General features: G+C 33.3%; 51 protein-coding genes, 1 pseudogene and 1 riboswitch (1 of these 53 running past the window's edge). Of the genes and pseudogenes, 4 read left to right on the forward strand and 48 right to left on the reverse strand.

Annotated elements, in window-relative coordinates; all coding sequences use genetic code 11:
* Positions 1-303: 303 nt before the first annotated feature.
* The 25 genes and pseudogenes from Q3V94_RS02685 to Q3V94_RS02805 all read right to left on the reverse strand — a co-directional run.
* Positions 304-918, reverse strand: a pseudogene (locus Q3V94_RS02685) (IS256 family transposase); the annotation flags it as partial.
* A 186-nt stretch (positions 919-1,104) separates the two neighbouring features.
* Positions 1,105-2,967 carry an LTA synthase family protein gene (locus tag Q3V94_RS02690; protein ID WP_303524984.1) on the reverse strand — a complete coding sequence of 621 codons (1,863 nt, stop codon included), beginning with the start codon at positions 2,965-2,967 and terminating at the stop codon, positions 1,105-1,107.
* Positions 2,968-3,089: 122 nt separating this feature from the next.
* A complete protein-coding gene (locus tag Q3V94_RS02695) occupies positions 3,090-3,887 on the reverse strand; it encodes an OAM dimerization domain-containing protein (protein ID WP_008908925.1) in 798 nt (265 codons plus the stop codon).
* Entirely contained in the window at positions 3,887-5,443 is a 1,557-nt protein-coding gene (locus Q3V94_RS02700; RefSeq protein WP_303524985.1) for a lysine 5,6-aminomutase subunit alpha, read from the reverse strand. The genes Q3V94_RS02695 and Q3V94_RS02700 overlap by 1 nt, the downstream gene beginning before the upstream one ends.
* Positions 5,433-6,899 (reverse strand): hypothetical protein, encoded by a 1,467-nt coding sequence (locus tag Q3V94_RS02705; protein ID WP_303524986.1) that lies wholly within the window; start codon positions 6,897-6,899, stop codon positions 5,433-5,435. The genes Q3V94_RS02700 and Q3V94_RS02705 overlap by 11 nt, the downstream gene beginning before the upstream one ends.
* 1 nt (position 6,900) lies before the next feature.
* On the reverse strand, positions 6,901-7,926 hold the full coding sequence (locus Q3V94_RS02710) for a hypothetical protein (RefSeq protein WP_303524988.1): 1,026 nt from the start codon (positions 7,924-7,926) through the stop codon (positions 6,901-6,903).
* Positions 7,919-9,175, reverse strand: coding sequence for a lysine 2,3-aminomutase (ablA, locus tag Q3V94_RS02715; protein WP_303524989.1), 1,257 nt, complete (start codon positions 9,173-9,175; stop codon positions 7,919-7,921). The genes Q3V94_RS02710 and ablA overlap by 8 nt, the downstream gene beginning before the upstream one ends.
* Before the next feature lie 15 nt (positions 9,176-9,190).
* Positions 9,191-10,231 (reverse strand): 3,5-diaminohexanoate dehydrogenase, encoded by a 1,041-nt coding sequence (locus Q3V94_RS02720; protein WP_008908920.1) that lies wholly within the window; start codon positions 10,229-10,231, stop codon positions 9,191-9,193.
* Between the two features lie 11 nt (positions 10,232-10,242).
* Entirely contained in the window at positions 10,243-10,908 is a 666-nt protein-coding gene (locus Q3V94_RS02725; protein ID WP_274768093.1) for a CoA transferase subunit B, read from the reverse strand.
* Positions 10,898-11,563, reverse strand: coding sequence for an acetate CoA-transferase subunit alpha (gene atoD / locus Q3V94_RS02730; protein WP_303524992.1), 666 nt, complete (start codon positions 11,561-11,563; stop codon positions 10,898-10,900). Before atoD ends, Q3V94_RS02725 begins: the two co-directional genes overlap by 11 nt.
* A 4-nt stretch (positions 11,564-11,567) precedes the next feature.
* Entirely contained in the window at positions 11,568-12,389 is an 822-nt protein-coding gene (locus Q3V94_RS02735) for a 3-keto-5-aminohexanoate cleavage protein (protein ID WP_008908917.1), read from the reverse strand.
* 10 nt (positions 12,390-12,399) lie between these two features.
* Positions 12,400-12,783 carry a hotdog domain-containing protein gene (locus Q3V94_RS02740; RefSeq protein ID WP_008908916.1) on the reverse strand — a complete coding sequence of 128 codons (384 nt, stop codon included), beginning with the start codon at positions 12,781-12,783 and terminating at the stop codon, positions 12,400-12,402.
* A 90-nt stretch (positions 12,784-12,873) separates the two neighbouring features.
* Positions 12,874-13,051, reverse strand: a riboswitch (Lysine riboswitch).
* Positions 13,052-13,124: 73 nt separating this feature from the next.
* Positions 13,125-14,309: an acetyl-CoA C-acetyltransferase gene (locus tag Q3V94_RS02745; protein WP_303524994.1), complete on the reverse strand. Its 1,185-nt coding sequence runs from the start codon at positions 14,307-14,309 to the stop codon at positions 13,125-13,127.
* A gap of 575 nt (positions 14,310-14,884) precedes the next feature.
* On the reverse strand, positions 14,885-15,100 hold the full coding sequence (locus Q3V94_RS02750; protein WP_040306254.1) for a hypothetical protein: 216 nt from the start codon (positions 15,098-15,100) through the stop codon (positions 14,885-14,887).
* A 74-nt stretch (positions 15,101-15,174) separates the two neighbouring features.
* The gene (locus Q3V94_RS02755) at positions 15,175-15,906 is read right to left on the reverse strand and encodes a hypothetical protein (protein ID WP_008908914.1); all 732 of its coding nucleotides are present in this window, start codon (positions 15,904-15,906) and stop codon (positions 15,175-15,177) included.
* A gap of 70 nt (positions 15,907-15,976) precedes the next feature.
* Positions 15,977-16,177 carry a hypothetical protein gene (locus tag Q3V94_RS02760; protein ID WP_008908913.1) on the reverse strand — a complete coding sequence of 67 codons (201 nt, stop codon included), beginning with the start codon at positions 16,175-16,177 and terminating at the stop codon, positions 15,977-15,979.
* Between the two features lie 782 nt (positions 16,178-16,959).
* On the reverse strand, positions 16,960-17,169 hold the full coding sequence (locus Q3V94_RS02765) for a hypothetical protein (RefSeq protein WP_040306252.1): 210 nt from the start codon (positions 17,167-17,169) through the stop codon (positions 16,960-16,962).
* Positions 17,170-17,301: 132 nt separating this feature from the next.
* Entirely contained in the window at positions 17,302-18,147 is an 846-nt protein-coding gene (locus Q3V94_RS02770) for a 3-hydroxybutyryl-CoA dehydrogenase (protein WP_040306303.1), read from the reverse strand.
* A 7-nt stretch (positions 18,148-18,154) separates the two neighbouring features.
* Complete coding sequence (locus Q3V94_RS02775; RefSeq protein ID WP_008908910.1) at positions 18,155-18,934, reverse strand: short-chain-enoyl-CoA hydratase; 780 nt, start codon at positions 18,932-18,934, stop codon at positions 18,155-18,157.
* Positions 18,935-19,035: 101 nt separating this feature from the next.
* Complete coding sequence (locus tag Q3V94_RS02780; RefSeq protein ID WP_303524995.1) at positions 19,036-19,452, reverse strand: secondary thiamine-phosphate synthase enzyme YjbQ; 417 nt, start codon at positions 19,450-19,452, stop codon at positions 19,036-19,038.
* A gap of 4 nt (positions 19,453-19,456) precedes the next feature.
* Positions 19,457-19,915, reverse strand: a complete 459-nt coding sequence (gene folK / locus Q3V94_RS02785) for a 2-amino-4-hydroxy-6-hydroxymethyldihydropteridine diphosphokinase (RefSeq protein ID WP_303524996.1) — start codon at positions 19,913-19,915, stop codon at positions 19,457-19,459.
* Complete coding sequence (gene folP / locus Q3V94_RS02790; protein WP_303524997.1) at positions 19,912-20,748, reverse strand: dihydropteroate synthase; 837 nt, start codon at positions 20,746-20,748, stop codon at positions 19,912-19,914. The genes folK and folP overlap by 4 nt, the downstream gene beginning before the upstream one ends.
* Positions 20,745-21,515 (reverse strand): GTP cyclohydrolase FolE2, encoded by a 771-nt coding sequence (gene folE2 / locus Q3V94_RS02795; RefSeq protein WP_303524998.1) that lies wholly within the window; start codon positions 21,513-21,515, stop codon positions 20,745-20,747. Before folE2 ends, folP begins: the two co-directional genes overlap by 4 nt.
* A gap of 3 nt (positions 21,516-21,518) precedes the next feature.
* A complete protein-coding gene (gene queD / locus Q3V94_RS02800) occupies positions 21,519-21,872 on the reverse strand; it encodes a 6-carboxytetrahydropterin synthase QueD (RefSeq protein WP_303524999.1) in 354 nt (117 codons plus the stop codon).
* Entirely contained in the window at positions 21,872-22,495 is a 624-nt protein-coding gene (locus tag Q3V94_RS02805) for a CoA pyrophosphatase (RefSeq protein WP_303525000.1), read from the reverse strand. The genes queD and Q3V94_RS02805 overlap by 1 nt, the downstream gene beginning before the upstream one ends.
* A gap of 217 nt (positions 22,496-22,712) precedes the next feature.
* Between Q3V94_RS02805 and Q3V94_RS02810 the strand changes: the two genes are divergently transcribed.
* On the forward strand, positions 22,713-22,880 hold the full coding sequence (locus Q3V94_RS02810; protein ID WP_008908903.1) for a zinc-ribbon domain-containing protein: 168 nt from the start codon (positions 22,713-22,715) through the stop codon (positions 22,878-22,880).
* 33 nt (positions 22,881-22,913) lie between these two features.
* On the opposite strand, the gene Q3V94_RS02815 is transcribed toward Q3V94_RS02810, so the two are convergent.
* Positions 22,914-23,924, reverse strand: coding sequence for a hypothetical protein (locus tag Q3V94_RS02815; protein WP_303525001.1), 1,011 nt, complete (start codon positions 23,922-23,924; stop codon positions 22,914-22,916).
* 13 nt (positions 23,925-23,937) lie between these two features.
* Positions 23,938-24,519, reverse strand: a complete 582-nt coding sequence (locus Q3V94_RS02820) for a metallophosphoesterase (protein WP_303525002.1) — start codon at positions 24,517-24,519, stop codon at positions 23,938-23,940.
* Between the two features lie 152 nt (positions 24,520-24,671).
* Between Q3V94_RS02820 and Q3V94_RS02825 the strand changes: the two genes are divergently transcribed.
* Both Q3V94_RS02825 and Q3V94_RS02830 read left to right on the forward strand, forming a co-directional pair.
* The gene (locus Q3V94_RS02825) at positions 24,672-27,122 is read left to right on the forward strand and encodes a sugar phosphate nucleotidyltransferase (protein ID WP_303525003.1); all 2,451 of its coding nucleotides are present in this window, start codon (positions 24,672-24,674) and stop codon (positions 27,120-27,122) included.
* A gap of 18 nt (positions 27,123-27,140) precedes the next feature.
* Positions 27,141-35,663 carry a glucoamylase family protein gene (locus Q3V94_RS02830; protein WP_303525004.1) on the forward strand — a complete coding sequence of 2,841 codons (8,523 nt, stop codon included), beginning with the start codon at positions 27,141-27,143 and terminating at the stop codon, positions 35,661-35,663.
* 364 nt (positions 35,664-36,027) lie between these two features.
* Here Q3V94_RS02830 and Q3V94_RS02835 read toward each other — a convergent pair whose 3' ends face one another.
* From Q3V94_RS02835 to Q3V94_RS02845, 3 genes are all read right to left on the reverse strand, one after another.
* Positions 36,028-38,106 carry an alpha-amylase family glycosyl hydrolase gene (locus Q3V94_RS02835; protein WP_303525005.1) on the reverse strand — a complete coding sequence of 693 codons (2,079 nt, stop codon included), beginning with the start codon at positions 38,104-38,106 and terminating at the stop codon, positions 36,028-36,030.
* Between the two features lie 113 nt (positions 38,107-38,219).
* Positions 38,220-39,938: an ABC transporter ATP-binding protein gene (locus Q3V94_RS02840; protein ID WP_303525006.1), complete on the reverse strand. Its 1,719-nt coding sequence runs from the start codon at positions 39,936-39,938 to the stop codon at positions 38,220-38,222.
* A gap of 23 nt (positions 39,939-39,961) precedes the next feature.
* Positions 39,962-40,567, reverse strand: a complete 606-nt coding sequence (locus Q3V94_RS02845) for an HAD family phosphatase (RefSeq protein ID WP_303525007.1) — start codon at positions 40,565-40,567, stop codon at positions 39,962-39,964.
* Between the two features lie 140 nt (positions 40,568-40,707).
* Between Q3V94_RS02845 and Q3V94_RS02850 the strand changes: the two genes are divergently transcribed.
* Positions 40,708-41,202 carry a superoxide dismutase family protein gene (locus Q3V94_RS02850; protein WP_242822570.1) on the forward strand — a complete coding sequence of 165 codons (495 nt, stop codon included), beginning with the start codon at positions 40,708-40,710 and terminating at the stop codon, positions 41,200-41,202.
* 367 nt (positions 41,203-41,569) lie between these two features.
* Here the strand turns inward: Q3V94_RS02850 and Q3V94_RS02855 are convergent, their stop codons facing one another.
* The 18 genes from Q3V94_RS02855 to Q3V94_RS02940 all read right to left on the reverse strand — a co-directional run.
* The gene (locus tag Q3V94_RS02855; RefSeq protein WP_303525008.1) at positions 41,570-42,316 is read right to left on the reverse strand and encodes a DUF3298 and DUF4163 domain-containing protein; all 747 of its coding nucleotides are present in this window, start codon (positions 42,314-42,316) and stop codon (positions 41,570-41,572) included.
* A gap of 70 nt (positions 42,317-42,386) precedes the next feature.
* Positions 42,387-44,024, reverse strand: a complete 1,638-nt coding sequence (locus Q3V94_RS02860) for an ABC transporter ATP-binding protein (protein WP_303525009.1) — start codon at positions 44,022-44,024, stop codon at positions 42,387-42,389.
* A gap of 13 nt (positions 44,025-44,037) precedes the next feature.
* Positions 44,038-45,624 (reverse strand): amidohydrolase, encoded by a 1,587-nt coding sequence (locus Q3V94_RS02865; RefSeq protein WP_303525010.1) that lies wholly within the window; start codon positions 45,622-45,624, stop codon positions 44,038-44,040.
* A gap of 204 nt (positions 45,625-45,828) precedes the next feature.
* The gene (locus Q3V94_RS02870; RefSeq protein WP_303525011.1) at positions 45,829-46,437 is read right to left on the reverse strand and encodes a biotin--[acetyl-CoA-carboxylase] ligase; all 609 of its coding nucleotides are present in this window, start codon (positions 46,435-46,437) and stop codon (positions 45,829-45,831) included.
* 13 nt (positions 46,438-46,450) lie between these two features.
* Positions 46,451-47,401 (reverse strand): acetyl-CoA carboxylase carboxyltransferase subunit alpha, encoded by a 951-nt coding sequence (locus tag Q3V94_RS02875; protein WP_303525012.1) that lies wholly within the window; start codon positions 47,399-47,401, stop codon positions 46,451-46,453.
* A 4-nt stretch (positions 47,402-47,405) separates the two neighbouring features.
* Positions 47,406-48,272 carry an acetyl-CoA carboxylase, carboxyltransferase subunit beta gene (accD, locus tag Q3V94_RS02880; RefSeq protein WP_303525075.1) on the reverse strand — a complete coding sequence of 289 codons (867 nt, stop codon included), beginning with the start codon at positions 48,270-48,272 and terminating at the stop codon, positions 47,406-47,408.
* 15 nt (positions 48,273-48,287) lie between these two features.
* Complete coding sequence (locus Q3V94_RS02885; RefSeq protein ID WP_303525013.1) at positions 48,288-49,634, reverse strand: acetyl-CoA carboxylase biotin carboxylase subunit; 1,347 nt, start codon at positions 49,632-49,634, stop codon at positions 48,288-48,290.
* Positions 49,635-49,638: 4 nt separating this feature from the next.
* Complete coding sequence (fabZ, locus tag Q3V94_RS02890; RefSeq protein ID WP_008908886.1) at positions 49,639-50,073, reverse strand: 3-hydroxyacyl-ACP dehydratase FabZ; 435 nt, start codon at positions 50,071-50,073, stop codon at positions 49,639-49,641.
* A gap of 3 nt (positions 50,074-50,076) precedes the next feature.
* Positions 50,077-50,517, reverse strand: a complete 441-nt coding sequence (gene accB, locus Q3V94_RS02895; RefSeq protein ID WP_008908885.1) for an acetyl-CoA carboxylase biotin carboxyl carrier protein — start codon at positions 50,515-50,517, stop codon at positions 50,077-50,079.
* Between the two features lie 15 nt (positions 50,518-50,532).
* Positions 50,533-51,765 (reverse strand): beta-ketoacyl-ACP synthase II, encoded by a 1,233-nt coding sequence (fabF, locus tag Q3V94_RS02900; protein WP_303525014.1) that lies wholly within the window; start codon positions 51,763-51,765, stop codon positions 50,533-50,535.
* A 12-nt stretch (positions 51,766-51,777) separates the two neighbouring features.
* On the reverse strand, positions 51,778-52,518 hold the full coding sequence (gene fabG, locus Q3V94_RS02905) for a 3-oxoacyl-[acyl-carrier-protein] reductase (RefSeq protein ID WP_303525015.1): 741 nt from the start codon (positions 52,516-52,518) through the stop codon (positions 51,778-51,780).
* Entirely contained in the window at positions 52,512-53,447 is a 936-nt protein-coding gene (gene fabD / locus Q3V94_RS02910) for an ACP S-malonyltransferase (protein WP_303525017.1), read from the reverse strand. Before fabD ends, fabG begins: the two co-directional genes overlap by 7 nt.
* 1 nt (position 53,448) lies before the next feature.
* Positions 53,449-54,402, reverse strand: a complete 954-nt coding sequence (fabK, locus tag Q3V94_RS02915; protein WP_303525018.1) for an enoyl-[acyl-carrier-protein] reductase FabK — start codon at positions 54,400-54,402, stop codon at positions 53,449-53,451.
* A 14-nt stretch (positions 54,403-54,416) separates the two neighbouring features.
* Positions 54,417-54,635 (reverse strand): acyl carrier protein, encoded by a 219-nt coding sequence (gene acpP, locus Q3V94_RS02920; RefSeq protein ID WP_303525019.1) that lies wholly within the window; start codon positions 54,633-54,635, stop codon positions 54,417-54,419.
* A 60-nt stretch (positions 54,636-54,695) separates the two neighbouring features.
* Entirely contained in the window at positions 54,696-55,664 is a 969-nt protein-coding gene (locus Q3V94_RS02925) for a beta-ketoacyl-ACP synthase III (protein WP_303525020.1), read from the reverse strand.
* 6 nt (positions 55,665-55,670) lie between these two features.
* Positions 55,671-56,132 (reverse strand): MarR family winged helix-turn-helix transcriptional regulator, encoded by a 462-nt coding sequence (locus Q3V94_RS02930; protein ID WP_303525021.1) that lies wholly within the window; start codon positions 56,130-56,132, stop codon positions 55,671-55,673.
* A 9-nt stretch (positions 56,133-56,141) separates the two neighbouring features.
* Positions 56,142-56,660 (reverse strand): biotin transporter BioY, encoded by a 519-nt coding sequence (locus Q3V94_RS02935; protein WP_303525022.1) that lies wholly within the window; start codon positions 56,658-56,660, stop codon positions 56,142-56,144.
* An 87-nt stretch (positions 56,661-56,747) separates the two neighbouring features.
* Positions 56,748-57,671, reverse strand: partial view of a glutamate-5-semialdehyde dehydrogenase gene (locus Q3V94_RS02940; protein WP_303525024.1) — the 3' portion only. The gene runs 333 nt beyond the window's last position; the window shows 924 of its 1,257 coding nt (coding positions 334-1,257); the start codon falls outside the window, past its right edge — the gene reads right to left on this strand; its stop codon occupies positions 56,748-56,750.

Here is a 57,671-nt window from a genome sequence, read left to right on the forward strand (position 1 = left end):
CACTTACGAAAACTTACATAATTAATTATATATATATATATATATATCCAGTCAATAATAATTTTTCGGTAGTGTAAATAATTTTGTGTATTTAGAATAATTTGCACTCTTTCTTGGTAAGAATTTGCCCTATGTTAATGATTAATACATTAATATTATTGACCGTTTTTTAATCTTTTATGCATGAGATAGAATATTTTTGGTTATACTATGTTATTAGGGGTAATTTGAGCTTTTTAGTTTAAGACTTGGGAGACCTAGGTCGACTAAGGCTTAAACTAAAAATTTTTTGCGGCGGGGGTTTTATCTTATAAATTTCTCCACTCTTTCTGGATACATTATCATTAATTGGTTTAATACCATGTCCCAGTTTTTATATCTTTGTGTCCATTTTTTCATTACATTCTTTGCTACTAAAAACAACATCTTTTCTAGCGATTCATCATTTGGAAATATAGCCTTTGATTTTGTTACCTTCCTTAATTGTCTATGAAATCCTTCTATTATGTTCGTTGTATACATTATCTTCCTTATTTCTTCCGGAAATTTGTAAAATGGAATTAATACTTCCCAGTTGTTTTCCCAACTTTTTATCGCAAACGGATAAGAGCTTTGCCATTTTTTCTTTACTTCTTCAAATTTATCTCTTGCAATTTCTTCACTTGCTGCCTGATATACTGCTTTAAAATCTTTACTAAACTCTTTAAGATGTTTATATGATACATATTTAAAGCAATTTCTTAGCTGGTGGATTATGCATCTTTGAATTTCAGCCTTTGGGAATGTTGCTTCAATTGCTTCCTTTAAACCACTTAATCCATCAACTGAGAATATCAATACGTCTTCTACTCCTCGATTTTTTAGTTCATTTAATACTCCTAGCCAGAATCTTGAGTTTTCATTTTCACCTATCCAAATCGTTTAAAAGCTTAAGCATGCACAATTCGTTATACTGACTCAAAAAGCCAGCCTTAGCTTCGTCTTTTTATCATGCCCAATTTTAAATATTATTCTTAACATAATCTTAATCTCTCAAAAATATCCTGAAAATTAGCAAGGGGCGGGCATCTAAATAATTTGCCCACCCCATAATTGACATAGAATCTATCTTTCTAAATACCTTAGCAAATCATATTCTATCATTTTATTTGACATATCAAAATAAGTTTTATACTTATCAAACAGATACTTAAACTTTTCCTTATCAGCTTCTTTTCCATTCTTTAGCTCAACAAGTTTATCGGTAGATTTTAAATAAGCATATTCATTTGTAACAAAATTCCCTTCCCTTGTTAATATAAATCCATCTTTTTGATTTAAAAGGTCTCTTCCCAAAACATACTTTGGCTCTATCCCATACAAATTAGCAAGGGTAGGATATAAATCCATCTGTCCGGCTGTAGTTTTATCTATGCCTTTTATCCTTTCATCTGGAAAATGTATCATCATTACAACTTTTTGATTGGTTACCCACTCAAGGGTCGTAAGATCATCTTTGCCATAAATTATCTTTGCAAGGCTACTCTTTTTTTCATAAGGGATGGCTGCATGGTCACCATAAAATACAACAATCGAATTATCCCAAAGCCCTGATCTTTTTAGCTCATCAATAAAAAGCCCAACAGCTTCATCAGTATATTTCACAGCCTTTAGATAGTCACCCACAACATCCCCTTCAAACTCTCCGACATTAATTATTTTGGCTATCTTATTTTGATAATCTTTATATGGGAAATGACTGGATAAAGTAATTAAAAAGGAATAAAAGGGCTTATCATAGCTTTTCATTTTTTCAACTGCCTGTTTAAAAAAGGATTTATCAGAAAGTCCCATACCTTGAATCTCATCTATATTAAAGTCCTTTTCACTTTCATATTTGTCAAAGCCTAAAGCCCTATACATATTAGTCCTATTCCAAAAACCAGGCCTGTTTGCATGCATTACTGCTGTGAAATATCCTATTCCCTTTAATTCTTTTGGCAGTGCATTGTATTTATTCCCTGCATATTGATAATAAACAGACCCGTCCCTTGCAGGAAGCAAAGATACATTGCTTAAAAACTCTGCATCTGAGGTTCCACCCCAGGCAGTTTGATAGTAATAATTTTCAAACACGAGGCTATCCTTTGCAAGTTTATTTAAGTTTGGCGTTAGCTCCTGACCATTGATTTTTCTTTCTAAAACAAATCCTTGAAAGGCCTCAAGCTGAACTACTATAAGATTTTTGCCCCTATATTCTCCAAAATAATTTTTATTTTTATTTATATTTTTGTCTTCAAACCATTTTAAAGTTTCTTTAATCTCATTTTCATCTATCTTTTTTATATTTAATACATTCCTTTTTATAAAATTATAAAGGTCAAAGGCATGGAAATTGATATTTCCAATGTTGGAAACGATATACTTTTTATCATACATAGTCTTTAAAATTCCCGGCTGTCTTTTATCCAATGCCTTTACACTTTGATAACTAAAGGTCAATCCTAAAATAACAAGCATAGCAAAGGATGTTAATCTTTTAGTTAATTTTGTTTCGTTTTCAACTAGATTTCTCTTAAAATACTTATAAAATAAAGAAATAAATATAAAATCCACAAAGTAAAATAGATCCCACGGTTTTAAAAGGGCAAATACGCTATCTTTAACTTCCCCAACAAGCCCTGCTTGTTTAATTAAAGCAGCAGAGGTTACATCTAAAAAATATCTGTTATAAACTATATCAGTTAGAAGTATCAAACTTATTAAAAAGTCAAATATATAAAAAGCGATATATCGTGTTTTAAACTTAAATAAGCTTAAAATAGATGCAAAAATGAGTGAAGAACCTAAAATACCAAATAAAGTATAAAAGGTTGATTGATGAACCAATTTCATTGCAATATTGGCAGATAATGTTTTAATAAAGATTATTAAGACAAATAAATATACATCAGGTAATAATTTCAAACTTAACTTTAACTTCTCCATCCCTTTTCACTTCCCCTATTATTTTTCGACATCATTTAGTATAATATTATAAAAATTTGAAGTCAAAGGAGATGGAGTTTAATTAATAAAATGTTAACAAATAAGGACAGCAGTCGCTGTCCTTATTTTATTCCAGGTAATTTCCTTTGTGCAAATTCGGTTGCTATAAAAGTTGCAACATCATCGGCAAATTTTCCAGGTCCGAATCCTGCATCGTATCCAAGTTCCTTTGCAAGTTCATGGGTTATTCTTGGACCTCCGCATATCAATAAAATTTTATCTCTAATTCCTTCCGCTTCAAGAAGTTCAACAAGATGGGTTAAGTTTTGTATGTGGATATCCTTTTGAGTTACTGTCTGTGATACCAATAACACATCCGCTTTAAGTTCAATTGCCTTTTTAACAAATTCTTCATTTGGAACTTGGCTTCCAAGATTATATGCCTCAAACATCTCATATCTTTCTAAACCATAATGCCCTGCGTATCCTTTCATATTCATTATTGCGTCGATTCCTACAGTATGAGCATCTGTTCCCGTACTTGCTCCTACAACAACAAGCTTTCTTCCTATATGTTCCTTGATAAATTGATTTGTCTCCTCCATAGACATCGTCTGAACGTCTACCGTTTCAACATGGATAGCTGTATAATCTACGGTATGAACTACACTGCCATACACTACAAAGAAGGTAAATTCCTTATCTAATGCAGCATTATATACTACCTGAGGATCTATAATACCCATCTTTTTTACAAGCTGCTTTGCAGCTTCAACTGCCCTTTCACCATTTGGAACTGGTAAAGTAAAGCTAAGTTGAACCTTTCCATCATTCATTGTGTCTCCATAGGGTTTTACCTTAGTAAGATCTAACGTCTTGTCGTAATCCTTTCTTTCGGTTGAATAAAGTCCTCCGCTCATTAGATTCTACCTCCCAACATAAGCTCAATAAATGGATTGTAATATTTTTCATCCTTTTCAACTACGCCTTCAAGTCCCTTTCCACCGTTTATTGGTCTTTTGATATTTGCAAATTTACCCTGCTCTAATGTTCTGAATAATCCTTCCCTTTCTATCTCCTTCAACAACTCATAAGCCTTATTTAATACCTCATTAGCCCTTCTTTGAATTATTCCGTCCTTCTTAAACTCAATTTCATCTCCAAATGATTCCATATTATTAAAGATATATCTTGCATTTTCAATTGAAAGGGCTCTATCCTGCATAAACGGAGTATGGATAGCCTCAGTAAGCATTCCTAAAAGATGTATTCTTTGACCTGTCATTATAGTTACCATGTTAAATAGTGCGTCTTGAATATGCCCTTTGAATATATTTCCTGTCATAAACTTTGTTGGGGGCATGTATTTTAAAGGTGCCTTAGGGAATATTTCCCTTGCCATTTGGGCTTGAGCAAGTTCTAATAAGAATCCATTTTTAAGATCTGGATTCATTTCAAAAGCATGTCCAAGTCCCATTTGCTCCTCTGGAATTCCAGCAAGAAGAGCAAACTGCTCATTTATAAATTGTGATGCTAAAACTGTGTGGGCTTCCTCAACGGCATCCGCTGTTGTAAGATAATTATCTTCTCCTGTGTTTATGATAACACCTGCAAATCCATTAATAACCCTTGAGAAAAACTGGTCAACTAATGTTCTTTTCATGTTTATATCTCTAAAAAGTATTCCATAAAGGGCATCATTTAACATGACATCTAATCTTTCTAAAGCGCCCATCGCTGCAATTTCAGGCATGCAAAGTCCAGAACAGTAATTGGTTAATCTTATATATCTTCCAAGCTCTTCGCTTACTTCATCAAGGGCTTTTCTCATTAGTCTAAAGTTTTCCTGAGTCGCATAGGTTCCTCCAAAGCCTTCTGTTGTAGCGCCATAAGGAACATAGTCTAAAAGGCTTTGACCAGTTGTTCTAATAACCGCAATAACGTCTGCCCCCTGCCTTGCAGCTGCCTTTGCCTGAACAATATCTTCATATATATTACCTGTTGCTACTATAACATATAAAAGTGGACCTTGCTTATCTCCGTATTTTCTTAATAGTTCTTCTCTGGTTTGCCTATTTTTCTTTATTCCTTCTACAGTTTGTTTTGCAACCTTAAGAACTTCTAATTTAATATCAAACAAGTCATGCATTGGAAGCTTTGTAAGTTCTATTTCTCCCTTTGCTACCCTTTCTGCAATTTCCTGAGGAGTTAACTTTGTATGAAGCATTGCATTTCCAATATAAATTACTGCACCAACAGAAAGTCCATTTCCTTTTTTAATATTATCAACTACTACGTTTGGCAAAGGAACACCAAATTCATCCACACCATCAATTCCGAGCAATCTACATACTGTTCTTTCAACAGCTACTGTAGTATGTTTGTCAATGAATTTTTGAGTATCATTGGCAATATTCCTTGCACATTCCCTTGCCTTTTCAACTATCTCCCAATTTAAATTAAGTTTACTTTTCATTCCTATCCCCCTCTTTTAATATATTTTCAGCTATTTTTATTACTTCTTCATCAAAATTCAATAGTTTTGAAATATTTAGTGCATCCTTTGGGACTTCTCTTATGCCTTCTATCCTTTCTAACCTATAATCCATGTATTCCTGGATAACTTCAATTGAATTTTTAATTGTCAGATCTTTTTTAAGATTATCAAGATCAACATTTTTTAGCCCCACTACTTGATAGTGATTCATATTTTTGTCAACTACTCCATCATAATGGGTGGACACTAAAACAAAACTGCTAAAACTATTAAGATATTGGCAGACTGCCCTTACTATTGCATGTCCCTCTTTAGGATTTGTTCCTCTTGCCACCTCATCAAGGGCAGCAAATCCGAATTCCTTTTTTATTCTGCTTATAACCTCATTAAGCTTTATTATTTCTGCACCAAAGGTGCTAAGTCCCCTTGATACCGATTGAAGATCATCTGAGATAAAATAAATAAAATCTAATATTGGGAAAGCTGCATATTCCGCAAACACAAAAAATCCCAGATGTCCTAAAAGTAAGTTCAGTGTAGTAGTCTTCAAAGATATGCTTTTCCCACCCATGTTAGCACCGGTTATAACCGTTGTGCCTTTAAACATTTCAATAGTTATTGGAGTAAAGCTTTTGCCTTTTTCCTTTAATATATCAAGGACATAAGGATTAATTTGATTTATTAAATTAACTTTTAAATCATCAATAATAATTGGCTTTGTAGCATTATATTTTATCGCAAGTTTTGCCTTTTCTATTAAAAAGTCTAATTTTCCAATGCCTCTAAAGTTTTCTTCAAAAGCATTAACATATTTACTTATCTTTTTAGACAATTCCTTCTTAATTTTTAATTCTTCCTCTTCTTCAGCTATCACCAGATTTAATCTTTGTTCCTTTAAACGATTTATGTTTTTTTCATCAACTTCAAGAAAAATCTTTTTTTCTATTTCAAGCTTTTTATTTCTTATCTCATTTAATTTTTCAGAATAAACGTTATATATATAGAAAGTAGGGATGTTCTTTCCTTCTGGATCTAAAATTGTGTAAACATCATCTAAAGAATGTAAAATAATATTGCTTATTTTTGCTTCTGATATTAAACTTTTTAAAGCTCTTAAATTTAAGCAAAAATTTTTGATTTCAAACAATTCCACTTCATCTAAAACTGAACCATTCTTACATCTTTCTATACTTTTTCTTATATCTTTGAATTTATAAAGAATATGTTCAATTTCATCAAAAGCTTTTCTATTTTCTTTGATTGAACATGTTATATCCTCAAGCTCTTCAAATTCCTGCAAAAGATTTTTTTTATTCTTTTTTTTGTAAAACTTTATATTTTTTTTAAGTTCCATTCCAAAAACAGTTTTAGGCTGAAGCTGCTCATATACATAGTCAAATCCTATTTCTTTAAGGTCTATATCAAAAAAATTCATCCTATTCATCTCCTAATACGTTAAAGACAGGGATATTTATTTTCTCCTTCATTTTTTCTTGAAACTTTTTAGCATCAAATTCATAGCCATAGGGCGATTTAGGATTAATTGTTATACATATAACATTTATAGGTATTAAGGCCCTTATTTCTCCCCCACTTTTAATAAACACATCTAATATTTCCCTATTTAAAAACAACTTAGTCCCATCTTTTACCAAAAAAATTTTTCCCTTATATTTATCAGTTGATTTTATTATGTCCTCTAAAATTTTATCTGTTACTACTCCTTTTATAACTACATGGGTTACATCATCCATTAAATTTTCAACTATATCCTTTGAAGACTCTAAAGACGTTAAGGCATTTATGGCCTTATAGGAATAATCTTTATAGATAACACCTATCTTAAAATTTTCTATAATTTTTAGAGCATTATTTATGACTTTATCATCATCCTCTTTTTTAATCGATAAAAGCTTTAAGGTAAGCTCAGTTTTGTCTATAACCTTGTTAATATCCCTTGATAGTGCTGCTCCAGTTGATAAAATTGTGGCCTGTGTTATGCTTGGCGATGCCATCGTTTTTCTACTTAAAGAGCCATCTATTAAGACCTTTTCTGCACCATAGTATAGCATCCTTTCGCTTATCCATTTTATTGCTGAATTTACAGAAGGACCTGCAATTTCAATATATCCATCGCTCAATGCCCTTCCAATTATAATTTCTCCAAGGGGAGTATTAATTCCTGTGGTTTCTAAGACTTCTTTAGTAACATCTGATTTTAAGAAAAATTCCTTACATGTTGCAAAAATTGTCCCCTTTTCGATATAAATTCTTGGCTTTTCTGTATTTGTAACTCTGTCTATATCCTCTCCGTCTCTTCCTATTGATGTAAGACCAAGGGGATAACTCCCCCTGGTCTTGTTTAAAATATGATTTAGAACCGTTGTTTTTCCAACATTCTTTTCCATCCCAATTATGGATATTGTTCTATAGGGTTTTATAAGCTTCAAAACATTACTCATGCTTATGACCTCTTTGTTTTCTTTCAAGTCCTTCAGGCTCTAATGACAATTGATTTCCTTGTAATAATCCTGCAACCCCTATTAATTTTGCTTCCCTTTCACCACTACAAACTTCACAGTTGCAACTTGGTGTATATTCATCAGGTTCTGTATAAGTTGTTATAACTCCCTCAAAATTTCTTAAAATTACCTTGTTATGATTCATTGAAACTATATAATTTGGCATTACAGGGATCTTACCTCCACCACCAGGTGCATCAACAACAAATGTTGGAACTGCATAACCCGATGTATGACCTCTTAATCCTTCTATAATCTCAATTCCCTTAGCAACAGGGGTTCTAAAGTGCTGTAATCCCATTGAAAGGTCACATTGGTAAATATAGTATGGTCTTACCCTCATCTTAACAAGTTCATGAACAAGCTTTTTCATAACATGAACGCAGTCATTGATTCCCCTTAAAAGCACTGATTGATTTCCAAGAGGTATTCCTGCATCAGCAAGCATTGCAATTGCTCTTTTTGATTCTTCAGTAACTTCATTTGGATGATTAAAATGGGTATTTAACCAAATTGGGTGATATTTTTTAAGCATATCAACTAATTCCTTAGTTATTCTCTGTGGCATAACAACTGGGGTTCTTGAACCAATTCTAATAATTTCAACATGTGGTATTTCTCTTAATTTTTTAATTATATATTCAAGCCTATCGTCGGATAAAGTTAAAGGATCCCCACCTGATATTAAAACGTCTCTTATAACTGGTGTATTTTTAATATATTCGATAGCTTTTTCTATTCTATCCATAGGCATAGGCATATCCTGTTGTCCTGCAAACCTTCTTCTGGTGCAGTGTCTACAATACATAGAACATTGGTCTGTAACTAAAAGCAACACTCTATCAGGATATCTGTGGGTAAGACCTGGAACAGGTGAGTCCGTATCTTCATGCAAAGGATCAAGTAAATCCTCACTTGCCTTATGAAGCTCATTTTCTGTTGGAATAGCTTGTTTTCTTATAGGATCATGTGGGTCATTAGGATCGATTAAGGAAAGATAATATGGTGTAATTGCCATCCTAAGCGTCCCAAGGCAGGTAGCAACTCCCTTTTCCTCTTCTTCTGTAAGCGGAATATATTTTTTTAGATCCTCTAATGTTTCGATTCTGTTTCTTAGCTGCCATTTCCAGTCATTCCAAAGCTCATCTGGAATATCCTTAAAAAGCTCCCATCTTCTATTAACCTTCATTAAAATCCCCCCAAATTATTTTGCATACATTTCTTCAAAAACCCTTCTTAACTTTTCATTTTCTCTTAGCTCTTGTAAAGTGATTTCAGCATGACCCTTAGTGTATCCATTTCCAATAATCATGGTTACATCCTTTCCTACACCCTCTGCTCCTAATGCAGCCTTTGTAAAGCTTGTTGCCATTGAGAAGAAGTAAACAATTCCTTCGTCCTTTACAGGAAGAATTGAAGACATTTCTGTATTTGACACGTTAACACAATTTATTGATATATCCACTTCCTTACCGTCATTTGCTTCTAAGGTTTTATTAAGAACTTCAACAGGCTTTTGCGCATCTGCAACAATTATTCTATGGCATAATCCTAAGCTTTCTAATCTTTCTTTATCCTTTTCACTTCTAACAAGCCCTATAACTCTCCCTGTTGGTCCTACCCTCTTCATAGCTTCATAGCAGCAGAGCATCCCTGACTTTCCTGCTGCACCTAAAATAAGGACGCTTTGCCCTGGTTTTACAAGCTTTGCAGTTTGAGCAGGTGCACCAGCAACATCGAGGGCAGCTAATGCTAAAGTTTCGTCCATATCCTCAGGAAGCTTTGCATATATTCCACTTTCAAATAAAATTGCCTTTCCTTTAATTTCAACTCTATCTATTTCTGGCTTAACATCGATTATTTCATCAATTCTAAGGGGTGTTAGAGACAGTGAAACTAATGTTGCAATCTTATCTCCTATCTTTAGATCTGTTTTGCCTATTAAAGCGCTTCCTATTTTTTCAACTATTCCGATAAGCATTCCGCCGGATCCTGTTACTGGGTTCTGCATTTTTCCTCTTTCGTTAACTATTTCTAAAATTCTCTTTTTAATCTTTTCTACATCTTTGCCCTGTTCTTCTTCAATCTGGGTAAAGCTTGCTGAGTCTATATTTAAAGCAATAACATCAATCAAAATTTCATTGTCGTATATTTCCATGTCATTTGAAATTTTAACTGCAGGTTGTGGTAAAACCCCCTGTGGCTCTAAAACTCTATGTGTTCCGTATTTGCATCCCCTTTTCATAACAAAACCTCCTAAATGTCCATTATTTTTATATCTTCTGGGATAATAAGATCAGCTTCAGTTAATGATTTTACTTCATCTATGGTTGTATCCTTATAAATTTCCCTTAATACTAAACCTTTGTCGGTAACTTCTAAAACGCAAAGTTCTGTAACGATCATATTAACTTCTGCCTTTGCAGTTAATGGAAGTCTACATTTTTTCAAAATCTTTGGCTGTCCTTTGCTTGTATGCTGCATAGCAACAATTACCTTTCTTGCTCCAACAACAAGGTCCATTGCACCACCCATTCCAGGAACCATCTTTCCTGGAATTATCCAGTTTGCTAAGTTTCCTTCCTGATCAACCTCAAGTGCACCAAGAACGGTAATATCGACATGTCCCCCTCTAATCAGAGCAAAGGATGTTGCACTATCGAAAAAGGCACCAAAGGGCATTATAGTAACTGGCATTCCGCCTGCATTTGTTATATTTTTATCCTCTTTTCCCTTCTCTGGTGCTGGTCCCATTCCTACCATACCATTTTCTGATTGGAAGATTATATGAACTCCTTCAGGAACATAATTTGTCACTAAGGTTGGAAGTCCAATCCCTAAATTTACAAGCTGACCATCCTTTAATTCCTTCGCAATTCTCTTTGCAATTATTTCCTTTGCTAATTCTTGATTAGGAATCAAATCCTTCGCCCCCCTTTATAATGTAATCAACTAAAACACCAGGCGTCATAGCATCCTCAGGTCTTAATTCACCAACCTTTACAATCTCCTCTGCCTCAACTATAACAGTATCAGCTGCAAAAGCAATTATTGGATTAAAATTCCTTGTTGTTCCCTTGTAGAATGTATTTCCAAACTCATCAACTATGCTACCCTTTATAAGGGCAACGTCAGCTCTCAAAGGAAGTTCAAGAAGATATTCCTTTCCATTTATAGTCAGTTTTTGCTTTCCCTCTTCAACTATAGTTCCAACGCCTGTTGGAGTTAGAACTCCCCCAAGTCCGCTTCCGCCTGCTCTTATTCTTTCGATTAAAGTTCCCTGAGGACAAAGCTCAACCTCTAATTTTCCTTCGTTCATGAGTCTACCTGTTTCTGGATTAGTTCCGATGTGAGAAACAATGACCTTTTTAACTTGTCCGTTTACAACTAACCTTCCTAGTCCCCTGTCTGGAAAGGAGGTATCATTTGCAATAATTGTTAAATCCTTAACATTTAATTCCAACAACATATCGATTAGTTTCTCAGGTGTTCCGCACGCTAAGAATCCGCCTATCATAAGCGTCATTCCATCTTTAAAAAAAGGTTTTACTTTTTCAATATCCACAACCTTATTCATATCATCACCCCTTTATACCCAAAATCTTTCTTGCCTCATCAGGCGTTGCTATTTCCCTTCCTAATTCCTTTGCAATCCTAACAACCTTTTCAACAAGTTCTCCATTTGATTTTGCAAGAACTCCTTTTGAAATATAAACATTATCTTCAAAACCGACTCTTACATGTCCACCCATAATAATAGCCATAGTAGCAAGCGGCATTTCATACCTTCCTATTCCAGTAACTGTCCAAGTAGCATCCTTTGGAATGCTTTCAGCCATAAACAAAAGATCCCTTGGCTCCCCTGATATTCCACCATTAACGCCCATAACAAAATTAAAATGAAGGGGGCCTTCTATGAAACCTTTCTTATGTAATCTTAACGCCATATCTATCATACCCTTGTCGAATACCTCAAGCTCTGGCTTTATTCCTAGCTCCTTCATCCTTTTAGCAAAATATATAATCGTGTTTTCGGTGTTTACAAAAATATCATCTCCACCAAAATTCAGCGTTCCACAGTCTAATGTTGCCATCTCTGGTTTTAAATATATTGGCTGAAGTCTTTCTTCATTTGTCATTCCAACAGCTCCACCTGTTGAAGGTTGAATTATGACATCTTTGCAGCGCTCCCTTATTGCCTCCATGCAAACTCTAAACCTTTCCTTATCCTGAGTTGGTGTTCCATCATCATTTCTTACATGAAGATGGATAATGCTTGCCCCTGCCTTATATGCCGCCTCAGCCTCCCTTGCGATTTCTTCAACGGTATAAGGGACATTGGGATTGTGCTTTTTAGTAACCTCTGCACCGCATATTGCTGCAGTAATAATAAGTTTTTCCATAAGCTCCCCCCTATTTAAATCTTTGCTTGTCCTTTGGAACCACACAAGTTCCACTTGCTCTACAAACTATTATAGGCTCCTCTAAAACTTCTGCCGCTGAATCATTTATATCCGGCCTTGACTGAATTACCTTTCTTGCAACAAACTTCATCTTCCTTGAAGTATTTCCTACTTCAACTATTTCTCCCTCAGCTTCTATATAATCTCCTGCATACACCGGTGCTAAAAATTCTACTGAATCGTAAGCTCTAAATAACCCTTCATCCCCATCATGCCTTATTAAAAGCTCTGTTGCCACATCTCCAAATAAGTTTAGTATCCTTGCTCCATCCACTAAATTTCCTCCATAATGTGCATCATGAAGACTCATTCTTACTCTAATTAACGCCTTCAAAATCATCCCCCCCTGTTTTTGATAATTTAAAATTTTTCGACATTTTTATCTAAAAATAAAAGCGCTATTTATGCAATGAGACTAGCCCACTGCATAAATAGCGCTTCATGGCACAGCCATGACAGTGATAGAGCTTACACCCTATCCCCAAGGATATGTTGAGGAACCAACATAACCTTTCGGCGAGTAAACCCTTCGCTTAAGATATTGGGAGCTCCTTCCCTTAACACCCTTAAGCTACCCTTTTACCCGCACCTCTATTTATGCCAAAATATGCATATTTAATTCTAATATAATTATAGCATCAGTTAAAATTTTTGTTAATATATTTTTTGAATTTTTTAAAGATTTGCATTTTCTACTAAAATTGCAACACCCATGCCTGAACCTATACAAAGGGATGCAATACCATAACGCTTATTTTGTCTTAATAGCTCATGAATCAATGTTACTAATACTCTGGTTCCACTTGCTCCGATAGGATGACCTAAGGCAATTGCACCACCATTTACATTAACCTTATCTGGATTAACTCCCAATTCCTTTAAAACTGCTAAAGATTGTGAAGCAAAGGCTTCGTTAAGTTCAAATAAATCAATTTCATCAATCGACATATTCAGCTTTGCAAGCATTTTTTTGATAGCAAAAACCGGACCAATCCCCATTATACTTGGCTCAACTCCAACAAGGCCAAAACCTTTTATGTATACTAGTGGCCTTAAACCTAATTCATTACACATTTCCTCTGATGCCACTAATACTGCAGCTGCACCATCATTGATACCTGATGCGTTTCCAGCAGTTACTGTTCCATTAGCCTTAAATGCTGGCTTTAATTTAGCAAGCTTTTCTAAACTTGTATCTTCTCTAATATATTCGTCATCTTTAAAAATTATTTCTTCCTTTTTAGTTTTAATAGTTACCGGAATTATTTCATCTTGGAATTTACCTTCTTTTCTTGCCTTTGATGCCTTCATTTGGCTATTATAAGCAAAACTATCTTGTTCTTCCCTTGAAATATTGTATTTCTCAGCAAGATTTTCTGCTGTTATTCCCATGTGATATAAATTAAAAGGACATGTTAATCCATCATGAATCATAACATCGATAAGTTCAGTGTTGCCCATCTTAATACCATTTCTAATTCCCTTAACTAGAAAGGGGGCATTTGACATGCTCTCCATACCGCCTGCAATACTGATATCTTCCTGTCCTGCAATAATAGATGTATATGCCATTATTACCGAATGAAGTCCTGAACCGCAAACCGTATTTACTGTTGTTGCTGGAACTTCGATTGGAATGCCTGCCTTTAGAGCTGCTTGCCTTGCAGGATTTTGACCATTACCTGCCTGTAGAACATTACCCATATAAACCATATCTATTTTTTCTTTCACCTGAGGATTTTCCTTTAAAATCGCCTCAATAACTTTAGTTCCAAGTTCTACAGCACTAAAGCTTGATAACGAACCCATAAAGGATCCTATTGGAGTTCTTTTTGCACTTGCTATCGCTACCTTTCTCATTTTATCCCCCTCTTTTTAAATTATTTGCTATATTAATTTTATTCAAAATATTTAAAATGTTACACAATTTTATGATATATTCTTTTTATAAAATCTTCAATAATAGTTATTTTTTTAGCAATCCAGTATAAACTGAATAATTTTTTATTCAACACAGAATCTTGACAAAATATAATCTCTAAAAGAGATTCACTGCAAAAAGTTTCTTTTTTAAAATATGAAAAGATTGAAGCTAATCTTTCAAGTAATTACTAAAATGTTAAATCCATTTCCTTGTATCCCTACAAACTGCCTTTCCTCTTTAATTTTTAATAGCCTCACGCAAAACCAAACAATACGCTGAGTTTTTACAAAAGCCAACCTTTCATTGGCATTTTTGACATGTCCATTTTTATTAATTTTGCTTTACTTAATCTTAATTACATAAAAACTTCTTAAAAATTAGCAAAGATGGACATCTAGATAATTTGCCAATCCCAAACTATTTACATAAAGCCAAAGTCAAAAGTCCCACATTTGATTCTTGTAAAGTGGGACTTTTGACTGTTTGAAACCGCTGTATAATGTTGAGATCTTTATTTGTGAATATCGTTTTTATATCTCTTCCAGTTAATGTATGCATTTATACCTAAAATGACAACTATAAATAGGAGTAAAATGTTTGTTATTTTTATTAAATTACCTAAGTAAGTAAAGTGCCCTTGCAAATGAAATAACGTTCTTCCAATATTATCTAATCCATTACTAATCCCATTACCAATCCCCCGTAATGCACTTAAATAATCCGTCATTATTTAATCCTCCTTTCTTTTATATTTTATTTAATAAGGATAGAATTGTTGTTTCTCACTTTTCCTAGATAGTTTTAATATACACTATAAGTATACCCTATTGAAATACTTTTTCTTAAATAATAAGTACTTCCTATTTGATAACTTATACTAAATCCAATTGATTGTAGATAACTTATTGAGTATTCTCCCCCTGCACTTAAAGTCGTTCTTACTTCAATAGTAGCCGTTCCGAATGTTTCAATCTCAATTGTTGGGAAACTTCCTGATGTAGAAATAGTGGTAGCATGTGGATTCACTAATTCCCAAGTTCCGCCACTTTCTGCAGTCCAATACGTATCATTTACTGATTCAATTTGCCTAAATGAGCCATAACTATATACTGTTAAAATTGTATACAATCTTGTAACTGCTGGTCCATCTTTTCTTTCTTTGTATACATAATGTATTGAATAATCACCACTTGTAGATTGAATTAAGTTTACTGTATATTGGCTTAAAAATTGGCTTTTACTATCTTTACTATTACTGCTATTAATGAGAGGAACAACCTTTTCTCCAAATGCTTCTATTAATTCTCCCGTCTTCTTGTCTCTTATTTCAACTCTTTCATAACCATCCTTTTGCATTCTTTCTATTTTTACTTCAGAAATATCATATGGAACCGTTACATAAATGTCCTTTATTTTTAACTTACTTTTATTTACTCCTTGATCTGATACCTTATTTGCACCTGTTGCTGCAAATGCAATTGTTGTCGATAGGAGTAATGTCAAAGACAACAAAAATGATATTATTTTTTTCATAGTTTTTTACCCCCTTTTAAAGATCTTATAACTTTATAATCATGAGTCTTATTTAGAAAATCATCTATTTTTATACAGTATCGCCTCCCTTATCAAATTTTTCATAGAAGTTTAAATTTACAAGGTTTATTTCGTCAATTGATAGGAATTTAGGTTCTTCTTCACTTATTATATAATTTTTATTGGTGTTGATATTAGCAATCATTGAAATATTGGCTGCGATGGAAATAATGATTAACAATAAAAGAATATATCTCTTGATCCTTTGCATATTCCCTACCCCTTAATATTATTGAACCAATATTTACAATAATTATCAAATTTTATATAATTTAATTGTTAATAGAATTTTTGTAAAAATTGTATTTATTTAATTTTTTCTTTTTAAATCTTTAACTTTGAACATGCTTTGAAAAAAATAGTGAAAATTTAACTTAAAGTTAAATTTTCACTATTTTTTCAGATTGTAGACAAACCCCTTATTTGTTGAAGACTTTGCAATGGCCCCGTGAATGGATTTCAATAAGGTATCTCTCATGAGCTCTAGCAATTCTTGTTTTTCGACTTTTCAAAAGTCCGTAATTCTGCACACGGACGTGCAGAGCCGAGTGGTCGACATGGAGATAGGCTCACGATGGTAAGACTTTTGAAAACAAAGAAAAGCTTAGAATGCTTAGCGAATGAGCGAATGCCAGGGAAATCCTTCACGGGGCCAACCAAAAAATATTTTTTTCAAAGCCTACTTTTATCTTTTAAATTTTAGTGTGTTTAATTTAAAACTCAGACACATAGTATACCCCATATAGTCAATTCAATATTATTGTAGTATACATCACAAATTTCTGATGTAAAAAATTCTTCTAATATACATCTGTTAAGTCGTTCTATATGGAATTTAATAATTTCTTTGTCTAGTTCAAGAGTTAAAATGTTATCTTGATAATTCAATTCTGATGGCACTCGTTTATTTGTTACTATAAAAATATCTATTATTTTATTATCATCTAATATGCTTCCTTATTCTAAATTTATGAATACTTCATTATTTTAATCTTAAATCATATCTGTTATTGAGTTTAGGTATGCACCTACTTCATAGCTGTAGTTTGTTGTAAAGGATGCTGAACCTGTTGAAATAATATTGTTGTTTAGTCTTACTAAATTATCATAATTATAGGTTACAATTAAAAAGTTTTTTATTAGCAATATGTAATATATACCTTCCAATGTATGAATGGCCATATTTCTCTCATTACTTGCCACTTTTAATACATCCGGTTCGAGTATGGCACCCTTGCTATTTGCTAGTGATCCCCACTACTAGGCCCACAAAGGTTTCACCGCTAAGCTGTCGCAAATGCCGTTTGCATAAAAAATAGGAGGGTATTCCTCCTCCTATTTATAATCATAAAATCCTTTTCCAGTTTTTCTTCCAAGATATCCTGCCCTAACCATCTTCTTTAGCATGATATGTGGTCTATACTTAGCATCCTTTGTTTCTTCATAAAGATATTCCATAATTGCAAGAACTATATCGTTTCCGATAAAATCTGATAATTCAAGTGGTCCCATAGGATGGTTTGCACCTAATTTCATCGCTTTATCTATATCTTCTTTGCTTGCAACTCCCTCTGCCAGTATTCCTATTGCTTCATTTATCATCGGTATTAATATTCTATTAACTACAAATCCTGGTGCCTCTTTAACTTCTACAGGGTCCTTTCCTATCTTTAATGAAATTTCTTTTATCTTTTCAAAGGTTTCATCCGATGTTGCAATACCTCTTATAATTTCAATAAGCTTCATTACAGGTGCTGGGTTGAAAAAATGCATTCCTATAACTCTATCGGGTCTATTTGTTGCAGCTGCAATCTCAGTTATTGATAGTGAAGAAGTGTTTGAAGCAAGGACAGTTTTTTCGCTGCAAATTTCATCAAGCCTTTTAAACAATTCCTTTTTTGCCTTCATATCTTCGATTATCGCTTCAATTACAAGATCACAATCCTTTGCATCTTCTATGTTTATAGATTTATGTATGCTATTTAATATATTGTTTTTATCCTCTTCAGATATCTTTCCCTTTTCTACTAATTTTGTTATGTTTTTAACTATATTGTTATACCCTCTTTCAATAAACTCTTCCTTTATATCGTTTAAATAAACTTCAACTCCATTTTGTGCAAAAGCTTGAACTATACCAGAACCCATAGTTCCTGCACCAACAACAAAAACCTTCATAATTATCCCCCTATCTATTTTTAAATTTTTCAATTTTTCTTTTTTCTAAAAAAGCTGTCATTGCATCCTTTTGATCTTCTGTGGCAAAACACTGGGCAAAAACTTCAACTTCATACATAAGAGCTGTATCTATATCCGCCTGATACCCCCTATTAATTGAAGCCTTTGCAACACTAATTGCAAAAGGAGCATTGCTGGCTATTTTTTTAGCCATATTTAATGCCTCATCCATAAGTTCTTCTTTTTTTACTACTCTGTTTACAAGGCCAATTTTAAATGCCTCATTAGCATCGATCATATCTCCAGTAAAAATCAGTTCCTTTGCCTTTGCTAATCCTACAACCCTCGATAGTCTTTGTGTTCCTCCAAATCCTGGAGTTATTCCAAGTCCTACTTCAGGTTGACCTAGTTTTGCATTTTCGGAGGCTATTCTAATATCGCAAGATAAAGCAAGTTCACATCCTCCTCCTAAAGCATAACCATTTATTACTGCTATAGTTGGAATTCTTAAATTTTCAATCCTTCTAAATACTTTATTGCCTATTATACTAAATTCTCTAGCCTCTTTTGGATTCATGTCCTTCATTTCAGCAATATCCGCACCTGCCACAAAGGCCTTTTCTCCATCCCCTCTTATCAAAAGGACATAAATTTCCTCATCTTTTTCAACTTGGTCTAAAACTTCATTTAATTCTACCAGCGTTTTAAAATTCAATGCATTCAATGCCTTAGGCCTTGATATTGTAATTATTCCAATATTACCATCCTTTTCAAATTTAATATTTTCCAAAATACCACCCCCCAAAAAACATTATACCATTTTAAAAATATTTTTGAAATTCTAAAAAGAAAAAAATACCCCTATTGATTTAAAAATCAATAGGGATTTCTCTACTCTCCTATAATTTTAACCAATACCCTTTTCTTCCTCTTTCCATCAAATTCACCATAGAATATCTGTTCCCATGGACCTAAGTCAAGTTTTCCATCTGTTATTGCAACTACAACTTCCCTTCCCATAATCGTTCTTTTTAGATGGGCATCGGCATTATCCTCAAAACCATTATGATGGTATTGACTATAGGGCTTTTCTGGGGCTAATTTTTCAAGCCAGTTTTCAAAATCTTGGTGTAGTCCTGCTTCATCGTCATTAATAAATACGCTGGCTGTTATGTGCATCGCATTGCACAATAAAAGCCCTTCCTTTACACCACTTTCTTTTACGCACTTTTCCAATTCATGTGTTATATTTACAAATCCCCTTCTTGTTTTTAACTCAAACCAAAGCTCTTTTCTATAACTTTTCATTTTATCACCCCTTGAGTTCCTCTAAAAGAGTCTTGACGGCTTTTTTAAAAACAGGATGAACAAAATTAGGGTTTAAGTCACAAAGCGGTTTTAACACAAAGTCCCTATTTTGCATATCTGGATGAGGGACCTTAAGATCTGGTTCGTCAATGACTTCATCGTTATAAAAAATTATATCAAGGTCTATATTCCTTGGCCCCCACTTAAAGTGTCTAACTCTCCCCATATCCTTTTCTATATTTAATAGCACATTTAAAAGCTCTCTGCAACTCAAACTAGTTTCCACCACTACTGCTCCATTTAAAAATTCAGGTTGATCCTTATATCCATAGGGCTCAGTAACATAAATTTTAGAAGTTTTTATTATTTTAAGCCCTCTATCCTCCATCATTTTAAGAGCTACATTTATATTTTCTTCTCTATTCCCAACGTTCGTCCCAAAGGCTATATATGCTATATTCATTTTAACACCTCAATCATCTTAATTGCCCTTTTGTTTTCTTTTACATCGTGAACCCTAACTAAATCAACACCCTTAAGTGCAGCATAGCATGATATTGCAATAGTTCCTTCAAGCCTTTCTTCAGGTGGAAGATTACCTAAGGCTATCCCAATTGATGATTTTCTTGAATGGGCAAGTAAAACTGAACAGCCTAATTGCTTAAAAACTTCGATGTTTTTTATAAGTTCAATATTATGTTCATAAAGTTTTCCAAAACCAATGCCAGGATCAACGATTATTTTATCCTTTGAAATCCCATTTTCTATGGAAAACTCAATTCTTTCCTTGAGAAAATCATAAACTTCCTTTACAACATCATCATAATGTGGATTATTCTGCATATTTTTAGGAGTTCCCTTTATATGCATAAGAATTATAGGAACATTAAACCTTTTTACTACATTAACCATATCATTATCAAAGGTCATTGCGCTTATGTCATTTACGATGTCAGCACCAGCCTTTATAGCGTATTCTGCAGTCCTTGCTCTGTATGTATCAACAGATATCAAAATATCCTTATTAAATTTTCTTATAGCCTCTATAACAGGAACTACCCTTTTTATTTCCTCCTCCTCTGATACAGGATCAGACCCTGGTCTTGTTGATTCCCCTCCAATGTCTAAAATCTCAGCACCTTCCTCAATCATCCCCTTAGCCTTATCTAGCGCTATCTCAACATCATTAACCCTAGAACCGTAATAAAAGGAATCTGGAGTTGCGTTAATTATACCCATTACTTTCGTTGAATCAAATATAAATTTTCTTCCATCCCTTAAAGTTATGTAATTCATATTATCTCCCCTTTCTCTGTGCATGCAAAGGCATTGTGATTGTGTATGCTTTCCATGCTTTCAACATATACCCTATACCAAAGAATATCTTTGTTTTCATCAAGTCTTAGGGCAACTTCTCTAACCACATCTTCGACAAACCTTGGGTTTAGATATGCCCTTTCAGTTACGTATTTTTCATCTTTACGCTTTAAAAGTGAAAAAACAGGACAGCTTGCACTTTCTTCGGCTATTGCAACTAAGTCTTCAATCCAGATAAGCTTTTTAGTATAAATCTTAATATTAACTGTAGCCCTTTGGTTATGCGCTCCAAATTCGCTTATCTCCTTCGAGCAAGGACATAACGTAACAACCGGCACCGAAACCTCCATAATAAATTTAAAATCCTCTCCTTTTTCTGCATCAAAGGAGCATTTTATATCATTGGGGGAAATAATGCCCGATACCGGTGATGATTTTTTAATAAAATAATCAAAGTCTATTTTAATATGAGCAGTTTTTGCATGTAATTTCTCTTTTAGTCTGTCAAGGGCCCTCTCTATTTCCTTTGGTGTTATCTCCTGAAGCTCATGGACAAGTTCCACAAATCTACTCATGTGGGTTCCTCGAACATCAGAAGGCAAATCTACTGAAAGTGACATATCAGCTATCGTATGTTGAATTCCACCATGCTTTTCTTTAACTACTATTGGCCATTTTAAGCTATTTATTCCTACTTTCTTCAATGGAACATTTCTAAAATCCTTTTCGCTTTGAACGTCCTTCATACTTTACCCCCTATATGCAACTCCGCTAGTTTTTGTTTCCCAAACTTCAACTTCATATAATCTACAATTATCCCTTTTTAATACATCCTTCAACTCGTTATATACAAAAATGGCAATGTTTTCAGCAGTTGGTTGAGTTATTATATCATTTAAATATGCATGGTCGAATTTATCTATTATTCTCTCCTTTACAATGTTTTTTAGCTCCACAAAATCAAATATCATTCCTTCATGGTCAGGCTCACCCTCTAGTTTTACAACAAGTTTATAGGTATGGCCGTGAAGCCTTTCGCATTTGCCATGATAATGAATAAGATTATGGGCAGCATCGAATTCAAATTCTTTAATTAGTAGCATTAAAATTCACTCCCTAAGTCTTTTATTTTTTGGATAAAATTATATATTATTTTAGCAGTAAGGCCCCAAATAATATAGTCTTGATATTTATAAAAATAAACGTTTAATCTTCCCTCCTGCCAATTATATTCACTTGCAGGAACATTTAATTTATAAGGGAAATCCTCTAAAGGTTCAGTCTTGACTCTAACAGTCATAACCTTAGGTTCGTTTTCTATAAAAAATTTAATAGGAACGTAAAATATCTCCTCCACTTCATCTTTAGAAAAACCTATCTTATTCTTGTCTAGAAGTTTTATTACAAAAGGATATATTATTTTCCCGTATTGAGTTACCAATATATCGCTTTGGCCTATCAATTCGATATTTGATGGGTTTATTAAGAGTTCCTCACAGGTTTCTCTTATAGCAGCATCTTTTCTTTTTTCTCCCTTTTCTATCCTTCCGCCCGGCAGGGACACCTCTCCAGCTTGGCTTAAATTTTTACCCCTTACTTGAAAAAGAATCTTCCATTGACCTTTTTCTTCAACTAAAGGAATAGTAACAGCAAAGGATTTAAGGTCTAAGCCCTCCCCTACGATTCCAATATTATTTAATCTTTTTTTTAGTTTTTCTAAGTCCATCCTATCCCTCACTATGATTATTTTCTTCAACTAATATTATACAATTATTTTTTTACTTTTTACAAGATTAGTATTGATTAGCAATTAAATGAGTGTTATAATGATTAAAGTAAAGAAGGATTTAACATATAAAGTTAACATACCCCCTAGGGTTTTAGAGGATATGTTACTTTAGATGTTAAATCTAAAACCCTTAAATTTTAGGAGGTATGTTAAAATGTCAGACAAGACTCTAGTTTGCAAAGACTGTGGAAAGGAATTTATCTTCACTGAAGGAGAACAAGCATTCTACAGAGAAAAAGGCTTTGAAAACGAACCAAAAAGATGCCCAGAATGCAGAAAAGTAAAGAAGCAACAAAGAAGACAAGACAACTTCAGAAGATAAGAAAATAAGGAGAGCCTAGCTCTCCTTTATTATTTATGTCCTGCTTTTTATAATCTCTTTTTCACAATTCAATATTCTACTCTTCATTTCTTCATCCAGATCTTTAAATATCATATTCCTAAATTTTAACCCTAATTGCCATCTATCTAGTCCTCTATTTTCTTTATCTAAAACCTCCGGCCAATCAATTTTTTTGTTTTTATATATTAAATCAAAATCTACGATTCTTTCTCCATTTTCAAGATATTCTAAACCTAATAGCACCTTTTTAATTTCTTTAGGATCTTTTAAAGTAAAAAGCCTAATTTGATAAACTAAAACGGACATCATAAACCTTGGATAATCCTTAGCCCAAGTTTCTCCTAAAATAATGCCTAAATCCATGTTATCCAAAATTATTGATAACCTTTCATAATGTAATTTGTATTCACTATATCTATCATATATTCTTATATAAATTTCCTTCCAATCCACCCCTACTAATCCTTCATTTAAAAATCTAAGGGCCTGAATTCTAAGTTTTCTTGTTAACCTTGGAAAATCAACATTAACAAGCAATGTTTGTTCATTTATATCCGAAAGATGAATCTTTTTATCAAGTGGCAAAGATGTAAAACAAATTATGGAATCGTTATAGGTTCCTTCGTCTAAGCTTTTATGAAGTGGAAGTAATTTACCGCCATATTCATCCTTAACAGACTCGATAATTTTTTTCTCATCCCCCATAGTTCTCATTAAAATTATCCCTGGCGCTATGTGGCAATCTTCTATAAATTTATATCCCTTAAGGTTAAACATCCTTGTAAAAAACTCATCAAAGGACATCTCAAACAAAACTATTGAGAGAATATCATTGTAATGTGCAATATTTTTATAAGGTTGCGTTATTAAAACTATTGTGCTATTTTCATCAGAAAGTTCAAGAGCAGAATCTAATTCTAACTTTTCCCCTTGCAAATTAGTAATAAGAAAACTTTCAAGCCCTTTATAATCCTTGCTGCCAAAAACTATCATTTTAGGTCCACTTCTTATAATCGATAACAAATTTATCCCCCTCCTATTTACCCATTCTACTTATTTTTAATCTATAATTATCAGTTCCTATTGGATAACATAACTTAAATATTTTTTTATCCTTTATAACATTAATATTTTTAATACCGTTTAGATAATTATCCTTTAAACAATTTTTATCATGTCCATATAAATAAAAATCACAATTTAAAGGTAGATTTTCATATTTATGAGAGAGCCCAAGCTTTATTCCATCGAATATAAATACATCTCCCTCGTTTAATATCTTAACGTTGTCCTTTAATCTTAGTTTAGTAAAATCATCGTGATTACCAGGAACTAAAATAATTAATTCGGCATATTTTGAGATTTCATTAATAAATTTATTTGCCTCCTTTTTATAGACTTCGATTAATTGTGGTCTAATTTCCAATTTTATATCATCAACGATATCACCAGTATGAATTATCACTCTTGGTTTTATTTTTTTTATCATTTTTATTATGGCTTTATATATAAAAGAAGGCGTATCGCTTATGTGAACAAGGGCATTACTATGTCTTAGGTCCTTTGGAACATATATCGCACCGAAAATATGATAGATTGATTTATAAAGATTTTCCATTACTTCATCCCCTACTTTTATTTATTTTAATTTAATGTTATCACAATTTTGAATAAATTAAAGCATAATTTTTAACTCATATAAAGTATAAACATGCTATTTTTATTAAAAAATATTATATAGGCATAATTTTAAAAAAGGGAGTGCTTATCATGAAGGCTGTTATCATGGCAGGTGGCGAAGGAACCAGACTAAGACCTTTAACCTGTGGAATACCTAAACCCATGGTTCCTGTCCTTAACAAACCTATTATAGAATATACAATCAAATTATTAAAAAAACATAATTTTAATAAAATAGCTATAACCACCTTTTATCTATCAAACCATATAATAGATTATTTAGGTGATGGCAGTAGGTTTGGAGTATCAATAGAGTATTTTATTGAAGAAACTCCATTAGGAACAGGAGGAAGCGTTCTTAACACAGGAGACTTTCTAGATGATTCCATATTAATTATTAGCGGTGATGTATTAACGGATATAGACCTTTCAAAGGCAATAGAATTTCACAAAAGTAAAAATTCTATGGCAACCCTTATATTAAAGCGGGAAAGCAATCCACTCGAATATGGAATAGTTATCACCTCTGATGATGGCAGAATACAAAGATTTCTAGAAAAACCAAGTTGGGGTGAAGTTTTTAGCGATACTATCAATACAGGAATATACATACTTGAAAGGGATGTTTTTAAGTATTATAAAAAAGGAGATGTTTTTGACTTCAGCAAAGATCTTTTTCCAAAACTTTTGAAGGATAATGTTCCAATGTTTGGTTACATAACAGAGGAATATTGGAATGACATAGGAGATATAAACTCATATAAACAGACTCACTTTGATATTCTAAGCGGTAAAGTTAATATAGATTTAGAAAATCCAATGCTAAAAGAAGGTATATTTGTAGGAGAAGGAAGCGTAATTAAAGAAGATGTCATTATTAAACCTCCTGTATATATAGGCAAAAATTGCTTTATCAATTCTAAGGTTGTTTTAGAACCATTTACAATAATCGGGAATAATTGCGATATTTCAGAAAATGTAAATATCAAAAAATCAATCATTTGGGATAACTCAACCATCGGGACATCTACACAAATTAGGTCTTCAATAATCTGTAACAAAGTAATAATAAAAAGCAACGTAAATCTATTTGAAGATTCTGTTGTTGGTTCAGAATCCATAGTTGAAGCCTTTTCAACAATAAAACCGGGTGTAAAAATTTGGCCCTTTAAGAAAATAAAAGAATCCTCCATCGTTAACAATAATCTCGTTTGGGGGACAAAGGTTAGTAAAACCCTCTTTGGTAACAGAGATATTTCAGGTGACATAAATATAGATATAACTCCTGAATTTTCAAGCCTTCTAGGTTCAGCTTATGCAAGCATAGTAAAAAAGGATAAACCCGTTATAGTGTCATGTGATAACACTAATTCTGCAAAGGCCATAAAAAATTCCATTTTATCTGGCCTTTTATCCTCAGGGGTTAGAATAATTGATATTGAAGATATTACCCTTCCAATAGCAAGAAATGCAGTTAAATTCTATTCAGCATCCAGAGGAATCCATGTTTACATGGATAGCAGTTTAAGCAGTAAAGCCCACATAGAGTTTATCAACGAAAAGGGTGGAAACATCGATAGGGCAACAGAAAAAAAATTAGAGCATCTTTATCATCGTCAAGACTTTGAAAGATGTAACCCAGATTCAATTAAAGATGTGATTAAGGTTTACAATTATTCCTCCTTTTATATAAATACAATTTCCTCCATGCTAAAGCATACTCAAAAGATTAAAAGTAAAAATCCAAAGATACTAATATCCTCTGAGAGTGACCTTACAATTACAATTGCATCAAAGCTTTTATCAGAAATAGGTTGCCGAATAAACATCGATTATAGTTTAAAGGATAAGGATTGGGATAATAAGGCAATAGAAAATTTATGTAAAAAGGTTGTCAATGAAGGATATTTCTTGGGTTTTATAATAAGTGGCAACGGAGAAAGCTTAAAAATAATCGATGATCAAGGGAGCGTAGTCGACAGAGAAAAATATTTACTTCTTACAGAGCTTATAATAGCAAAATCAGGAAGATCCAATAAATTTATTGTTCCTCATACCATAACCAAACAAGTAGAAGAAATAGCAAAGAACTATTCAATAGATGTAATAAGGACAAAATCCAGCGTATCTAGCCTATTAAATGAAATTTTAAAGGACGAAAACTCCTTCTATCAATATTTCTTAAACTTCGATGCAATAGCAGCATCAGCACTTTTTATAGACTTTATCGTAGGTTCTGACGTTGCTCCACATGAGATTGTAAACGAAATACCAAAATTCTATACAAAATATAGAGAAATACTCTGTGATATTTCTGAAAGAGGAAGAATTATAAGACAGCTTATAGAGGAAAATAAAGATAAGGATATTGAGCTGTTTGAGGGATTAAAAATAAATACAGAAAAGGGATGGGCAATTATAGTTCCTGACAATGAAAAACCAATATTCAGCATATATAGCGAAGGATATTCAGAAGAATTTGCCGATGAAATAAGCGCTGACGTTTTCGATAAAGTAGTGAAACTTTTAAATAACTCGTAATGAAAGGGGTTGTAGCCGATGATTTACGTTGCTATATTTTTCTCATCCCTTTTTATATCTTTAATCATAATAAATAGGCCTAACATTAAGTTAAATAAATATATAGAAACTAAAGATGCTATTTTAAATTATGATGAATTGATTCAACATGCAAAGGATATAGCAAGAAATCATATAATATCTAAAACTAAGCGGGGGCTTGATATTTTATCACCCCGTTTAATTGATAATTATAAATATATAACAAATATCTACTTAAAAATCAACGAAGCAGCTAAAGTAAGAAAAAGTCTTCCTTCAGGTAGTGATTGGCTCTTAGATAATTTTTATATAATAGAAGATAGCTATAAAAACATCATTCGCAATATAAAAAGTAAAACATATAAAGAGCTCGAAATAATCGATAAGGGCTATTTTAAGGATTTTCCTAGAATTTTTATATTAGCAGTTGAACTTATATCTCACACTGACGGAAGAGTTGACAAAGATATATTGATAGATTTTTTAAACTCATACCAAAAAGTCCATCATCTTTCCATGAGCGAAGTTTGGTCTTTACCATTAGCCCTTTCTGTTGCTCTTTTGGAGAAAATAAGAAATCTTTGCGAAAAGCTTAATAGCGTTCATTCTGAATGGGAAAAATCTGAAAAAAAAATTGAATTGGATGACTATGAAAAAATAATTGAATTCCTATCAAAAGAACTTGAAGATAAAAAATTTACTTCAAGCTTTATTGAACATCTTTTGGAAGTATTAAAAAATAAGGACATGTATTATGATCCTATTTTAGATTTCGTTAAATCTAAATTATCAGATGAAAATATAAGCATCGATAATTTAATCAATATTGAACATCAAGAACAAGCCCAGCTTGCAGTTTCCTTTGGCAATAGCATTAACAGTTTAAGATTAATTAACGCTCTTGATTGGAACGAGATATTTGAAGAAATTTGTATTGTTGACAAAATATTGGAAAAAGATAAATTTTTTAAACTTCAAGATAAAGAAACAAGAGATTACTATAGGCATAAGATTAAAAAATTAGCTTCTAAATATGGAGTATCTGAAAGCAAAGTTGCAAAACATTTAATTCTCCTTTCAAGCTCCTCTGATAAAGATGATAAAACCAAGCATGTAGGATATTACTTGCTTGATAATGGTATAAGTCTTTTAATCGAAAAACTTACAGGGAAAGCTCGTAATAAGAACAAAAAATTGCTTCCTTGGTTTTATTTTATGAGTATTTTTATCCCAATAATTTTACTTGATTTCGCACTTTCATATTATTACTACTTAAATACTTTAAATTTAGCAAGAACTATATTAGCCTTTATAATATTTTTGATCCCATTAAGTGAAATAGTAATAAACCTTGTTAACTGGCTGTTTACTCATTTTTTAGATGCAACTTTTCTGCCAAAGCTTGAGTTTAAAAATGGTATCCCTGAGGAATTTAAAACAATAGTAATCATTCCAACTGTATTGCCAAATATAAATAGGGTAAAATCAATATTCAATCAACTTGAAGTAAATTATAATGCAAATAAAAACCAAAATATATATTTTGCAGTTATTGGAGATTTTGTAGATTCTAAAGAGGAATTTTTAGGTAATGAAGAAAAAATTTTAGAAACCGGTCTGGAGCTTGTTAGGAATTTAAATAAAAAATATTCAAAGGGCGAAGATATATTTTATTACCTACATAGAAGGAGAATATTTAACCCTACCCAAGGTAAATGGATGGGCTGGGAAAGAAAAAGAGGCGCAATTTTTGAATTTGTTGAAGTTTTAAGAGGTAAAACCGATTCAACTTTTATAACAATATCCTCCGATATAAATCCAATCAAAGATGCAAAATATATCATAACTATAGATGCAGATACAATAATGCCAATAGGAACTGCAGAAAAATTGATAGGAACTATAGCTCATCCTTTAAATAAGGCTGAATATAATCCTCAAAAAGGAGTTGTAACTAAAGGATACGGTCTTATTCAGCCGAGGATTGGTATAAACATCGAAAGCACAAACAAAACCATGTTTTCAAGGATCTTTGCTGGAAATGGAGGAATAGATCCATATTCAAAGGCAATATCAGATATCTATCAAGATATATTTAAAGAAGCCATCTTTACCGGCAAAGGGATTTTTGATATTGACATATTTAAAGAAAGTCTAAAAAATATTCCTGAAAATACCCTTTTAAGCCATGATTTAATCGAAGGCAGCTATTTAAGGGTAGGGCTTGCTACTGATATTGAGCTTATAGACAATTACCCAGAAAAGTATAGCTCATATATAATACGACAGCATAGATGGACTAGAGGAGATTGGCAAACAATTCCTTGGCTTAAATCTCAAATTAAAACTTCTGATGGTAGAAAAATAAAAAATCCATTAAATTTTGTATCTAAGTGGAAGATAATAGATAATTTAAGGCGCAGTTTAGTTCCTATAGCATATTTTGTCCTGCTTTCTCTTTCAACCCTTTATTTCAAAGACATATACTTTATTATTTCATCTTTAATTATTATATTCTTTCCAATTATACTAAGCCTATTTGATTATATAAACATAAAGTGGTTTATTGCACCGCGCGAAAAATTAAATGGTAATTTAATATATGGACTTAAGGCGACATTTTATCAAACAATATTAAATTTTATATTTTTACCTTATCACGTTTATATGATGGGGCATGCTATTTTAAAGACCCTATACAGAATATGGATTTCAAGAAAAAATACTTTAGAATGGGTAACAGCTGCCGATGTTGAAAGTTCATTAAGCAATGACCTAAAGAGCTTTTTTATCAGGATGTATCCAGGCCTTTTAATTTCATTAGGTTATCTTGCTTTATCCTTTTTAACCGGTAATGCATATTTATCTTCATTATTTACACTACTTTGGCTAATATCTCCATATATTGCTTATTATATAAGCCAGCAAAATATAGCTGAAGATAAATTTAGCATTGAAGATTTAGAAATGATAAGACGCATTGCAAGAAAAACATGGTTATTTTATGAGGAGTTTACCGATAAAGATAACAACTATCTTCCTATCGATAACTATCAGCAAAGTCCTGTAAAAAAATTAGCCCACAGGACTTCTCCAACAAACATAGGATTTTATTTGCTTAGCTGCTTATCAGCAAGAAATTTAGGCTATTTAAGCTTTAGTAAAATGTTAGAAAAAATCAATCTTACCCTAACAACAGTAGAAAAATTAAAAAAGTGGAATGGGCACCTTTTTAACTGGTATGATACAAAGACATTAGAGGTTCTGCATCCTTATTATATTTCAACTGTTGATAACGGAAACTTTATAGGATATTTAATTACTTTAAAAGAAGCTATAAAATCTTTGCTGGATGAATCCATAATTTCAAAAGCTGAAATTCAAGGTTTAATTGATACTTTAGAACTATCATCAGAAATTCCTTCACAAAATGAATATATTCTAAGACTACAAGATATGTTATATGCTGATAAAATGGATTACAAAGAATTATTAAATATTTTTATTGAACTTTCTAGAATTCCTTCTCCAAATTCAATTTGGACTTCAAAGGTTATAGAAACTGCAAAGGATTTTAAAGAGGAGGTAGAGAAATATATCCCATCCTTTATTTTAAACGACGGCAATTTATTGCAGAATATAAAAAATGAAGTTTTAAAATCTCCTTCGATTAACCGATTAAAACAATTGTATGAAGAATTATTGCAAAATGAAATAGAAGCATCATATAAATTTGAAGTGGAAAAATGTCTCTATAATATTAATGAATTGATAAATTTTGCAAAAAATATTATATCAAGAATCGAAACTATTATTGAAAATACCAATTTTTCACTGTTATACGATGAAAAAAGGGATCTTTTCTCTATAGGATTTAATGTGGAAGAAAACAAACTTACTAATTCATACTATGATCTTTTAGCATCTGAAAGCAGACTTGCAAGCTATATAGCAGTAGCAAAGCGTGAAGTTCCTGTCACCCACTGGTTTAGACTAGGAAGAAACCTTGTAAAAATAAATGGCTACAGAAGTTTAGTTTCATGGACAGGAACAATGTTTGAGTATTTCATGCCACCTATTATAATGAAAACCTTTGACAATACTTTATTGAGTGAAACATATTATACGGCCATAAAAGCTCAAATAAAATATGGTGTTAGTAGAAAAGTTCCATGGGGAACATCGGAGTCCGGATTTTATACCTTTGACTTACTTTTAAATTACCAATATAAAGCCTTTGGTGTTCCTGACTTAGGTTTAAAGAGGGGTTTAATAAACGACATGGTTATTTCACCCTATTCAACCGTTTTAGCTCTTCCCTTCAGCCCCTATGATGCAATTGAAAATTTAAAAAAGATTATTAACGATATAGGTGAAGGAATTTATGGGCTTTATGAAGCAATTGACTATACTCCTGAAAGGCTTCCCAGGAATAAAAATGCTGCAATAGTCGAGAGCTTTATGGCCCATCATCAGGGAATGATATTAGCTTCAATCAACAATTTTATCAACAAAAACATACTAGTTAAATATTTCCATAGCGATCCCGTTATTAAATGTGGTGAATTTTTGCTTCAAGAAAAGGTTCCATTAAGAGTTATAATAACTAAAGAACATAAAGAAATTGTAAAACCATTTAAACGTGAAGAATATAAAGAGCAAGTTATTACTAGGGAGGTTGGTGCCTTCGAATCCGATTTGCCTGTTTGCCATATATTATCGAATGGAAACTATTCACTTATGTTAACCAACGGAGGCTCTAATTTTAGCAAATATAATGATATTTATATAAACAGATGGAGAGATGATACTACAATAAGAAGATACGGAACCTTTATATTTATTAGAAGTTTAAATACCAATAAAATTTTATCAACAACATTTGAACCTATATGTAAAAAGGCAAAATTCTATAAATCCAAGTTTTCACCTGATAAAGCAGAATATTTGCTTAAGGAGGACAACTTAGAAGTTCATACAGAAATTTGTGTTTCACCTGAGGATAATTGTGAAATAAGAAAAATTACTATAACAAACTTTAACTCAGACGATATTGTATTAGAAGCAACAAGCTATTCCGAAATAGTATTGAATAATTTAAACGCCGACATTGCCCATACTACATTTAGTAATTTATTCGTCAGAACTGAGTTTGAAGAAAAATATAGCACAATCTTTGCCTCCAGGAGGCCAAGGGAAGAAGGTCGTGAACCTCACTTTGCATTCCATTCAATCTTAATACTTGGCAATCTGATAGGTTCGATAGAATATGAAACCGATAGACTAAAATTTTTAGGAAGAGGCAAAACTATTTCAGAACCTCAAGCCCTCTTCCAACCACTTTCAAAATCTACAGGAGCAGTTTTGGACCCTATATTCAGCCTAAGAGGTAGAATTAGAATAAAATCAGGAGAATCAGCAACAATAATATACTGTTTAGGATATGGTAAAAGTAAAGATGAAGTTTTAGAGCTTAGCAAAAAATATAACGATTTTACTAATATTCAAAGAGCCTTTGAACTTGCAAATATAAGAAGCAAGATGGAATTAAGATACCTAAATTTAAAATATGAAGAGGTAATAGACTTTGATAACATGCTGTCGCATATTTTATACCTAAGTCCATTAAAGAAAAAATATAACGATATAATTAAAGAAAATACTAATGGTCAAAAGGCACTTTGGAAATTCGGTATATCCGGTGATATTCCAATCGTTTTAGTAACTATAGATAAGATTGAAGACATAGATATAGTAAAGACAATGTTAAAGGCCCATGAATATTGGAGAAACAAAGGTTTAAAATTAGATCTTGTAATCCTTAATCAGGATGAAAGTTCATATCTGCAACCTTTGAGGGATTTAATTCAAGATACCGTTATGCGAAGTGTAACAAGAGACCTATTAAACAGGTCCGGTGGAATATACGTTCTAAATGCTAATGAAATTGAAATGAAAGACGTAACTTTACTATTTACTGTGGCAAAACTGATAATCCATGCTCAGAAGGGTTCTATTTCAAAACAAATAAAATTATTACCTACATCCTTAGAAAGTCAAAAATTAGAAATTGAAATTCCTAACGGAAATGAAGTGTCCAGTGAAATAGAAAAGCCGCAATTAGAATTCTTCAATGAATATGGTGGCTTCGATCTAAAGAATAAAGAATATATCATAAAGCTAAAAGAAAACAATTACACTCCTCTGCCATGGTCTAACGTTATCGCAAACAAAAAATTCGGATTTTTAATTACAGAAGGTGGCGGAGGATATACCTGGTTTGAAAACAGCCGTGAAAACAAAATAACTCCGTGGAGTAACGACCCCGTTTCAGACCCGCCTTCCGAAATAATATATTTAAGAGATGAACATACAAGGGAATTTTGGAGCCTCACTCCAAATCCTATAAGACAAAACATCAATTACTTCATTCATCATGGAATTGGTTATACAATTTTCAAACAGTTTAGCCACAATATATATCAAGAATTATTGTGTTTTGTTCCAAAAGACGATAGCGTCAAGATAAATCTTATTAAACTCTGCAATAATTCCAATATCGAAAGAAAAATAGCCCTATTCTACTATATAAGGCCAATGCTTGGAGTCAGTGAACATAGCACTCAACAGTTTATAGTAACAGATATTCTGTCGAATACAGGAACTATAATATTCAAAAATAACTATAACTCCGATTTCCCAGACTCTATTGGCTTTGTTGATTGTTCAGAGATAAAGGATTCCTTTACTTGTGACAGGATGGAATTTATAGGACCCTATAAGAATTTAAAAACTCCCTATGGCCTTTTTAAAGATGAACTTTCAAATACATTTGGAGCGGGTCTTGATCCATGTGTAGCAATTAAAATTTCAATAACACTAAATCCAAAGGAAGAAAAAGAAATAGCCCTTTTATTAGGAGCTGCCAATAGTAAGGATGAAATTGAAAAACTAATAAAAAAATATAAAGAAATTAATACTTGTAAAACTGAATTTGAAAATGTAAAACAGTCCTGGTCATCTTTGCTTGAAATAGTCCAGGTTGATACACCCGAAAAGTCTATGAATATAATGCTAAATAGCTGGCTAATTTATCAAACACTTTGCTGCAGAATATATGCAAGGAGCGCCTTTTATCAAAGTGGTGGAGCCTTTGGATTTAGAGATCAATTACAGGATGTATTATCCTTGTTAAACATAGCTCCAGAAATTACAAAGGAACAAATAATCCTCCATGCAAAGCATCAGTTTGTTGAAGGAGATGTTTTGCACTGGTGGCATATGTGTAAAGATATAAAAGGAATAAGAACAAAATTCTCCGACGACCTTTTATGGCTTCCCTTTGTAGTTGCAGAATATATCACAAAGACAGGAGATTATTCAATCCTTGACATTAAGGCCCGCTTTGTTGAAGGCGAAACTTTGGCAGAACATGAGGATGAAAAGTATTTCCTTCCTTCAAAGTCTGAAGAAAAAGCATCGATTTATGAACATTGCATAAGAGCTATAGAACGCTCGTTAAAATTTGGAGAACACGGTATCCCCCTCATGGGCTCCGGCGACTGGAACGATGGAATGAATACAGTCGGAAATAAAGGTAAAGGCGAGAGCGTTTGGCTTGGTTGGTTTTTATATAGCATCCTGCAAAAATTCATCCCCATTTGCAAAACTAAATATGACTACCATAGAGCTGCAAGGTATCAAAAAGTTGCAGAAGAAATTGTAAAATCTATAGAAGAAAATGCATGGGATGGAGAATGGTATAGAAGGGCCTACTTCGACGACGGAACACCCCTTGGCTCTTCCCAAAATTCAGAATGTAAGATAGACTCCCTTGCACAAACCTGGGGCTTAATAAGCAAAGGTGCAGATTTTAATAGAGCTTTGATTGCCATGAAATCCGTGGAAAACTATTTGATTAACAGAGAAGCGGGGATAATAATGCTCTTTACTCCACCCTTTGATAAGAGCGAATTGAACCCAGGATATATAAAGGGATATGTTCCTGGTGTTAGAGAAAATGGAGGACAATACACCCATGCAGCTACCTGGGTAATATATGCCTATGCCCTGCTTGGTGAAGGCGATAAGGCAGTTGAGCTTTTCAACATGATAAACCCAATAAATCATACAAGAACTATGTATGAAGTGTCGAAGTATAAGGTTGAACCATACGTAATGGCTGCAGATGTATATGCTGTCGAGCCCCATGTTGGTCGTGGCGGCTGGACGTGGTATACCGGATCCTCCAGCTGGATGTATAAAGTAGGCCTTGAGGAAATTTTAGGTTTTAAAAAGATAGGGAATAAGCTTATAATCGATCCATGCATCCCAAAATCATGGAAGGAATACAAAATAAGATATAAATTTATCAATACCATCTACAATATCACAGTTAAGAATCCCGATGGGAAAAGCAAGGGGATTACTACAGTTACATTAGATGGAAATGCCCTTGATAATAAAGAAGTCCCTCTTGTAGATGACGGAATTGAACATTATGTTGAAATTATAATGTGAAATTGTGTTTTCCTCAAAATTTTATGCTCCCCATTAGGGGAGCATACAGATTGTAGACAAACTCTCATTTGTGTTTAGACTTTGCAAGAGCCCCGTGAATGGATTTCAAAAAGGCATCTCTCATGAGCTCTAGCAATTCTTGCTTTTCGACTTTTCAAAAGTCCGTAATTCTGCACACGGACGTGCAGAGCCGAGTGGCCGACACGGATGTCGGCTCACGAGGGTAGGACTTTTGAAAACAAAGAAAAGCTTAGAATTGCTTAGCGAAATGAGCGAATGCCAGGGAAATCTTTCACGGGGCTTATCAAAATATAACTTTTTCAACAGTCTGTATGCTCCCCATTAGGGGAGCATATTTTATAGTCTATCTTATAATTATTACCTTTACATCACCCTTTGGAAGGGAAATTTCTAAATTGTTATTTTTAATATAGGCATTATCATCATCTTTTATCGATAATATCAATTTTGCATCTTTAAATTTTTCTCCAATTTTTTTCTCAATATTGGACAACCTTACCTTTAGATTAACATCCCTATCAAAATCCCCATTTGCAGCTATTAATAAGAGTTTTTCATTTTTACCATCTAATTTATATGCTAAAACTATTGTAGAATCATCTCCAGAATTTATCTTTATAAAGTTTTCTACCTTTAAATATTTTAAATATTTTTCCCTTATTTTATTTACCCCTTCAATTAAATCTATCATTTCTTCCTTACCTTCGTTTGTCCAGTGAAGGGCATATTTATCGAAAAAGGCTAGCTTGCCATAGAAAGGATCCTCCTTAGGCAGCACATATCTCCCATCAGGCTGAGGATCTAATCCTAAGTTCATTGGCTGAACTTCAAATATTTCCATACCTGATGTAACAAAAGGAACAGCATTTGGTAAGAAGTTATTTAAAACAACTGATAGCTTTGAAAAATCCCTTCCGCCTTTTCTCGATGCTGCCCTTGGAGTGTCTGGCATTTCTGATGCAGCAAAAACAGGAACTTTAAGCTTTGCAACATCATAAATCATCCTCTTAAAATGGCCTTCCTCTATTCTAGGTTCAGTCCACCAGTATTCTCCTATAACCATATTATATCCGGCTTTTTTAGCCTTTTTGTCAGCTTTATTATTTAATTCTTCAGCAATAAAGCAAAAATCCTTATCAAATTGCCTTGGTTTTTCTATGATCATCTTCTCAAGTTCCGATGGAAGGGCATGACCCATATCTATTCTTGCACCATCGATGCCAAAATTTCTTTGGTAGTGGGGAATAATGTCAGAAATTTTTTCCCAAAGCTCAATATTCTTAATTTTTCCCTTAAACACATTTCCCCTTATGATATCAAACAAAATATATGGCGGCTGATCTTTTCCAACAAATTTTGCCGATTTTATTGGGTTATCAAGATAAAGCCTTAAGTAAGTAACATCGCTCCAGGGAGGCTGCGGGTCATTAATACAATCTGAAAAGGCAGGTGCTGTCGTTATTCCAAATTCCTCTTCAATTAATTGGAAAAAGTCGATATTTTTATTTTCTTTACATCTTTCCTTTATGCTTTCCCATTTTGCAGGATCTAATTTATCTGGCGACGGAACAAATAATTTAAGGTGCTCCTTAACCTCCTTGGCAGCATAAATTTTTTCAATATTATCCTTTTCAGCCTTTGTAAAAGGTTCAAAGCCTTCTATTTTAGGTGGATGATACTTATCTAAATCTTTTTTTCTTATCCAATAAAACCAATCTGGATGTTCTAATATAAGATCTGAATCCCTCGCCGAAGTTCTTGGAATAATATCTATCATAGTTCTAATTCCAAATATATGGCATGCTTCAACAAAGGCCTTAAATTCATCATCAACAGTTGTTGTGTTTAACATATTATCCTTAAGAACAGGATCTATTTCAAAAAAGTTTTTTATAGCATAGGGGGACCCCATTTCACCCTTAGCATATTTTGTGCTGTTTTTTGTAATAGGAAGCATATATATTGCCTTAAATCCCATTCTCTTTATTAGGGGTAATAAAGCTAATGTTTTTATAAATGTTCCTGTATCGTTAAGCCCAAATTTGTTTTTAACCTCAAGACTTCTATCACCATCATGGTCCCAAGCCGAAGACGTTCTTATCTGCATGCCATATACATTGCTTTTTTTAATCCAATCTCCTCCTATGTATCCCTTTTCATGTCCTTCCTTTTTTATTTTTGACAAAGGCAAACTGTAATTATTGTTATCCTTCATTAAAGGCAGAAAATTCTTTTCAATACATTCTGCAAAGAATCTATATGGGTTTACTGTTATTGTTCCGTCTTCATTTTGCTTTTTTTCTTCTCCGGAATATGAAAATGTATCCCAAAGGGCTGGTATTCTATAATCCATCCCTTCCCCATGTTTTATTTTAAGTTTCAGCTCATGTAAAACTTTTATTAAAGCACTATCTAACCCCATAAATTGCCTCCTTAAAAATTACTTAATAATTAATAAATAGCTTTATGCAATCGTTTGAACACATAATTATTATACAACAAAATCCCCTATAAAAACAGGGGATTTTAAAAATTTTATGCAATATCAAACTGATTTACATAAAGACTATAATATTTTCCTTTTTTTCTTAAAAGTTCATGATGGCTTCCTTCCTCTTCTATACCATTCTCGGTTAGGACTATTATTCTATCTGCATTTTTAACTGTAGCTAATCTATGGGCTATAATTAATGTTGTCCTATTTTTAGCAAGATCCTCTATGGACTTTTGAATGATAGCCTCGCTTTCATTATCAAGGGAAGAAGTTGCCTCATCTAAGATTAGAATTGGTGGATTTTTAAGGAACATCCTTGCTATTGAAATTCTCTGTTTTTGCCCACCAGAAAGTTTAACTCCCCTTTCTCCAATATATGTATCATAACCATTTGGAAGCTGCATTATAAAATCGTGGGCATTGGCAGCCTTTGCAGCTTCAACAATTTCCTCAAAGGTTGCATCGAGTTTTCCATAGGCTATATTTTCCCTTATAGTTCCTGCAAATAAGAAAACATCCTGCTGAACAATTCCAATATTTCTCCTTAAAGATTTTAATGCTATATACTTTATATCTATTCCATCTATAGTTATCCTTCCTTCATCGATTTCATAAAATCTTGGAATTAAATTACAAAGAGTAGTTTTACCTGAACCTGAAGGTCCTACGATTGCAACGGTTTCACCGCTTTTGATTTTAAAATTTATATTTGATAAAACTGTCCTTTTATCATCGTAGCTAAACTTAACATCTATAAATTCAATATCCCCTTTTACCTTTTCTAATTCAATTGCACCCTCTTTGTCCTCAATATAAGGTTTCATATCTATTATTTCAATAAACCTTTTAAAGCCTGACATCCCATTTTGAAAATCTTCAGTAAATCTTAGTATTATTGTAAGAGGTCTTAAAAACTGGCCAATATAGAGCATAAACGCCACTAAATCACCTACGTTTATTTCACCTTTAGAAACCATAAGCCCTCCAAAGGTCAAAGTTATTAGGACGGCAATATTTGCAAAATAGTTGTTAACTGAATCAAATATGCCTATATATCTTACTGCTTTAGTCCTCTGATTTTTAAACCTTAAATTACCCTCATCAAACTTTTTAATTTCATATTCCTCGTTTGTGAAGGATTTAACCACCCTAATTCCAGAGATGCTGTCCTCTATTCTGCTGTTTATATCCGCAATAATTCTTCTTTGTTCCATAAAAACGCTCTCGAATTTGTTATTAAACTTTATCATAAAGTAGATCATAAATGGAATAATCGTGAAGGATACCAATGTTAACTTAACATTGATATTTAGAAGGACAAAAAACGTTCCAATTAATAGAATGACAGAGAGGAAAATATCCTCCGGGCCATGATGTGCAAGCTCTGAAATCTCCCTTAAATCGTTAACAATCCTTGACATTATTTGCCCTGTTTTTGTGTTATCAAAGTAGCTAAAGGATAATTTCTGAATATGCGAAAATATTTCCTTTCTCATGTCGTATTCTATTCTAACCCCAAGAACATGGCCGTAATATCCTACGAAGTATTCCATTAGCATTTTAAAGGAGTAAATTAAGAAAAGCAGTAGGCTAAATTTTAAAATCATAATCATGTTTTTAGTTGGAATAATTATGTTAATAAGCCTTCTCGTCAAAAGAGGATATATTAAATCTGTTATAGTAACAAATAACGCGCAGGAAATATCAAAAATAAACAAGGCCAAATGAGGCTTATAATATTTTGCAAACCTTTTGAGCATATAATCCTCCTAAATCCTTTACTTTAATCTAAATTTATATTGAAATTATTAAGCTCCTCAAGAAGCCGATTGGCATCCTTAAATTTTATTGTGTTAATTCCAAGTATTTTAGCCCCTTCTAAATTCTCATCAAGATCATCTATAAATAAGGTTTCCCTTGGATTTAGATTAAACTTATTTAATAGATGTTCGTAAATCTGCCTTTCGGGTTTTACAAAGTTAATATCACAGGATATAACCATCCCATCAAATAACCTAAAAAAATCATTTTTCTTTATTGTCCATTCAAAGGCCTTTTTGTGATAGTTAGAGAGGACGAAAAGTTTGAATCCTTTTTCCTTTAATTTTTTTAGTATTTTAACCGTCTCATCGATTGGGACTAAAATATCATGCCAATTTGCCATTGCCTTTTTTATTATATGTGAATCCTCATCTGAAACCCTACAAAACCTTTCAATGGCTTCTTCCTCTGTAATTGTGCCTCTATCTAGCATCTTCCATTCTTGACTTTCAAAAATAACTTTGTAAACCCTTTCTAAAACATCCCCTTCGCAAAAGTTTAATAAATACTTTTTTGGTTCAAATCTAATCAAGACATTTCCAAGATCAAAAACGATGTTTTTTATCACGCCCTCACCCCACCTTTTGCAATATCTAAGTTAAATTATAACACCAAGGAAAAATTTGTAAAGAATTCTTTAAAATTTACACTCACGCTTTAGTCTTAATTGCATATATTAAAATTGATGAATTTTTAATGGTGAAAGATATGATGAACTATTTAAACTTTTTCTCTTCAATGATTTATGATGTTGCCTATGCAAAAATAAAAGGAAGCCGGATTTATCCAAGTATAAAAGGCTTAGTGATTTTCTATCAAACAGACGATGGAGTTTTAGTATATGTTAATGTAGAAGGGCTACCAAATTATAAAAGTGACCCAAACAATGTAAGTCCTATAGGGCCCCATGGTTTTCATATCCACGAATTTGGGAATTGTTCTGAAGATGCAGACTCCTTTATGACAGCCGGTGGGCATTATAATCCTACTAATCAGCCCCATGGAAATCATGCCGGAGACTTTCCAGTTCTTTTTTCCAACGATGGTAAAGCCTTTATGGTTTTCTACACAAATAAGTTTAAAGTAAGAGACATAATTGGAAAATCAGTAATAATACACGAAAATCCTGATGATTATAGAAGTCAGCCTGCTGGAAATTCAGGTAAAAGAATCGCCTGTGGAGTTATAAAAAAATTTATTTAGAATATAAAAAATGTTGGGCTATATAGCCCAACACAGACTGTTGAAATGGTTATTTTTTTATAAGCCCCGTGAAGGATTTCCCTGGCATTCGCTCATTTCGCTAAGCAATTCTAAGCTTTTCTTTGTTTTCAAAAGTCCTACCCTCGTGAGACGATATCCGTGTCGGCCACTCGGCTCTGCACGTCCGTGTGCAGAATTACGGACTTTTTAAAAGTCAAAAAGCAAGAATTGCTAAAGCTTATGAGAGATGCCTTTTTGAAATCCTATCACGGGACTCTTGCAATGTATAAACATCAAAGAAGGTTTGTTTTTAATCTGAATGTTGGGCTACATAGCCCAACATAAGTCTTGAAAAGCCGTCTTATTTTTATTTACATTCTTTAATTATCTCAGTATTTATTCCATCACCAAACAAGGTAAAAGGAATCTTAAACTCTTGTATTCCAGAAACATATGGTGCAAGCTCATAGAGGCCATAAATTACTACTATTCCATCCTTTGTGATATAAAAGGGCTGTTTATCAGTAAACTGTGAAACAGTTTCAAGGGCATCATCAAAGTAAGGAATATCGTTTTTGTTCTCCTTTATCTGCCTTTGGATTTCATTTATTATAATAGTCTTATAATCAAAGCCTTTTTTAAATATATCTTTGTATCCAATGATTTTCCCTGTTTTTAGGTTTATGTTATATGGTTTTAATGTAGTATTTCCATGGGCTCCACCTGTATATTCGTAGAATGTAACAGGAATGCTTAATATGCAGTTGCAGTTATAAGCGACCTTAAACCTTGTATATGCTTCATAAGGATTTCTTAAAACTCCGTCCTTTTTAGCTTGCATTGCAAGCTTTTCTATTCTCCTGCTAAAGGCAAATATGTCTTTAACAAACATTTTGTTTATTCTCGACTGAATGTGCAAATTCTTTAGCCCCGTTAAATTTGGAACATCCAAGTTAGACTTAATAAGATCCGTAATTTTTTCATAATGGAAGGTTCTAACGTTAACATTGCACTCTTGGGTTGCTTTAGATTGATTAGGTTCTGCAAAAACATTTGCTGCATTAAAAAACATTACGTTTATTGCGATTAAAAAAATTGCAATAATTCTTTTCATCCAAACACCTTCCTTCATAATTTTTCTATATTTAATTTTCCCTAAAGGAAGGTAATTATTACTTTTCTTTTTACATATTCTCTAATAGTAAAACCCCGTCTTCTAGTCTATAAACCTTATCACAAATTTCAAAAATATCTTCATCATGAGATATAATTATAAAGGTCTTGTCCTTAAGATATGAGTCTAAAAAGTTTATAACCTTTTTCTTATACTTTATATCAATAAAATTTAAAGGTTCATCTAAAATGTAAATATCAGCATTTTTAGATAATCCCCTTGCAAGCTGAACTATTTTCTTCTCGCCACCAGATAAACTTTGTCCTTTATTACTAACCCCTTCTTCTAAAATAACATTATTGTTATTGATTAATGCCAACAAATCTTCTTTAATCTCTTTTTTAATATCTGATTCTGAGTTCAAATTAATATTTTCAATTATTGTTGTATTAAAGATGTAGGCTTCAGAAGGAATTAGAATAATTTTTTCTCTTAAGCCAGATGGATCAATTAACTGATAGTTTATATCATTATAATAAATAGTGCCAGATATAGGATTAATTAATTTAATAATCAAATAACTCAAAGTCGATTTTCCTATTCCATTTCTTCCCTTTATACCAATTTTATCTCCCTTATTTATAATAAAGTTTAAGCCTTTGATTATTTGTTTATCATCATAATAAAAATCTACATCTTTTAATTTTAGAGATTTAAAGTCATCAAGTTTAAAAATTGATCCCTTATTTTCTTCATCAATATCAAATAAACTCTTAATTCTTTCTAATGAAAGTAATGATAATCTTAATTTTTTAGGAAATTCCATAAAAAATTCAATGGGGTCCCATAAACGTGAAAAATATAAGGAAAATGCCACTAAAGTTCCTGCTGTTATTACCCTTCTATAAACCAAATAACCTCCAATGCAGTAAATTAAAAGTGAAGCTAAATTCATGGTTCCTGTTACTATCACAAATTCATAAATAATATTAAGCTTAATCTCTTTATTATATAATCCAAAAATATTCTCTATTACTTTTTTTATCTTTTTTTCAATATAAAATATTGAATTATGTGCTCTTAATGTTAAAATTCCATTATAAGCTTCTTCTACTATACTATCTATCTCTTCATTCTTTTTCATAATTTCGCTATTAAGCTCATTTAATTTTGGAATAAAAATCTTTGTAAATAATATAAAAATAGGTATTAATAAAAGTAAAACCAATGTAAGAAATATATTCAACTTAATCATGATTAATATAACTGTTGAAACATAGAATAAGTTAATAATAAAAGTTGAGTAATCTGAAATAATTAAATTTTTTATTTTATCAATATCTTTATTGATTCTTTGTGTAAAATAACCTAAGTCCTTTTTTAATAATTCTCCATATTCTATGTTATTAATCTTCTTTATCATATCCTGTTTTAAACTGTTAATAACATTAATTTCAATAAAATTTTGAAAATAGTATTTTAAACTTAAAAATAAAATAAATAAAAGTGTAGCTACCAAAAAATAAAGAGCGTTATTCATAAGTTGTTCTAAATTATTCCCTTTTACAGCTTCATCTATTAAGTTTTTTGTAATCATAGGAATAAAAATTATAGTAATTTTATGTAATACCGAGAGGAAAAAATATGTAAATGCATAAATTTTAATCCTTTTAAGATATGTCCATAAAAAATAAAAAGAATCTATCATGTAATCCCCCCTATTACTTTATATAACCCACTTCACCGTCGATAACCGTCATAAATATTTCCACATCCTTAATTTGTTCAGTATTTATATTGAAAATGTCCTCCTCTAGAACAACAAAATCCGCATATTTGCCCCTTTCCAAGGTTCCATAAATATTTTCCATATAATTTGCATATGCTGCATTTTTAGTGTAACATTCTACAGCTTGTTTTACTGTTACATTTTCCCCTTTGTTTAAGTTAATATCATTTACAGCACAATGTATTCCAAGAAGCGGTTCGAATCCATTAAAATCTTTCCCTTCTTTATTTTTCAATGTTGCTGCTCCAAAGGGCGTATCGCTATTGAATATTACCTTGATTCCCTTTTCCAAAAATGTTCTAAACCTATATGTATCCTTTATTCTTCTCTCTCCTACCCTCTTTAAAGTTAATTCCTTTTCTAAAGTAAAAATAGGCTGGAATGAAGCTATGAGGTTTAAATTTTTAAATCTTTCAATATCTTCATCCCTTATTATTTGAATATGTTCAACCCTATTTCTTACATTTTTATTTGGATATATCTTATAAAGCCTTTCATATATATCCAAAAACTTTTTAATTGCAAGATCTCCTATTGCATGAAGAGCTATAGGAAAAGTGTTTTTTAATGAGAATTCAATAATATCTTCAAGCTCATCATCCCTTAGCGTCTGAACTCCTTTATTATCTGGTTCATCTTCATAGCCTTCTATTAGTAAAGCTGTTTTAGAGCCAAAACTTCCATCTAAAAAATATTTACAGGGGCCTTTTTTTATTTTCATCCCATCTTCAAGTTCTAAAAACTTTTCAAGTTCTTTGCTTTTGCCTAAGCCTCCACAGGCCATCCTAATTTTAAATTTTCCTTCCTCTTGAAGCCTTTTGTAAATTTTAAAAATCCTTGGATATTGCGTCATAATATCGTTAACCATTGTAATTCCACTTTTTAAAAGCTCCCTTTGAAGCACCATTAGTGCATTTTCAAAGTAGCTCTCATCTATCCTTTCCATAACAAGCCCTAATATTTCAAAAACCCATTCTTCATAAAAAAGCCCCGTTAATCCCTCATCATCCTTTATAGCATTTTTAGAAATTCTAATATTTTCGTCCTCATTTAATCCTAATAATTTTAAAGCTTTAGAGTTTAAAACCATAGAATGTCCGTCCTGCCTTACAAGGCAAACAGGCTTATCATTTATAACTCTATCTATATCGTATCTGTTAGGCATTCTACCTCCAAATATTCCCTCATCCCATCCAGAACCTATTACCCATTCAGTGTCCTTTGATTTGCTAAAGCTTATTAATACATTTTTAAACTCTTCAAAGGTTTCTATTCCCTTTAAATTTAAGTCAACTATACTCCTTTCAGCTTCTATCACATGAATATGGCTTTCTGTAAATCCAGGTAAAACAAGCCTTCCCTGAAGATCGACAATTTCAGCGTCATAATATTTTTCTTTTAAACTATCATAATCCCCCAAATCCTCAATCCTGCCATCCCTTACAAACATCGAATCATACACACTGTTTTTATCATCCATCGTCCATATAACCCCATTGATATACAAAGTTTTCCCCATACCTTTCCCCCTATCCTTTGTAAATTTTTCCTATTAATATATTAACATATTTTCTAGGTGTAAAACATAATGGATATAAAACAGCTAATTTATCTTTTATCATTTATTAAAATATCATAAGAATTAGTAAGGGATGGCATCTAATATTAACACCACCCCTTACTAAACTTAAGCCTATATAAATAAATCCATATTTTAGAAATGTCAAAAAGTCAAAATGTCAAGTGGCAGGCACTCTAATAATATCGCTAGAAATTCCTCTCTGGATATTTCATATCCTAAGACCTGTTTTATGGATATTGCAATATCTTTTAGTTCATCTTCAAATTCCTCTTGATTTATGTTTATTCCTATGCCTAATATGGCATATTTAACTTTTTCTGAGGAATAAAATATTTCCGTTAATATTCCGCATACCTTTTTCTCATTTAAGTAAACATCATTTGGGAATTTTAAAGTGGCATTAAGGTTATATTTTTCTATTGTTCTAATCACAGCTTTTGCTGCAGCAATGCTTAATAAAGACGTATCCTTTATCCAATCGGGATGGAGAACTATGGATAGTGCTATGGATTTTCCCTTAAAGGTGGACCATCTTCTTCCATGTGTTCCCCTTCCCTTTGTTTGTTCTTCAGCTAATATACAAAGTCCCCAATCTCCTTTTTCGGCATATTCCCTTGCAATATCATTTGTTGAGGTAACAGATTCAAAAAAAAGTATTTTTCTTCCTAAAACATCTGTGTTTAAATTCGAAAAAAACTTTTCAAAGTCAAAATCAACCCTTCCAAAGACTTTATACTCATTTTTAATCATCAGAACTTCACCATCACTCTAGAAATTTGCCCATTCTTCTAAATTTTTCGTATCTACTATTGAGCAAAGTTTCTATATCTAGATTCCTTAATAATTCTAATTCATCTACAAGGCTTTGTTTTATTGATTTTGCAGTTTCATCAACATCCCTATGGGCACCACCTATAGGCTCTTTAATTATCCTATCTATTATTCCAAAATCTAAAAGGTCCTGTGCCGTCAATTTCATCAAAGAAGCTGCCTCTTTGGCCTTTGAAGCGTCCTTCCATAGAATACTTGCAAAACCCTCGGGAGATAAAATGGAATAAATAGCATGCTCCAACATCCAAACCCTATCTCCTACTGCAAGGGCAAGGGCGCCACCACTCCCTCCTTCACCTATTACAATAGAAATTATCGGTGTTTTCAAATTAGACATTTCAAATAAATTCCTTGCTATTGCCTCTCCTTGACCGCGCTCCTCTGATCCGATTCCACAAAAGGCACCAGGTGTATCAATAAAACAAATAACTGGTCTTTTAAACTTTTCCGCCTGCTTCATAAGCCTTAGAGCCTTTCTATAACCTTCAGGATGGGGCATACCAAAATTCCTTTTTATATTTTCCTCAGTATTTTTGCCCTTCTGCTGTCCAATTACCGTAACAGGTTTTCCTTCTAAAAGGGCAATACCTCCTAAGATTGCAGCATCGTCTTTATATAACCTATCACCATGAAGCTCTATAAAATTATCAAATATCCTTTTGATAAGGTCTAATGAAGTTGGCCTTTCTATCTTCCTTGCAAGTAAAACCTTATCCCAAGGGGTTATATTCTTAAAAGAATCCCTTTGAAGTTCCTTTAATTTGTTCTCTAAAGTTTCAATTTCGCTGCTTAAATCTATATTTTGAAGTTTAGAAAACTCCTTTAATTCCTTTATCTTTTTCTGCAGCTCCTCAGAAGCCTTTTCGATTTCAAAAATATTCAAACTATCACCCCCTATGGATTAAAAGGATTTGGTAGAGGGTTTCTTTAAGATTTTCCCTTTCAACTATTAGATCTACAAATCCGTGCTCTAACAAGAACTCTGCCCTTTGAAAGCCTTCCGGAAGCTTTTGTTTTATTGTCTGCTCTATAACCCTTGGTCCTGCAAAGCCGATTAATGCATTTGGTTCAGATATTATGATATCCCCAAGCATTGCAAAGCTTGCGGTAACTCCTCCTGTTGTCGGGTCCGTTAAAACAGAAATATATAAAAGCCCTCCATCGGAATGCCTTTTTAATGCTGCACTTGTCTTTGCCATCTGCATAAGGGAAAAAATCCCCTCCTGCATCCTTGCACCGCCTGAGGCAGTAAAGATTATAATAGGCAGCCTTTTTTGAGTTGCCCTTTCTACTGCCCTTGTTATCTTTTCTCCAACAACAGAACCCATACTTCCCATTAAGAAATGGCTGTCCATTACGCCAATTACACAGTCAATTCCTTTTATCTTTCCTTCTCCAGTTACTACCGCTTCCTTAAGTCCGGTTTCATCCATTAGCTTTTTGACTTTTCCTTCGTAATCCGGATAAGAAAGGGGATTTAGAGTTGAAAGATCCTTATCATATTCCAAAAATGTTCCTTCATCTATAATCAACTTTATCCTCTGCCATGCCGTCATTCTAAAATATTTATTGCAGTTGGGGCATTTCATAAGATTTTTTTCTATATCTTCCTTTAAAACTATCTTTCCACAGTCATCGCATTTTGTAAAAAGGCCGTCGGGAATATTTACCTTAACCTCTTTTTCTTCCCTTTCCTCTTTTTTATCCACTTTTTGAGGAACCGTTACATATTGTCTTTTTTTAAAAAGATTTATCATCTAATCACCACCCTATTTTAGGTGTAAAAATCTTGCTAAGTATCCTGTATCATATATTCCTTCTATGAATTCCTTTTGGTTTAATAGCTCATAATGAAGGTCGATATTAGTTTTAACCCCTTCTATAACAAATTCCTCAAGGGCCCTTTTCATCCTCTCTATTGCCTCGTTTCTATCCCTTCCATGGGCTATTAGTTTAGCAATCATGGAATCATAGGTTGGTGGAATGCTATAGCCTTGATAAATTGCGCTATCTATCCTTATTCCAAGTCCTCCCGGGAAATGCAAAAAGTCTATCCTTCCTGGGGAAGGTCTAAAGCCATTTTGAACGTCCTCAGCATTTATTCTGCATTCAATAGCATGTCCTTTTATAGTGATATCTTCCTGTTTCAGATTAAGCTTCTCCCCTGCTGCAATTTTAATTTGTTCCTTTATAAGGTCTATTCCTGTTATCATCTCGGTTATTGGATGTTCAACCTGTATTCTTGTGTTCATCTCAATAAAATAAAAGTTTCCGTATCTATCCAATAAGAACTCAATGGTTCCTGCATTTTTATAATTAACTGCCTTTGCAGCCCTTACTGCAACCTCACCCATCCTTTTTCTTAAGTTTTCATCTAAAACCAACGATGGGGCCTCTTCTATAATCTTTTGGTTTCTTCTTTGCATGGAGCAGTCCCTTTCACCAAGGTGAACTATATTCCCATAGGAATCGGCAAGTACTTGAAATTCTATGTGTTTAGGATTTTCGATGAATTTTTCTATATACATAGAATCATCCCCAAAGGCATTTTTTGCCTCATTCTTTGCCATATCAAATGCCTTTTTAAGCTCTTCTTCATCCCTTACAATTCTAATGCCTCTTCCACCGCCGCCTGCAGCAGCTTTAACCATAACAGGAAAGCCAATTTTCCTTGCAATTTCAATTGCCTCTTCTAAATTTTTAATTTTACCTTCAGAACCGGGGACTACAGGAACATTAGCCTTTATCATTATCTCCCTTGCCTTTGCCTTATCCCCCATCATGTCAATTGATTCAGGGGAAGGACCTATAAAGGTTATATTGCAGTCCTCACAAAGCTTTGCAAACTTGCTATTTTCAGATAAAAAGCCAAATCCAGGATGGATGGCTTCAGCCTTTGTAAGGACTGTTGCACTTATTATATTTTCCATGTTTAAATAACTATCCTTTGCCCTTGCAGGTCCTATACAAACAGCCTCATCCGCCATTTGAACATGCAGAGCATCCTTATCTATCTCTGAATAAACAGCAACAGTCTTAATTCCCATTTCCCTGCAGGCTCTTATTATTCGAACAGCTATTTCTCCTCTGTTTGCTATTAAAATCTTTTTAAACATAGCATCACTCCTCAAGCCCAATTACAAAGGAAAGCTCCGCTTCACAGGCCTTTTTATCGCCAACATAAGCTATCGCCTTTCCAATTCCCATAGGTCCCCTTCTTTTTATTATCTCAACCTCAAGCCTTAACACATCGCCGGGAATAACCTTTCTTCTAAATTTTGCTTTATCTATACCGGCAAAGTAGGCAACCTTACCTTTAAATTCATCTAAAGAAAGGATTGCAACTGCACCAACCTGTGCCAGAGCTTCAATTATTAAAACTCCAGGCATAACCGGTTTTCCTGGGAAATGACCTTGAAAAAATGGCTCATTAATGCTAACACATTTTGTCCCCACAGCCCTTTCACCAGGAGTAACTTCCTCTATCCTATCTATAAGCAAAAAAGGATATCTATGGGGGATAATATTCATAATATCTTCTATATGCATAATCATCACCTACACCCTGATTTTAAATAGTTCTTGTCCGTATTCCACCATCGTTTCATTCTCTATTAGTATCTCTACGATTTCGCCATCCACATCGCTTTGGATTTCATTCATTATCTTCATAGCCTCAATTATGCATAAGGTATCTCCCTTTTTTACCTTTGTTCCCACTTCAACAAAGGGCTTTAAATTAGGACCTGGGGATCTGTAGAAGGTTCCTACTAATGGGGCTTTTATGACATGTAGGTTTTCTTCCTTTACTTTCGCTTCTTTATCCTCAAGTTTTTCCTCTTGAGGTGTCATTTCTTTTTTAACTTCCTTTACAACCTCTTTGACTTCATAGCCTTCCTTTTTCATTCTGATAGTAATATCATTGCTTATTATCTCAATAAAAGTAAGACTTGAATTATCCATTGCCTTTATTATTTCCTGAATAGCCTTAATGTCCAATTAAATCACCCCAAACTATAACTTTTTGAATATAAGGCAGGCATTGTGTCCTCCAAATCCAAAGCTATTGGAAAGCGCATAATTTACTTCTCCCCTTCTTCCTTGGTTAGGAACATAATCAAGGTCGCACTCTGGATCCTTCTTTTCATATCCAATAGTAGCTGGGATAAAGCCCTCCTCAATAGCCTTTACACATACTATCGCCTCAATTGCTCCTGCAGCACCTAAAAGATGTCCTGTCATGGACTTTGTAGAGCTTATTGGAATTTTCTTTGAATATTCTCCAAACACCTTTTTTATAGCAAGGGTTTCAAGCTTATCGTTTAAAGGTGTGCTTGTTCCGTGGGCATTTATATATGATATTTCTTCTTTTTGTATATTAGCATCTAAAAGGGCCATCTCCATCGCCCTTGATGCTCCATCTGCTTCCTCATCCGGTGCCGTCATGTGATATGCATCGCAGGTAAATCCATATCCTATAACTTCAGCGTATATTTTCGCACCTCTATTTATAGCATGCTCATACTCCTCTAAAATTACAATTCCTGCACCTTCCCCCATAACAAATCCGCTTCTTTCAAGGTCAAAGGGGATACTCGCCCTTTTAGGATCGTTTGAATTAGTAAGGGCTGTAAGGTTTGTAAAACCTGCAAGGGCAAGGGGGGTAATCGGCGCCTCAGCACCTCCTGCTATTGCAACATCTAGATAGCCCATCTGAATATATCTAAAGGCCTCTCCTATCGCATTTGTTCCTGAAGCGCAGGCAGTAACAACAGAGGAACAAATCCCCTTTGCTCCAAATTTGATTGCCACATTCCCTGCTGCAAGATTTACAATTGCCATAGGGATAAATAAGGGTCCAACCTTATTAGGTCCCTTCTCCAAAAGATTTTTATGCTCCTTTTCGATGGTTAAGAGTCCACCAATACCAGAGCCTATCACAACTCCAAATTTATTTTTATCTAATTTTTCTACATCTATCTCAGAATCCTTAACAGCTTCGATAGATGATGCCACTGCAAACTGGCAGAACCTATCCATCCTCTTTGCTTCTTTTCTATCCATGTAGTTGTTAGGATCAAAATCCTTAACCTCTGCAGCAACCTTTACTTTGAAATTTTCTGTATCAAAACTTTTTATATAGTCAATTCCAAGCCTTCCTTCCTTAACTCCTTCAAAGAAGGACTTAGCGTCGTTTCCTATGGGCGTTATCGCTCCAAGTCCTGTAACAACAACTCTTCTTTTCATTCTTATCACTCCTTACATTACCATACCGCCATCGACGTTTATTACCTGCCCGGTTATATAGGAGGCCATATCCGATGCTAAAAATGCCGCAAGGTTTGCCACATCCTCAGGATTTCCAAGCCTTTTTAATGGAATTAGCTCCATCATCTTTTCCTTTATCTTTTCAGGAAGTTTTTCAGTCATGTCGGTTACAATATATCCCGGAGCTATGGCATTTACTGTGATATTCCTTGATGCAACTTCCTTTGCAACAGATTTTGTAAGGCCTATAAGGCCTGCCTTTGATGCTGCATAGTTTGCCTGTCCTGCATTACCTATAAGGCCTATAACCGATGATATGTTTATGATTCTCCCGCTTTTTTGCTTTATCATATGGGGAACTCCAGCCTTTATAAGGTTAAAGGCACCCTTAAGGTTTACCTCTAAAACGTCATCGAAATCCTCAAGGCTCATCCTCATTAAAAGGTTATCCTTTGTAATTCCTGCGTTGTTAACTAAAATATCTATCCTACCAAATTTTTCTAAAGAAGCCTTAACCATATTTTCTGCATCGGAGTAATTTTTAACATCGCCCTGAACTAATAAAACTTCAGCACCAAAGCCCTTTAACTTTTCTTCAAGCTCCTTTAAACTATCATTATATGTTCTATAATTTATAACTAAACTTGCACCCTCCTGTGCAAACTTTTCTGCAATTGCCCTTCCTATTCCCTTTGCTGCACCTGTTATTAATGCAATCTTACCCTTTAACATTCAACCACTCCCAATTCCTTTAAAGTTTTTTCAAGGGATTCTATATCTTCAACATTTAAAGTTTTTAGCTTTCTATCGATTTTTTTAATAAATCCTGTTAAAACCTTTCCCGGTCCTAATTCTATAAATGTATCAACGCCAAGATCTATTAAATATTTAATGCTCTCCTCCCAAAGGACAGGACTTATCATTTGATGTTTTAAAGATTCCTTTATATTCTTATCAAGAGGCTTTGCAGTTTCATTAGCAATTATAGGGATAGAAGGATTCTTAAAATCATACCCTTTAATATTTTCATAAAAAACATCTGCAGATTCCTTTAAAAGCTCAGTATGAAAGGCACCGCTTACCGAAAGCCTTATAAACTTACCTTTTTTGTTTTCTACAAGCTCCCTTGCTAATTCCAATGCCCTTGTATGCCCTGCTATTACCGTCTGCTTTGGGCAGTTAAGATTTGCTATACTTAAAAATTCTTCCTGCTGTGCTTTTTCTACTATCTCCTTTACATCTTCTATATCAAGCCCGATAACTGCAGCCATTCCATAAATTCCACCTTTAAAGGCATTTTGCATTAGCTCTCCCCTTAATGTAACTATTTTCACAGCATCCTCAAAGCTTAAAACATCTGCAGCAACAAGGGCTGAATATTCTCCAAGGCTAAATCCTGCTACATAATCTGCATTCACTCCATACCTTTTTAATGCTATAAGAGAAGCTATGCTTACTGTTAATATTGAGACCTGAGCATTTTCTGTTTTATCAAGCTCCTCAGAGGGTCCATTAAAGCAAAGATTTTTTACATCTTTATTAGAATTTATATTAGCTAAATTAAAAATCTCCTTTACATCATCGTATCTTTCATAAAGCTGCCTTCCCATGCCAACGTATTGGGAACCCTGACCTGAAAAAACAAATGCTACTTTTCCCACACTAATCCTCCTTGATATAATTTTTAAACATATTTTTTATGGTATCCTCTGCACCCTTTACTAAATCCTCAATTATTTCTCTGCAGGATTCTTCCTTTTTTACAAGTCCTGCAATCTGCCCTGCCATGACAGAACCGTTTTCAATATCACCTTGCTTTGCTGCCCTTTGAAGGCTTCCTCTTCCTATTTCCTCAAATTTTTCAACATCAACGCCTTCCTTTTCCATTTGAAGCATTACTCTTGCAAGTTTGTTAAAAAGTATCCTTACCGGATGGCCAGTAAATCTTCCAGTTACAACTGTATCGATATCCTTTGCCTTTAAAACCATCCTTTTATAGTTTTCATGGACGGTGCATTCCTTTGCTACTAAAAATCTCGTTCCAAGCTGAACCCCTTCCGCACCAAGCATAAGGGCTGCAGCAAAACCTCTTCCATCCCCAATGCCCCCTGCTGCAATAACTGGAATGTCTATGGCATCCACAACCTGAGGAACTAAAGCCATAGTTGTAAGTTCACCGACATGGCCGCCTGATTCTCCGCCCTCTGCTATTACAGCATCAGCACCATATTTTTCAACCCTCCTTGCTAGGGCAACAGAAGGAACAACGGGAATAACAATCGTTCCATTCTTTTTCCACATCTCTATGTATTTTGAAGGATTTCCTGCCCCTGTTGTTACAACCTTAACCTTTTCTTCTGCAACAACCTTTGCAACCTCATCGGCGTAGGGACTTAAAAGCATTATATTTACTCCAAAGGGCTTATCTGTAAGCTTTTTTGCCCTTCTTATTTCCTCCCTAACCCATTCTGCAGGAGCATTTCCTGCGGCAATAATCCCAAGGCCTCCTGCGTTGGAAACTGCTGATGCTAAAGTAGCATCAGCAATCCAAGCCATTCCGCCTTGAAAAATAGGGTATTTTATTCCTATCATCTTAGTTATTCTTGTTTCAAACATTTCAATTCCCCCAATTAAATCCTTTCTTCTATGTAATCTACAACATCCTTAACAGTATTAAAATTTTTCCCTTCTTCAATTTCAATTCCAAATTCATCCTCAACGTTCATAACAAGCTCCACAAGATCCAATGAATCAAGTCCTAAATCCTCAAAACTTGTTTCTAAAGTGATTTCCTCCTTTTCAATTCCCATGTTTTCTGAAATGATGTTCCTTAATCTTTCAAATACCATAATTATTCTCCTTTCTTTTGAAATTCAAATATTTTTATTTTCAAAATATTAAACATTAAATTAAACTTCTAAAAGAGCCGCACCCCAGGTTAGACCTCCACCAAATCCTACGAGAATTATCTTATCCCCCTTTTGAACCAGGCCATTTTTATATACTTGGTCTAGGGCTATTGGAATGCTGGCAGCAGAAGTATTGCCATAATCTTGTATGTTTATATAAAATTTTTCTAAACTTAATTTTAATTTTTTTGCTGCAAACTCAATTATCCTTATATTAGCTTGATGAGGAATAATCAATTTTATTTCATCTAGACTTAAACTACTGTCCCTTAATACCCTTTCTATGCTGTCGACTATAACCTCCGTTGCAAACTTAAAAACTTCCCTTCCATCCATAAATATGTGTGATTTTGGCTGTTCGTTAAAAACAATCGGGTTATTTACTGAAATTGCAGGTATTTTTAAAAGTTTCCCCTTTGAGCCGTCGGAGGCAATAAAGTTATTTATTATTCCTTTTTCTTCGCTTAGCTTTAAAAAGGCTGCCCCTGCACCGTCACCAAACAACACACAGGTATTTCTATCCTTCCAATCCACTACCTTTGATAAAACCTCCGCCCCAACAATAAGGGCATTGTTAAATCCACCACCCTTTATCATTGACGTTGCAATCGATAGGGCATATAAAAATCCGCTGCAGGCTGCATTTATATCAAAGCAGGCAGCCCTTGAGGCTTTTAATTTTTCCTGCAGCATGCAGGATACTGAAGGGGTGAAATTATCTGGCGTAACAGTTGCTGCGATTATAAGCTCGATTTCCTCTGGACCTATCTTTGCCCTTTTTATTGCATCTATTGCTGCTTTAAACGCTAAGTCAGAAGTATCCTCGCCCGTTGATATATGTCTTGTTTTTATCCCTGTCCTTGTCGTAATCCATTCGTCGTCAGTTTCAACAATCGAGCTTAAAAATTCATTATCAAAGATGCCTTCAGGAACATAACTTCCAGTCGATAATATCTTTACATTTCTCACATCTCATCACTCTTTTCTTAAAATTAAGTCATATTTTTTTCTAAAAAATTCCTTAAGTTTTTCTAAAGAACTTATAAGGATCTTTTCCTCTTCTTCTGATAATCCATCGATAATGCTTCTTATCATCTCATGATGGAACCTTTCATGAAGCTTATAAACAAGCTCACCTTTTTTAGTTAGCCTTACGAAAACAACCCTTCTATCCTCTTCGGATCTGAATCTTTCTGCGTATCCTTTTCTTACTAATTTATCAACCATTATAGTAAGAGTTCCCATTGTAACCTTTAGATCCTGTGCAACCTCTCCCATAGTTCTTTCGGAAGACCTTCCAATTGCTTCAATGGCATGGACTTCAGTTATTGAAATATCTGAGAGTTCACCGCTTTTTAAGGCGTTTTGTTCGATTAGTAAAATATCGTTAAAAATATCCACAAGAAGTTGATTTAATACACTATAGGACTTATCCATCAAATCACCTCAAAGTCTTATATTAATTCTTTTGTTTACTTCAACGGATATCAAATATGCTGCTGCTGACTTTATTATATCAGGAATTATAAATGGAATCATCCCTATCTTTAATGCCTTTTTAAAGTCCATCCCTGTCACATACTTTAAATAGGGAACTCCAATGGCATATATTATAAAGACACACAATATTACAATTAGCATATCAAAAATCTTATTATTAAATTTTACCCCTTTTCCTAAGATGTAAGCAGCTATTGGGAAGGACATTAAATATCCCCCGGTAGGTCCGATTAAAACTTCAAATCCACCCCTTCCACCTGCAAAAACAGGAAGCCCCACAGCGCCAAGCAATATGTAAATTAATACAGCCAGTGCTCCATCCTTTGCCCCTAATAATAAACTTGCTAAAAATACTCCTAAGGTTTGTAAAGTTATTGGAACAGTTCCTATCGGAATGAAAACAAAGGATAATACACTTAAAATAGCTGCAAACAAAGCTATCTTTGTAACATTCTTAACGTGCAAATTATCTTCCTCCTTTATTTTGACTTTCAAATATTTTTAAATTCAAAATATATTTTAATACATTATACTACCTAAGTCAATAAAATATTACAACCTTATTTGTCCACTACCATTTACTACATATTTTATACTAGTTAAGGCCTCAAGACCCATTGGTCCCCTAACATGCAATTTTTGAGTGCTTATTCCAATCTCCGCCCCAAAACCAAATTCAAATCCATCTGTAAACCTCGTTGAGGCATTAACATAAACTACGGCCGCATCGATTTCCCTTTGAAATTTCCTTGCGTTAGAATAATCGTTTGTTATTATTGCTTCTGAATGTCTCGTTCCGTATTTATTGATATGCTCAATCGCCTCTTCAACTGAATCTACTATTTTAACCGCTATAACTAAGTCTAGATACTCTGTCTTATAGTCCTCCTCATTAGCAGGAAGAACATAGTCTACTATTTTTCTTGTCCTTTCACATCCCCTTATCTCAACTCCACAATCCTTTAATTTACCACATATAATAGGCATAAATTCTTTAGCTATACTAGAATGGACAAGCAAATTTTCAATCGCATTACATACAGCTGGCCTTTGAACCTTTGCATTTATTATAATCTTTTCAGCCATATTAAAATCAGCATTATAATCTACATAGACGTGGCAATTACCAACACCGGTTTCAATAACAGGAATAGATGAATTTTGAAGGACAAAATTTATAAGGGAATGTCCGCCCCTTGGTATTAAACAATCTATATAGCCATTAAGTTTTAAAAGATGAAAAGTCGCCTCCCTATCAGCAACATCGATGAACTGAATGATTTCAGGAGTTTGTTTTAACCTTTCTAAAGTTTTTCTAAGCAATTCAACTATAATCTTATTTGAATTAATTGCCTCACTTCCACCCTTTAATATAACAGCGTTACCGGATTTTAAGCATAGTCCAACAGCATCTGAAGTAACATTAGGTCTTGCTTCATAAATAATCCCTATAACTCCAAGTGGGACCCTTACTTG

The organism is Caloramator sp. CAR-1 (genome assembly GCF_030546345.1).
Taxonomy (GTDB): Bacteria; Bacillota; Clostridia; order Clostridiales; family Caloramatoraceae; genus Caloramator; species Caloramator australicus.

Excerpts from the sequence above, each read along its gene's own strand:
- Q3V94_RS02690 (WP_303524984.1), bottom strand. The coding sequence starts at position 2,967 with ATGGAGAAGTTAAAGTTAAGTTTGAAATTATTACCTGATGTATATTTA.
- Q3V94_RS02695 (WP_008908925.1), bottom strand. The coding sequence starts at position 3,887 with ATGAGCGGAGGACTTTATTCAACCGAAAGAAAGGATTACGACAAGACG.
- Q3V94_RS02700 (WP_303524985.1), bottom strand. The coding sequence starts at position 5,443 with ATGAAAAGTAAACTTAATTTAAATTGGGAGATAGTTGAAAAGGCAAGG.
- Q3V94_RS02705 (WP_303524986.1), bottom strand. The coding sequence starts at position 6,899 with ATGAATTTTTTTGATATAGACCTTAAAGAAATAGGATTTGACTATGTA.
- Q3V94_RS02710 (WP_303524988.1), bottom strand. The coding sequence starts at position 7,926 with ATGAGTAATGTTTTGAAGCTTATAAAACCCTATAGAACAATATCCATA.
- ablA (WP_303524989.1), bottom strand. The coding sequence starts at position 9,175 with ATGAAGGTTAATAGAAGATGGGAGCTTTTTAAGGATATTCCAGATGAG.
- Q3V94_RS02720 (WP_008908920.1), bottom strand. The coding sequence starts at position 10,231 with ATGAAAAGGGGATGCAAATACGGAACACATAGAGTTTTAGAGCCACAG.
- atoD (WP_303524992.1), bottom strand. The coding sequence starts at position 11,563 with ATGAATAAGGTTGTGGATATTGAAAAAGTAAAACCTTTTTTTAAAGAT.
- Q3V94_RS02735 (WP_008908917.1), bottom strand. The coding sequence starts at position 12,389 with ATGGAAAAACTTATTATTACTGCAGCAATATGCGGTGCAGAGGTTACT.
- Q3V94_RS02745 (WP_303524994.1), bottom strand. The coding sequence starts at position 14,309 with ATGAGAAAGGTAGCGATAGCAAGTGCAAAAAGAACTCCAATAGGATCC.
- Q3V94_RS02750 (WP_040306254.1), bottom strand. The coding sequence starts at position 15,100 with ATGACGGATTATTTAAGTGCATTACGGGGGATTGGTAATGGGATTAGT.
- Q3V94_RS02755 (WP_008908914.1), bottom strand. The coding sequence starts at position 15,906 with ATGAAAAAAATAATATCATTTTTGTTGTCTTTGACATTACTCCTATCG.
- Q3V94_RS02760 (WP_008908913.1), bottom strand. The coding sequence starts at position 16,177 with ATGCAAAGGATCAAGAGATATATTCTTTTATTGTTAATCATTATTTCC.
- Q3V94_RS02780 (WP_303524995.1), bottom strand. The coding sequence starts at position 19,452 with ATGAAAAGTTATAGAAAAGAGCTTTGGTTTGAGTTAAAAACAAGAAGG.
- folK (WP_303524996.1), bottom strand. The coding sequence starts at position 19,915 with ATGAATATAGCATATATAGCCTTTGGGACGAACGTTGGGAATAGAGAA.
- folP (WP_303524997.1), bottom strand. The coding sequence starts at position 20,748 with ATGAATTACATAACTTTAAGGGATGGAAGAAAATTTATATTTGATTCA.
- folE2 (WP_303524998.1), bottom strand. The coding sequence starts at position 21,515 with ATGAAGGACGTTCAAAGCGAAAAGGATTTTAGAAATGTTCCATTGAAG.
- queD (WP_303524999.1), bottom strand. The coding sequence starts at position 21,872 with ATGCTACTAATTAAAGAATTTGAATTCGATGCTGCCCATAATCTTATT.
- Q3V94_RS02805 (WP_303525000.1), bottom strand. The coding sequence starts at position 22,495 with ATGGACTTAGAAAAACTAAAAAAAAGATTAAATAATATTGGAATCGTA.
- Q3V94_RS02810 (WP_008908903.1), top strand. The coding sequence starts at position 22,713 with ATGTCAGACAAGACTCTAGTTTGCAAAGACTGTGGAAAGGAATTTATC.
- Q3V94_RS02820 (WP_303525002.1), bottom strand. The coding sequence starts at position 24,519 with ATGGAAAATCTTTATAAATCAATCTATCATATTTTCGGTGCGATATAT.
- Q3V94_RS02825 (WP_303525003.1), top strand. The coding sequence starts at position 24,672 with ATGAAGGCTGTTATCATGGCAGGTGGCGAAGGAACCAGACTAAGACCT.
- Q3V94_RS02830 (WP_303525004.1), top strand. The coding sequence starts at position 27,141 with ATGATTTACGTTGCTATATTTTTCTCATCCCTTTTTATATCTTTAATC.
- Q3V94_RS02835 (WP_303525005.1), bottom strand. The coding sequence starts at position 38,106 with ATGGGGTTAGATAGTGCTTTAATAAAAGTTTTACATGAGCTGAAACTT.
- Q3V94_RS02840 (WP_303525006.1), bottom strand. The coding sequence starts at position 39,938 with ATGCTCAAAAGGTTTGCAAAATATTATAAGCCTCATTTGGCCTTGTTT.
- Q3V94_RS02850 (WP_242822570.1), top strand. The coding sequence starts at position 40,708 with ATGATGAACTATTTAAACTTTTTCTCTTCAATGATTTATGATGTTGCC.
- Q3V94_RS02855 (WP_303525008.1), bottom strand. The coding sequence starts at position 42,316 with ATGAAAAGAATTATTGCAATTTTTTTAATCGCAATAAACGTAATGTTT.
- Q3V94_RS02860 (WP_303525009.1), bottom strand. The coding sequence starts at position 44,024 with ATGATAGATTCTTTTTATTTTTTATGGACATATCTTAAAAGGATTAAA.
- Q3V94_RS02865 (WP_303525010.1), bottom strand. The coding sequence starts at position 45,624 with ATGGGGAAAACTTTGTATATCAATGGGGTTATATGGACGATGGATGAT.
- Q3V94_RS02870 (WP_303525011.1), bottom strand. The coding sequence starts at position 46,437 with ATGATTAAAAATGAGTATAAAGTCTTTGGAAGGGTTGATTTTGACTTT.
- Q3V94_RS02885 (WP_303525013.1), bottom strand. The coding sequence starts at position 49,634 with ATGTTTAAAAAGATTTTAATAGCAAACAGAGGAGAAATAGCTGTTCGA.
- fabZ (WP_008908886.1), bottom strand. The coding sequence starts at position 50,073 with ATGATTATGCATATAGAAGATATTATGAATATTATCCCCCATAGATAT.
- fabF (WP_303525014.1), bottom strand. The coding sequence starts at position 51,765 with ATGAAAAGAAGAGTTGTTGTTACAGGACTTGGAGCGATAACGCCCATA.
- fabG (WP_303525015.1), bottom strand. The coding sequence starts at position 52,518 with ATGTTAAAGGGTAAGATTGCATTAATAACAGGTGCAGCAAAGGGAATA.
- fabK (WP_303525018.1), bottom strand. The coding sequence starts at position 54,402 with ATGTTTGAAACAAGAATAACTAAGATGATAGGAATAAAATACCCTATT.
- acpP (WP_303525019.1), bottom strand. The coding sequence starts at position 54,635 with ATGGTATTTGAAAGATTAAGGAACATCATTTCAGAAAACATGGGAATT.
- Q3V94_RS02930 (WP_303525021.1), bottom strand. The coding sequence starts at position 56,132 with ATGGATAAGTCCTATAGTGTATTAAATCAACTTCTTGTGGATATTTTT.